This window comes from Betaproteobacteria bacterium (assembly GCA_016713305.1).
Classification (GTDB): domain Bacteria; phylum Pseudomonadota; class Gammaproteobacteria; order Burkholderiales.
The window spans coordinates 285,058-342,728 of record JADJPK010000004.1 but is presented as its reverse complement, the minus strand read 5'-3'; the positions used below and the strand labels follow the sequence as shown (position 1 = coordinate 342,728).

At 67.1% G+C, this 57,671-nt stretch carries 47 protein-coding genes and 4 pseudogenes (2 of these 51 only partly in view); 28 read left to right on the top strand and 23 right to left on the bottom strand.

The genetic code is table 11. The annotated features are described in order from the left end of the window. From IPK20_02230 to IPK20_02210, 5 genes and pseudogenes are all read left to right on the top strand, one after another. Positions 1–2,240: the 3' portion of a patatin-like phospholipase family protein gene (locus IPK20_02230; protein MBK8015626.1), read on the top strand. Its footprint begins 34 nt before the window's first position; 2,240 of the gene's 2,274 nt are visible here — the last part of the coding sequence; its start codon lies beyond the left edge, outside the window; its stop codon occupies positions 2,238–2,240. Positions 2,241–2,484: 244 nt separating this feature from the next. Further along, complete coding sequence (locus IPK20_02225) at positions 2,485–3,408, top strand: tripartite tricarboxylate transporter substrate binding protein (protein ID MBK8015625.1); 924 nt, start codon at positions 2,485–2,487, stop codon at positions 3,406–3,408. Positions 3,409–3,463: 55 nt separating this feature from the next. Next, on the top strand, positions 3,464–4,660 hold the full coding sequence (locus IPK20_02220; protein ID MBK8015624.1) for a CoA transferase: 1,197 nt from the start codon (positions 3,464–3,466) through the stop codon (positions 4,658–4,660). Positions 4,661–4,667: 7 nt separating this feature from the next. Then, a pseudogene (locus tag IPK20_02215) lies at positions 4,668–5,834 on the top strand (acyl-CoA/acyl-ACP dehydrogenase). Positions 5,835–6,086: 252 nt separating this feature from the next. After that, the gene (locus IPK20_02210; protein MBK8015623.1) at positions 6,087–8,723 is read left to right on the top strand and encodes a CHASE domain-containing protein; all 2,637 of its coding nucleotides are present in this window, start codon (positions 6,087–6,089) and stop codon (positions 8,721–8,723) included. Here the strand turns inward: IPK20_02210 and IPK20_02205 are convergent. Beyond that, positions 8,701–9,309 (bottom strand): hypothetical protein, encoded by a 609-nt coding sequence (locus IPK20_02205; protein MBK8015622.1) that lies wholly within the window; start codon positions 9,307–9,309, stop codon positions 8,701–8,703. The two genes, IPK20_02210 and IPK20_02205, sit on opposite strands and share 23 nt — an antisense overlap. After that, the gene (locus IPK20_02200; GenBank protein MBK8015621.1) at positions 9,264–9,563 is read right to left on the bottom strand and encodes a toll/interleukin-1 receptor domain-containing protein; all 300 of its coding nucleotides are present in this window, start codon (positions 9,561–9,563) and stop codon (positions 9,264–9,266) included. The genes IPK20_02205 and IPK20_02200 overlap by 46 nt, the downstream gene beginning before the upstream one ends. Positions 9,564–9,756: 193 nt before the next feature. Here IPK20_02200 and IPK20_02195 point away from each other — a divergent pair, with 193 nt between their 5' ends. Next, complete coding sequence (locus IPK20_02195; GenBank protein MBK8015620.1) at positions 9,757–10,296, top strand: hypothetical protein; 540 nt, start codon at positions 9,757–9,759, stop codon at positions 10,294–10,296. A gap of 154 nt (positions 10,297–10,450) precedes the next feature. On the opposite strand, the gene IPK20_02190 is transcribed toward IPK20_02195, so the two are convergent. The 7 genes from IPK20_02190 to IPK20_02160 all read right to left on the bottom strand — a co-directional run bounded on the left by IPK20_02190 (position 10,451) and on the right by IPK20_02160 (position 17,760). Continuing rightward, positions 10,451–11,104, bottom strand: coding sequence for a DUF3299 domain-containing protein (locus tag IPK20_02190; GenBank protein MBK8015619.1), 654 nt, complete (start codon positions 11,102–11,104; stop codon positions 10,451–10,453). Positions 11,105–11,124: 20 nt separating this feature from the next. Continuing rightward, positions 11,125–12,390 (bottom strand): ABC transporter permease, encoded by a 1,266-nt coding sequence (locus IPK20_02185; GenBank protein ID MBK8015618.1) that lies wholly within the window; start codon positions 12,388–12,390, stop codon positions 11,125–11,127. A gap of 28 nt (positions 12,391–12,418) precedes the next feature. Next, positions 12,419–13,123 (bottom strand): ABC transporter ATP-binding protein, encoded by a 705-nt coding sequence (locus tag IPK20_02180; protein ID MBK8015617.1) that lies wholly within the window; start codon positions 13,121–13,123, stop codon positions 12,419–12,421. 232 nt (positions 13,124–13,355) lie between these two features. Continuing rightward, positions 13,356–14,747, bottom strand: coding sequence for an FAD-binding protein (locus IPK20_02175; protein ID MBK8015616.1), 1,392 nt, complete (start codon positions 14,745–14,747; stop codon positions 13,356–13,358). A 151-nt stretch (positions 14,748–14,898) separates the two neighbouring features. Continuing rightward, positions 14,899–15,354, bottom strand: a complete 456-nt coding sequence (msrB, locus tag IPK20_02170) for a peptide-methionine (R)-S-oxide reductase MsrB (GenBank protein MBK8015615.1) — start codon at positions 15,352–15,354, stop codon at positions 14,899–14,901. A gap of 562 nt (positions 15,355–15,916) precedes the next feature. Further along, positions 15,917–16,849, bottom strand: coding sequence for a 2-dehydropantoate 2-reductase (locus IPK20_02165; GenBank protein ID MBK8015614.1), 933 nt, complete (start codon positions 16,847–16,849; stop codon positions 15,917–15,919). A gap of 137 nt (positions 16,850–16,986) precedes the next feature. Then, positions 16,987–17,760 carry a PEP-CTERM sorting domain-containing protein gene (locus IPK20_02160; protein ID MBK8015613.1) on the bottom strand — a complete coding sequence of 258 codons (774 nt, stop codon included), beginning with the start codon at positions 17,758–17,760 and terminating at the stop codon, positions 16,987–16,989. A gap of 201 nt (positions 17,761–17,961) precedes the next feature. Between IPK20_02160 and IPK20_02155 the strand changes: the two genes are divergently transcribed. The 5 genes from IPK20_02155 to IPK20_02135 all read left to right on the top strand — a co-directional run bounded on the left by IPK20_02155 (position 17,962) and on the right by IPK20_02135 (position 23,161). Beyond that, positions 17,962–19,146 (top strand): pyridoxal phosphate-dependent aminotransferase, encoded by a 1,185-nt coding sequence (locus tag IPK20_02155; protein ID MBK8015612.1) that lies wholly within the window; start codon positions 17,962–17,964, stop codon positions 19,144–19,146. 5 nt (positions 19,147–19,151) lie between these two features. Further along, positions 19,152–20,009 (top strand): alpha/beta hydrolase, encoded by an 858-nt coding sequence (locus IPK20_02150; protein ID MBK8015611.1) that lies wholly within the window; start codon positions 19,152–19,154, stop codon positions 20,007–20,009. A 68-nt stretch (positions 20,010–20,077) separates the two neighbouring features. Next, a complete protein-coding gene (locus IPK20_02145; GenBank protein MBK8015610.1) occupies positions 20,078–20,935 on the top strand; it encodes a sel1 repeat family protein in 858 nt (285 codons plus the stop codon). A 459-nt stretch (positions 20,936–21,394) separates the two neighbouring features. Further along, entirely contained in the window at positions 21,395–22,051 is a 657-nt protein-coding gene (locus IPK20_02140; GenBank protein ID MBK8015609.1) for a hypothetical protein, read from the top strand. Between the two features lie 132 nt (positions 22,052–22,183). Then, the gene (locus tag IPK20_02135; GenBank protein MBK8015608.1) at positions 22,184–23,161 is read left to right on the top strand and encodes a threo-3-hydroxy-L-aspartate ammonia-lyase; all 978 of its coding nucleotides are present in this window, start codon (positions 22,184–22,186) and stop codon (positions 23,159–23,161) included. Positions 23,162–23,293: 132 nt separating this feature from the next. On the opposite strand, the gene IPK20_02130 is transcribed toward IPK20_02135, so the two are convergent. From IPK20_02130 to IPK20_02095, 8 genes are all read right to left on the bottom strand, one after another. Continuing rightward, entirely contained in the window at positions 23,294–24,817 is a 1,524-nt protein-coding gene (locus IPK20_02130) for an amidase (protein MBK8015607.1), read from the bottom strand. A gap of 135 nt (positions 24,818–24,952) precedes the next feature. Beyond that, positions 24,953–25,657, bottom strand: coding sequence for an ABC transporter ATP-binding protein (locus IPK20_02125; GenBank protein MBK8015606.1), 705 nt, complete (start codon positions 25,655–25,657; stop codon positions 24,953–24,955). Next, entirely contained in the window at positions 25,650–26,384 is a 735-nt protein-coding gene (locus tag IPK20_02120; protein MBK8015605.1) for an ABC transporter ATP-binding protein, read from the bottom strand. Before IPK20_02120 ends, IPK20_02125 begins: the two co-directional genes overlap by 8 nt. Continuing rightward, positions 26,381–27,394, bottom strand: coding sequence for a branched-chain amino acid ABC transporter permease (locus tag IPK20_02115; GenBank protein ID MBK8015604.1), 1,014 nt, complete (start codon positions 27,392–27,394; stop codon positions 26,381–26,383). The genes IPK20_02120 and IPK20_02115 overlap by 4 nt, the downstream gene beginning before the upstream one ends. A gap of 155 nt (positions 27,395–27,549) precedes the next feature. Beyond that, entirely contained in the window at positions 27,550–28,731 is a 1,182-nt protein-coding gene (locus IPK20_02110) for a substrate-binding protein (protein MBK8015603.1), read from the bottom strand. Between the two features lie 56 nt (positions 28,732–28,787). Then, positions 28,788–29,675 (bottom strand): branched-chain amino acid ABC transporter permease, encoded by an 888-nt coding sequence (locus IPK20_02105; protein ID MBK8015602.1) that lies wholly within the window; start codon positions 29,673–29,675, stop codon positions 28,788–28,790. Between the two features lie 340 nt (positions 29,676–30,015). Next, entirely contained in the window at positions 30,016–31,722 is a 1,707-nt protein-coding gene (gene ureC, locus IPK20_02100; GenBank protein ID MBK8015601.1) for an urease subunit alpha, read from the bottom strand. Position 31,723: 1 nt separating this feature from the next. Continuing rightward, on the bottom strand, positions 31,724–32,419 hold the full coding sequence (locus IPK20_02095) for an urease subunit beta (protein MBK8015600.1): 696 nt from the start codon (positions 32,417–32,419) through the stop codon (positions 31,724–31,726). A gap of 290 nt (positions 32,420–32,709) precedes the next feature. On the opposite strand from IPK20_02095, the gene arsS reads away from it, so the two are divergent. Together arsS and IPK20_02085 are read left to right on the top strand one after the other, a co-directional pair. After that, positions 32,710–33,675: an arsenosugar biosynthesis radical SAM protein ArsS gene (gene arsS / locus IPK20_02090; GenBank protein MBK8015599.1), complete on the top strand. Its 966-nt coding sequence runs from the start codon at positions 32,710–32,712 to the stop codon at positions 33,673–33,675. 18 nt (positions 33,676–33,693) lie between these two features. Further along, positions 33,694–35,844, top strand: a complete 2,151-nt coding sequence (locus IPK20_02085) for an FAD-dependent oxidoreductase (protein MBK8015598.1) — start codon at positions 33,694–33,696, stop codon at positions 35,842–35,844. 69 nt (positions 35,845–35,913) lie between these two features. On the opposite strand, the gene IPK20_02080 is transcribed toward IPK20_02085, so the two are convergent. Then, positions 35,914–36,300, bottom strand: a complete 387-nt coding sequence (locus tag IPK20_02080; protein ID MBK8015597.1) for an STAS/SEC14 domain-containing protein — start codon at positions 36,298–36,300, stop codon at positions 35,914–35,916. Between the two features lie 149 nt (positions 36,301–36,449). Here IPK20_02080 and IPK20_02075 point away from each other — a divergent pair, with 149 nt between their 5' ends. The 4 genes from IPK20_02075 to IPK20_02060 all read left to right on the top strand — a co-directional run bounded on the left by IPK20_02075 (position 36,450) and on the right by IPK20_02060 (position 41,937). After that, on the top strand, positions 36,450–37,190 hold the full coding sequence (locus tag IPK20_02075) for a TIGR04283 family arsenosugar biosynthesis glycosyltransferase (protein ID MBK8015596.1): 741 nt from the start codon (positions 36,450–36,452) through the stop codon (positions 37,188–37,190). A gap of 40 nt (positions 37,191–37,230) precedes the next feature. After that, the gene (locus IPK20_02070; protein MBK8015595.1) at positions 37,231–37,905 is read left to right on the top strand and encodes a TIGR04282 family arsenosugar biosynthesis glycosyltransferase; all 675 of its coding nucleotides are present in this window, start codon (positions 37,231–37,233) and stop codon (positions 37,903–37,905) included. After that, positions 37,895–39,052 carry an FAD-dependent oxidoreductase gene (locus tag IPK20_02065; protein ID MBK8015594.1) on the top strand — a complete coding sequence of 386 codons (1,158 nt, stop codon included), beginning with the start codon at positions 37,895–37,897 and terminating at the stop codon, positions 39,050–39,052. Before IPK20_02070 ends, IPK20_02065 begins: the two co-directional genes overlap by 11 nt. 110 nt (positions 39,053–39,162) lie before the next feature. Continuing rightward, positions 39,163–41,937, top strand: coding sequence for a response regulator (locus IPK20_02060; protein ID MBK8015593.1), 2,775 nt, complete (start codon positions 39,163–39,165; stop codon positions 41,935–41,937). Positions 41,938–42,027: 90 nt separating this feature from the next. On the opposite strand, the pseudogene ppa reads toward IPK20_02060, so the two are convergent. Further along, positions 42,028–42,574 (bottom strand): annotated as a pseudogene (gene ppa / locus IPK20_02055) (inorganic diphosphatase). 102 nt (positions 42,575–42,676) lie between these two features. Here ppa and IPK20_02050 point away from each other — a divergent pair. The 7 genes and pseudogenes from IPK20_02050 (at position 42,677) to IPK20_02020 (ending at position 48,314) form a co-directional block, all read left to right on the top strand. Further along, positions 42,677–43,813 carry an FIST C-terminal domain-containing protein gene (locus IPK20_02050; GenBank protein ID MBK8015592.1) on the top strand — a complete coding sequence of 379 codons (1,137 nt, stop codon included), beginning with the start codon at positions 42,677–42,679 and terminating at the stop codon, positions 43,811–43,813. Between the two features lies 1 nt (position 43,814). Further along, on the top strand, positions 43,815–44,495 hold the full coding sequence (locus tag IPK20_02045; protein ID MBK8015591.1) for a DUF599 domain-containing protein: 681 nt from the start codon (positions 43,815–43,817) through the stop codon (positions 44,493–44,495). Between the two features lie 82 nt (positions 44,496–44,577). Further along, positions 44,578–46,146 carry an amidase gene (locus tag IPK20_02040; GenBank protein MBK8015590.1) on the top strand — a complete coding sequence of 523 codons (1,569 nt, stop codon included), beginning with the start codon at positions 44,578–44,580 and terminating at the stop codon, positions 46,144–46,146. Between the two features lie 5 nt (positions 46,147–46,151). After that, positions 46,152–46,925, top strand: coding sequence for a methyltransferase domain-containing protein (locus tag IPK20_02035; protein MBK8015589.1), 774 nt, complete (start codon positions 46,152–46,154; stop codon positions 46,923–46,925). 216 nt (positions 46,926–47,141) lie between these two features. Then, positions 47,142–47,552 (top strand): hypothetical protein, encoded by a 411-nt coding sequence (locus IPK20_02030; protein ID MBK8015588.1) that lies wholly within the window; start codon positions 47,142–47,144, stop codon positions 47,550–47,552. Continuing rightward, positions 47,480–47,851, top strand: a pseudogene (locus IPK20_02025) (hypothetical protein). The gene IPK20_02030 and the pseudogene IPK20_02025 overlap by 73 nt, the downstream one beginning before the upstream one ends. A 7-nt stretch (positions 47,852–47,858) precedes the next feature. Further along, complete coding sequence (locus tag IPK20_02020) at positions 47,859–48,314, top strand: hypothetical protein (protein ID MBK8015587.1); 456 nt, start codon at positions 47,859–47,861, stop codon at positions 48,312–48,314. A 150-nt stretch (positions 48,315–48,464) separates the two neighbouring features. On the opposite strand, the gene IPK20_02015 is transcribed toward IPK20_02020, so the two are convergent. The 3 genes from IPK20_02015 to IPK20_02005 all read right to left on the bottom strand — a co-directional run bounded on the left by IPK20_02015 (position 48,465) and on the right by IPK20_02005 (position 51,835). Beyond that, the gene (locus IPK20_02015; GenBank protein ID MBK8015586.1) at positions 48,465–48,815 is read right to left on the bottom strand and encodes a hypothetical protein; all 351 of its coding nucleotides are present in this window, start codon (positions 48,813–48,815) and stop codon (positions 48,465–48,467) included. After that, a complete protein-coding gene (locus IPK20_02010; protein MBK8015585.1) occupies positions 48,778–50,856 on the bottom strand; it encodes an HDOD domain-containing protein in 2,079 nt (692 codons plus the stop codon). Before IPK20_02010 ends, IPK20_02015 begins: the two co-directional genes overlap by 38 nt. Positions 50,857–51,055: 199 nt before the next feature. Next, positions 51,056–51,835: a fumarylacetoacetate hydrolase family protein gene (locus tag IPK20_02005; GenBank protein ID MBK8015584.1), complete on the bottom strand. Its 780-nt coding sequence runs from the start codon at positions 51,833–51,835 to the stop codon at positions 51,056–51,058. 121 nt (positions 51,836–51,956) lie between these two features. On the opposite strand from IPK20_02005, the pseudogene mnmC reads away from it, so the two are divergent. Both mnmC and IPK20_01995 read left to right on the top strand, forming a co-directional pair. Further along, a pseudogene (mnmC, locus tag IPK20_02000) lies at positions 51,957–53,980 on the top strand (bifunctional tRNA (5-methylaminomethyl-2-thiouridine)(34)-methyltransferase MnmD/FAD-dependent 5-carboxymethylaminomethyl-2-thiouridine(34) oxidoreductase MnmC). 207 nt (positions 53,981–54,187) lie between these two features. Then, the gene (locus IPK20_01995; protein ID MBK8015583.1) at positions 54,188–54,559 is read left to right on the top strand and encodes a VOC family protein; all 372 of its coding nucleotides are present in this window, start codon (positions 54,188–54,190) and stop codon (positions 54,557–54,559) included. Between the two features lie 7 nt (positions 54,560–54,566). Here IPK20_01995 and IPK20_01990 read toward each other — a convergent pair whose 3' ends face one another. Beyond that, the gene (locus IPK20_01990; GenBank protein MBK8015582.1) at positions 54,567–55,877 is read right to left on the bottom strand and encodes an NAD(P)-binding domain-containing protein; all 1,311 of its coding nucleotides are present in this window, start codon (positions 55,875–55,877) and stop codon (positions 54,567–54,569) included. A gap of 254 nt (positions 55,878–56,131) precedes the next feature. Here IPK20_01990 and IPK20_01985 point away from each other — a divergent pair, with 254 nt between their 5' ends. Beyond that, positions 56,132–57,274 carry an FAD-binding oxidoreductase gene (locus IPK20_01985; GenBank protein ID MBK8015581.1) on the top strand — a complete coding sequence of 381 codons (1,143 nt, stop codon included), beginning with the start codon at positions 56,132–56,134 and terminating at the stop codon, positions 57,272–57,274. 5 nt (positions 57,275–57,279) lie between these two features. Continuing rightward, positions 57,280–57,671, top strand: the start of a protein-coding gene (locus IPK20_01980; GenBank protein ID MBK8015580.1) for a phospholipase A. 613 nt of this gene lie beyond the right edge of the window; the window shows 392 of its 1,005 coding nt (coding positions 1–392); it begins with the start codon at positions 57,280–57,282; its stop codon lies off the right edge, out of view.

The window sequence follows — 57,671 nt, the reverse complement described above, 5'->3', positions numbered from 1 at the left end:
GCGGCGGCCGGCTTTCGCATTCCCGCACGATTCGTGGGCTTGCCGCGGGGATCGCCATGGTCACGGCCGTGCTCCTTCCGGGCAGTTCGCATGCCTGCCGCGACGTGCCTGATCCGCCGCGCCCGCGGATCGGGCTTGTGCTTTCCGGAGGAGGCGCGCTCGGTCTGGCGCACGTCGGCGTGCTGCGGGTCATCGAGGAACTGCGCATTCCCGTCGACTGCATCGCGGGCACGAGCATGGGGGCGATCGTGGGCGCGGCCTACGCCAGCGGGATGACCCCCGAGGAGATGGAGCGCAGGCTGCGCGAAACGCAGTGGGATCGCGTTTTCCGCGATGCGCCTGCGCGAAGCGAACAGTCCCTGCTGCACAAGCAGCTCGATTCCGTGGGCCTGTGGAGCCTGGAACTGGGCGTGAGCCGCGGCCTGCCGGTGCTGCCCAAGGGCGCCATCAGCGGTCAGCAGATGCTCGCGACCCTGCGCTCGTTCGTGCAGGAGCCTGCCAACGGGGATTTCGACCGGCTGCCCATTCCATTCCGGGCGGTGGCCACGGACATCGAGACCGGCGAAGCGGTCGTCCTGTCGCGGGGCGATCTCGCCCGTGCCATGCGGGCCAGCATGTCGGTGCCCGGCATTGTCTCTCCCGAGGAGATCGACGGACGCGTGCTGCTGGACGGCGGGCTCGTCCGCAATCTGCCGGTGGACGTGGTGCGCGCCATGGGCGCGGACATCGTGATCGCGGTGAACCTCGGCACCAAGCTCCTCAAGCGCGAGGAGTTGCAGAGCGTCCTGGGCGTGTCGGTCCAGATGATCAACATCCTGACCGAGCAGAACGTGCGCCGGTCTCTATCGGAACTCAGGCAGGGCGATCTGCTGGTCGAGCCGGACCTGGCAGGTTTCAGCGCTCTGGAGTTCGCCCGCGCGAAGGACATCATTCCGCGAGGCGAAGCGGCGGCCAGAAGGCACGCGGATTTCCTTCAGCGCCTGAGCATGCGCGCCCAGGACTACGAGGCCTACCGCCTGGCCCAGGTCGACCGCGCGAGAGTGTCGGCTGCGGCCCGCCGTCTCGCCGTCGACACGAGCGGTCTCAAGTTCGTGAATCCGCAGGCGGTGGAGGCCTCGATCCGGACCGAGGAAGGCACGATCCCTTCGGACGAGAAGCTGGTCGGTCGCGTGGCCAGGCTCTTCGGCCGGGGTGATCTCGACCGTGTCGACTATCACTTCGTGGACCGCGACGGCGAGCGCACGCTGGTGGTCGAGACGCGCGACAAGGCGCGGGGCCCCAACTACGTACGGGTGGGGCTTGCCCTGTCGAGTGACTTCGAGGGGGAGGGGCGATTCAGCCTGCGGCTCTTCCATGCGATGACCTGGCTCAACCGGCTGGGGGGCGAGTGGCGCAACCGGCTGCAGCTCGGCTTCAATCCTTCCCTCGTGTCGGAGTTCCATCAGCCCCTCGACTTGCGAGGCCGATGGTTCGTCGCGCCGCGGGTGGAGATTTCGCAAAGCGTCTTCGACCTCTACGCGGGCGAGACGCGTGTGGCTCAGTACCAGGTGCGCCGCGCCGGTATCGGCCTCGACGCGGGAGCGAGCCTCGATCAATGGGGAGAGATCCGTGCCGGCGTCTATCGCGGCAGCGCTTCGGCCACGCCTTCGGTCGCCCTCCCACTGTTCAGTCCGCTGGACGCCGAGGTCGGCAACGTGTCGCTGCGCGGTCACTACGACACGCTCGACAACATCAATTTCCCGGGGCAGGGGACCATCGCGACGGCGGGAATCCTGCGCTCGCTTGCGGCGCTCGGCGCAGACCGGCAGTACGTCCGGGCCGATCTCGATGCGGCGCACGCCTTCGGCTATCGCAACCACCAGTTTCTCGTCGGCCTGCGCGGCGGCAAGGCCCTTTCGGGAAGTCTGCCGTTTCACGATGTCTATGGTCTGGGTGGCCTGTTCAATCTGTCGGGTCACCAGATCGGCCGGTACGTCGGAGAATCGTTCGCGATCGGGCGTGTGATCTACTGGCACCGGCTCGACCGCATTCCCGCCTTCGCCGACGGTCTGTACTGGGGCGGATCGCTGGAGGCGGGGAACATGTACAAGCGTCTGGACAGCAGCCCTGACGCGCGCGGACTGATCGTCGCGGCATCGCTCTTTCTTGCGGCGGATACCGCGCTTGGCCCGGTGTATCTCGCCTGGGGACACGCCGAGACGGGTCCGGACGCCCTGTACTTGTTCCTCGGGCGCCCGTGAGGAAATGCCGATCCGCGCGCAGTCGCGGCGGCGGTGCGGCAGCCCGCGATGCGACCGCACCATCCGGCCGTTTCGCGGTGTCGCGCCGCGCGGGGAGCGGGTGCCCGTAGAATCGGCCGGACCGACATCAACCGATCCCGGGCGCCGTAGCGTCACCGGGACCTCATCCGTGGAGGAGAACGTGCACCGCTTGCGTCAACGGCTGTCGCGGGCCTGCCGATGTGCAGCCGCGTTCGTTGCAGCGATGTCCCTTGCGGTCTCCGTCTTCGCGGCGGACGCCTATCCGTCGCGGACCGTGCGCCTGGTCGTGCCCTTTGCGGCGGGAAGCGCCACGGACACCATGGCACGGCTGCTCGCCCAGGAACTCTCTCCGCGTCTGGGGCAGAGCGTGGTGGTCGAGAACAAGGCGGGCGGCCTGGGCCAGATCGCCGCCCAGCACGTCGCGCGCAGTGCGCCCGACGGGTACACGCTGTTCGTCACGACCAACACGACGCACTCCGCCAACCCGCATCTGTTCCGGACCCTGCCCTACGATCCGATCAAGGACTTCGAGCCGATTGCGCGCACGGCCACGCTTCCGTTCATGCTGGTGGTGAACGGTCAGCTTCCGGTCCGGTCGACCGCCGGTTTCCTGAGCTATGCCAAGGCGAATCCCGGCAAGCTCACCTACGCTTCGGCCAGCAGCACCTCGCTCGTGGCCGCCGAGAGCCTCAACGTTCTGGGGCACGTGTCGATGGTCGGTGTCTATTACAAGGCCAGTCCCCAGGCCATCCTGGACGTGGCCTCCGGCCAGGTGCAGGTCATGGTGGCGGATTTCGCCACGGCCATGCCCCACGTGACGGCCGGACGGCTCAAGGTGCTGGCGGTGACCACCGCGAAGCGGTCTTCCCTGGTTCCGGACGCTCCCCCTCTGGGGGAATCCGTGAAGGGATTCGACGTCACTTCGTGGAACGGCCTGTTTGCGCCTGCGGGCACCCCGCCCGAGATCGTCCAGCGGCTGGCGCGGGAGACCTTGGCCGTCCTGGCGAGACCCGACGTGAAGTCGCGCCTGGCCTCCATCGGCTTCGAAGTCGACCCGTTGGGTCCCCAGGACTTTGCGGCATACGTACGCAACCAGCTCGACTACTGGGGGCGTCTGGTTCGCGACGCCGGCATCAGGCCCGAGTGACGGCCGCGCCCCGGACCCACCCCCTTCATCGCACTCAACCAGGAGTAACGAACACATGGCCGGTCCGCTTTCCGGGGTCAAGATCCTCGATCTCACCACTGTCGTGATGGGACCGTTCGCCACCCAGATCCTCGCGGAACTGGGGGCGGACGTCATCAAGGTCGAGCCGCCCGAAGGCGACAACATGCGCGACGTCGGGCCGATGAAATCGCGACGCATGGGGCATCTCTTCATGCATCTGAACCGCGGCAAGCGCAACATCGTGCTGGATCTCAAGCAACCCGACGGGCTCGAGGCGATGCTGCGTCTGGTGCGGGACGCGGATGTCCTGGTCTACAACGTGCGCCCGCAAGCCATGGCGCGCCTGGGTTTGTCCTACGAATCCGTGAAGGCCGTGAATCCGCGCATCCTTTACGTGGGTGCCTACGGCTACTCGCAGAGCGGTCCCTATGCTCCGAAGGCGGCCTACGACGACCTGATCCAGGGCATCACCGGTCTTGCCTGGCTGAACGCGCGCGACGGGGCACAGCCGCCCAGCTACGTACCGGTGAACATGGCCGACCGGCTGACCGGCCTGCACCTCGTCTACGCGGTGACCGCGGCGCTGTTCGCGCGCGAACGGACGGGGGCAGGCCAGTCCGTGGAAGTGCCCATGTTCGAGTCGGTCGCCCACTTCGTGCTGGGCGATCACCTGGCGGGAATGTCCTACGCGCCCCCGATCGGCGGGACGGGCTATGCCCGGCTCGCGCACCGGCGGCCCTACGCGACCCGCGACGGGCACCTGTGCGTGCTGGTCTACAACGACAAGCAGTGGCGTGCGTTCCTCCAGGCGATCGGCCGGCCGGATCTCATCGACGACGGACGCTTCGCCTCCCATGGCCAGCGCGCCCAGCACATTGCTGAGGTATACGAATTCCTCGCCGGCATCCTGAAGCAGCGCACGACCGGGGAGTGGGTCGCGCTGCTCGAGTCCATCGACATTCCCGTGGCACCGATGCACACGGTTGCCGATCTGCTCGAAGATCCGCATCTGCAAGCCACCGGTTTTATTGAACGCGAGGCGCATCCGACCGAAGGTGAAGTATTCGCTCCGCGCACGCCCACCGGATGGTCCGCCACGCCCCCCGGCGAACGCTCGCCCGCGGCACGGCATGGCGAGCATTCGGAGGAGGTTCTCCGCGAGGCCGGCTACTCGGAGCACGAAGTCGCCTCGATGCTGGAGCGGCGCGTGATCCGCCGCGCCCAGGACTGACGCCGCCGTGGACTTCGAGTTCTCGCCGGAGCAGAACGCGATTCGCGAGGCCGTTCTGCGTCTGTGCGAAGGTTTCGACGCGTCGTACTGGCTCGAACGTGACCGTCTGGGCGGATTTCCCGAAGATTTCCACGCCGCCGTCGCGCGTGACGGCTGGCTCGGCATCGCCATGCCGCAGCGATACGGTGGCGCAGGGCTGGGCATCGTCGAAGCCGCACTGATGATGCAGGCGGTGAGCGAGTCAGGCGCAGGGTACTCCGGCGCATCGGCCATCCACATGAACATCTTCGGGCTCAACCCCGTCGTGGTGTTCGGATCCGAAGAACAGAAGCAGCGCTGGCTCCCGCCGCTCATCCGCGGCGCGGAGAAGGCGTGCTTCGCGGTGACAGAACCCAACGCCGGATTGAATACCGCAAGGATCGAGACCGTGGCCCGCCGCGAGGGCGACCGCTACGTGTTGCGGGGACGCAAGATCTGGATCTCCACGGCCCAGGTGTCGCAAAGGATGCTGATCCTGGCGCGCACCCAGCCGATCGAGACCGTGGACAAGCCCACGCAGGGTCTGTCGCTCTTCTACACCGCGCTCGACCGGCAGTTCGTGGAGGTGCGCGAGATCGAGAAGATGGGCCGCAAGGCGGTGGATTCGAACATGCTGTTCATCGAGGAGCTCCCCGTCCCGGAGGCCGACCGGATCGGCGAGGACGGGAAAGGCTTCGACTACATCCTGCATGGCCTCAATCCGGAGCGCATCCTCATCGCCGCCGAGGCGATCGGCCTGGGGCGGGCAGCCCTGGCGCGTGCGGTGGACTATGCCAACGAGCGCGTGGTCTTCGACCGGCCGATCGGCCGCAACTAGGCGATCCAGCATCCTCTGGCCCGCTGCTGGATGGATCTCGAAGCCGCCAACCTCATGACGTTCAAGGCCGCCAGCCTCTACGACGCCGGAAAGCCGTGCGGGGCGGAGGCGAATGCGGCCAAGTACCTCGCCGCCGAAGCGTGCTTCCATGCCTGCGAGCAGGCGATGCTCTCGCACGGCGGCATGGGCTACGCCAAGGAGTACCACATCGAGCGTTATCTGCGGGAGGCGATGATCCCCCGGATCGCTCCCGTGAGCCCGCATCTGGTGCTCTGCTTCATCGCCGAAAAGGTGCTGGGCCTGCCGAAGTCCTATTGAGCGGGCCGCGGTCGCATGGACGGATGTCCCGCCCTCAAGTCGCGTTCGAGCGCGTCGTTAACCCGACACGGATAGTCTGGTTCTGCGGCGCGGAACCGGTTGCGGCCCACCGGCCGGCGGATCACGGTCCCGAGTGCCGGCAACGATGGCCGCAGACCGGACCCGGGCCCTGTCGGCCGGACCCTCCCGCGCGGCGGCGGACCGTCGCGGCAACGCTCTTTCGTTCTCCTGTTCCGGATCGCCGATTCACCGATGACGTTCCAGTCGTTCCGCCGCCAGCTGTCGCGCCAGTTCTGGGTCCTGCCCCTGATCTGCCTGTGCGTCACGGCGGGCGCGTGGTGGATCGCGCATACCCACGAAAGGGACACGAAAAGCCAGGACTTCGGCCACGTCGCGGACATGGTGTCCGACCGGATGTTCAACCGGCTGCTCCAGTACGAGCATCTTCTGCGCGCTGCGCGGAGCTTCGTCATGGCGAGCCGGGAGATCTCGCCCGACAAATGGATCACGTTCGTGGATGGACTCCACCAGGACGAGCGCCTCACCGGCCTGAGGTCCCTGGGCTTCATGGACCGGGTTTCCCGGGACGGCCTGTCAGGACACGAATCGCGGCTGCGCTCCGTTCATGGCAAGGAATATCACGTCTGGCCCGACGACGGTCAACCCGTGTTCTTTCCCATCACGCTGGTTGCCCCGTCGACGGGAGCGGCGCGCCGCGTCCTGGGGTACGACCAGAGCGCAGAACCGGTGCGGGAACGGGCCATGCGGCAGGCCATCGAATCAGGCCGGCTCGCGGTCACCCGCAAGGTGCAACTGGTACAGGATGGGCGCCCGGGTCTCATCCTCTTTCTGCCGGTCTTCGCAGCGGACACCGGCAGCCACGGAAAACGCGTGGCCGGGCTGGTCTACGGCGCCGTCGTCCTGGGCGACGTGGTGAGCAGCGGCCTGGATGCCGAGGCGGGCACGATTGCGCTTCGCATCGCTCACGAAGACGGGACGGCCGTCTTCGATACGGGCACCAAGCCGCACGCGCCGGTCGTCGCGGACACTGCGCCGGCCGTTCGCCGTCTCAGCTTCGGCGGGCAGGTCTGGCAGGTCGAGATGCGACGGCTGGCAGCGCCCGGCGAAGCCATTCAGGACGTTCCCGCCATCGTCATCCTGGTGGCCGGTCTTGGGGTCACCGTGCTCGTCGCCCTCGGCGCGTGGTTCTATCGTGTCTCGCTCACGCGCGCAGATGCCGATGTCGAGAAGGCGCTCGACGACCGGGAATCGGAGCGCAAGCTGCTGCAGGGCATCCTGGATGCGATCCCCGATCCCATTTTCGTCAAGGATGCAAGGCACCGCTGGATCAACGTCAATCTCGCCTTCGCCCGGCTGATGGGTAGAACGAAGGGCCAGTTGATCGGCGAGGACGACCGGTCGGTGCTGGACCCCGTCATTGCGGCCCAGCGTCTGGAAGAGGACCGTCAGGTCGTCGAATCCGGCACCGTGATGCGCCTGGAGCAGACCAATCTGCGTGGCGGTGCGGAGGAGCGCTGGCTGCTCAAGACCAAGGCACCGCTGCAGCTTCCCGATGGCACCCGCGGCGTCGCGGGCATTCTCACCGACATCACCGAACTCAAGGGTGCGCAGCACGAAGCCATGGCGGCCCGGCGCTTTCTCGACGGCATTCTGAGCGCCATGCCCAATCCTGCCTATGTGAAGGATCGGGAGCACAGGTGGATCCTGGTGAACGATGCGTTCTGCTCGCTGCTCGGCCGCCGGCGGGAAGAGTTGCTCGGCCGCACCGATCACGACATTCTCGACGGCGAGTTTTCCGATGCGTCGTGGCAGGAGGACGACACGCTCTTCGCTACCCACGGCACCATCACCGTGGAAGTGCGCGACGCCAAGGGCCGCTGGATATTCAAGACCAAGAAGTACGTGCGGTTGCCCGACGGAAGCGAATACGTCGTTGGCAACAATCTGGACATCCACGACCGCAAGCTCGCGGAGCAGGCGGCGCAGAAGCACCGGGATGAACTGGAGGAGACGGTACGCGCCAGGACTGCCGAGCTGATCACCGCCAGGGACTCGGCCGAGTCCGCCAACCGGGCGAAGTCCGAATTCCTCGCCAACATGTCGCACGAACTGCGCACGCCCATGCACGCCATTCTGTCCTTTGCCCGCATCGGGCTCATCAAGATCCGGGACCAGGACGTCGCGAGCGGACGCATCGAACAGTACCTGCAGCGGATCGAACTGAGCGGAAGCCGTCTGTTGGCTCTGCTCAACGACCTGCTGGATCTCGCGAAGCTGGAATCAGGGCACATGAGGTACGACGTCACGCCCAACGACATCGCGGACGTGATTCGCAACGTCATCTCGGAACTGGAGGTGGTCGCCCGCGAACGCGGTGTTCACATCGTGCTGGATTGCGAAACCTCCGACACGAAAGCCGAGTTCGACGTGATGCGGTTAGGCCAGGTCGTCCGCAATCTGCTGTCCAACGCGCTCAAGTTCACGCCGGCGGGCAGGACCATCCGCATTTCCGTCTCCGACGGATTCCTTGCAGCGCGGGAAGATGGCGCAGGTGCCGGGCGATCCGCGCTCAAGGTGATGGTCGCGGACGAGGGCATCGGCATCCCGGCAGAGGAACTGGAAGCCGTGTTCGACAAGTTCATCCAGAGCAGCAAGACCAAGAGCGGCGCAGGCGGCACCGGACTGGGGCTTGCCATCTCGCGCGAGATCGTCCTCCGTCACGGCGGAGAAATCTGGGCGGCCAACGGTAACGGCGGCGGCGCGGTGTTCACGTTCGTGATTCCACGCAGTCAGGCCACCGACGAAGCTTCCGGTACCTTCGAGAGCCCGCCGGAGTCGACGAGAATCACCGCGACCGGTCGAGGTTGACGGGAACGGCGCGTTCCGACGGCGGCACGAGCGCCGTACCGCGCAACGCTTGTCCATCGGCCTCCAGTCGCAGCTCTCCCGTTTCCACGGCATTCGGCTGGAACACGAAATCCAGCCGGTACCGGAGAATGCCACCCGCGATCGTCCCGCTCCCCCGTTTCCAGACCTCGCGCGATTCGTAGTGCGTCTCTTCGATGGAGACCGAGTCTCCCTGCTGGACCACGCGCCATGTGCTCCCCGAAGGCAGCACCCACCGTCCGGAAACGTCCGGTGTACGGGAGGACAGGATCCGCCATCCCAGGGCCCCTGCCGCACTCGCGGCCACGGCAGCTGCTCCCACGGCAGCGACACGGCGCCGCCGAGAAACGATCCGCCGCTCGTCCCGGCCTTCGAGAGCCCGGACCGCCTCCACGACCCGCGACACGTCGTAGTCCCAGCGGGAATCGGAAAGTTCGATGCTCTGCCGGCGCGCGAGCGCAGCAATCGACGGGGGAAGCTCATCCGCGCGGGGCATCAGGGCTCCCCCCACCAGCAGGGGAATCACGGCAATGCCATGAGCGAATCCCTTCTCGATCTCCAGCCGCACGAAATCTTCGGGAAGTTGCAGCCGCGGCCGTCCTCCGCGTCGGCCGCGCCGAGCCATCCACGGCCGATCATGACGAGCAGGACGCCGCTTGCCGACAACGCCCGGTCGATCGCGTCCGCGAAGTCTTCACCCGGCGCGATGGCTTCGATGTCCTGGAACACGGCAGCGTCACCGAACGTCCGTTCGAGCGCCTCCGCAAGGCGTCCTGCGTGCCCTGCGGCATCTCCACGGCGGTAGCTCAGGAAGACGTTCATGACGGATGCAAGGGTAGCCGGGAAATCGGGCGCGTCCAATGGGAAAGGGGAGACCGAGGATGCCTGGACGTCCCCGAATCCGCACTCGTGAAGCTCTTCACGCATCGGCGGGATGACGGCTTTCCTTGACCGAACTCATGAGGAAAGCGCCGCAAGCAGTGATAGACTGAATTCATTGCAATTGGAGTCGAACATGCCCTGTTGCCCGGGTTCTCGCCATCTTCGCCTGCTCGTCGCACCGTGGCTGCTTGCCATGGGCAGTCTCGGGCACGCCTGCGTGGAAGGGGACGTCCGCGGCGAAGTCGTTCAGCTCGAGAAGTCCGTGGACGTTCATGGGTCGGGGGAGAGGACGAGTGTCCCCATCCACGGCGCGGGCTGGTTCCGGGCGGTATCCGTGGAGAAACGGGGCGGTACGACCGACCAGACGACGGTGACGATCGAACTGGACGGTGAAGAGATGATCTCCACGTCCTTCGCCACCCTCAAGAACGCGTGGAATCAGTTGAGCACGTCGTTCATTGTCGCCCACGTCCGCACGCAGGGCGACCTCAGCGTGATGACCATCTGGTACTCGCCCGAGCTCAAGTTCCGCGCGCTCGCCAATCTGCGGGTGGAGATCGACGAGGACGGCGTCGAGAGCGTCAAGGTGAACGCCGTCATGAACAAGCCTGCGCCCCACGAGCACGTGCCCGGTCAGCCGGGGACTGTCGCCGCCCTGCCCGCTTTCAAGTAGCCGGAACGGAACGCTCCGGAAGGCAGCAAACCGATCCCGGCGCAGCCCATCGGGATCTGGACGTCCGCCCTCGGCTCAGCCGCATCTCCCGCATCCTGTCACGCGACGGGAGAACCGCCGTTGATCCGGAAGAGAGAGGTTTCCCGGCCTCAGATCACTCGCGATACGGTTCCACCCGGCTTGCGCGCAGCGCGTAGCCGACGTCGATGTCGGACGATCCGTCGATCATCGTGAGCGCCTTCTTCAGGGTGCCCGTGCTCATGCGGCCCGTCACCCAGACCGGCATGAACATCCCGCCCGTCAGTTCGAAGGGTGTCTCTGCCTTGACGTGGACGATCTGGTTCGCGGGCGGTGGCGGCGTGTGGATGCAGGCGCCGACCCACGGCACGAGGAGGAACTCCGTCACCTGCTTGCCGGTGATTTCCAGGGGCAGCACGTAACCCGGAAGACGCACGATCGCACCGTCCAGCGCGGCATTGGGCGCGTGGGCGCCGGCCTTCTTCTGTTCGGCCATTTCGCGGCGTTTCGCGAGCAGAGCCTCCACGTCGATGCCCGCCTTCTCCAGCTTGCGCGTGGCTGTCTGCTCGTCCGAAAGCTCGCTGGCGGTCAGTGACTTGTCGCCGCGGGCCTTGCGGTCGCGAATGGCAACCACGTCCGACAGCCATTGCAACTGGTCGCGGGCGAGGTGGGCGAACGGATTGTCGACGGTGGCGCGCGGCGCGAGGTCCTTCCACATCAGTTGACGCGGCGTATCCGCACCGATGGCCAGCGTCGTCCAGAAGAGAAGACTCAGTAACAGGCGGTGCATGGTGACTCCCCGGTCAGATTTCAAAGTCGTACGATCATGCCGTCGGCGAGCGACTGGCGATAGATGCGCCAGGCGGGCACGAGTCCGATGATCGTACCCGCGGCGGACACGAGCAGCATGAGCTGGATCTCGTGACCGGAGAACCATCCCGCACTCACCGTGAGTCCCAGCTGCCGTTCCAGCCAGTCACGTCCGGATGCCACCAGCACCTGCAGCGTTCCGGCACCCGCGACGATGCCCGCAGCCGTCAGCATCGCCGCCTCGCACAGCATCAGCGCGAATACGTGGGAGGGCCTTGCGCCCACGGAACGCAAGACGGCCATTTCGCGGCGTCGTTCGGCCAGGCCGGTCAGCAGCGCCACCAGCATTCCAGCCAGTCCCACGGCGACCACCATCCAGGACACGGCTGAAAGCGCGCGCTCTGCGACGCCTGCGATCTCCCACACCTCCATGAGCGTTGCACCGGGCAGGATGGCGGTGAGCGCTTCTCCGTCGAATTCGTTCACCGCGCGCTGCAGTCCGAGCGCCTGGCCGCGCTTGTGCAGGCCCACGAGCACGGCGGAAAGGGATGCTGGCGCAGTGGATCCTGTCGCCTGCGCCTCGCGCGAACGCAAGGCGGCGGCCAGGGGATCGTCGTCATCCGTGCCGAGCGTCGACGCGTGCAGGGCGTCGAGCCCTCCGAGCGGCACGTGAACGGCGCGATCGACCGGCGTGCCCGTGGGGGCCAGCACTCCGGAGATCCGGAAGGGGCGTTCGTCGTGAAGCGCGAACGAGACATCGCCGGCGCCATGCGCCAGCACGACCTTGCTCCCCACCGAGTACCCGAGCCGACGGGCGACCTCGGCCCCGAGCACGGCGTCCTGGGCTTGCGTGAATGCGCCGCCTTGAGCGAAGACGAGCGAACGTCCGCTGGCGTACCGGTACCTCTGGAAGTACGAGGACGAGGTGCCGATCACGCGGTAACCGCGGTGCGAGTCGCCGAGCGACAGGGGGATCGTCCATGCGACCTCGGGCCGTCGCATCAACCATTCGTGACTCTCCCATCGCATGGTGTTCGTCGGATTCCCGATCCGGAACACCGAGAAGAGGAGCAGGTGGACCGGACTCGTGCGTGCGCCCACGATGAGGTCCGTGCCCGAAACGGTGTCGGCGAAGCTCGTTCGCGCCTGCTCGCGAACGCGTTCCACCGCAAGGAGGAGGGCGACCGACAACGCGATGGACAGGACGGTCAATCCGGCGGTCAGGCGGCGGTTGAGAAGGCTCGCGATCGCAAGGCGGAGGATCATCGCGGTCCCGCGCCGGTGCTGGAGATCTTCATGCCGCCGGGCGATTCAATTGCCGGAGATCGACGATCCGGTCGAACCGGTGGGTCGCGTGATCGTCGTGACTCACGAAAACGACCGAGGCGCCCGTGGCGGCGCACTCATCCAGCAGCAGATCGACGAAGGCAGCACGGCGATCCGCGTCGAGCGCCGATGTGGGTTCGTCGGCGATCACCAGTTCCGGGGCGCCGATGAGGGCGCGCGCAGCCGCCACCCGTTGCTGCTGTCCCACGCTGAGGCCGGTCACGGGCCGGTCGAGCAGATCCGGCGAGTCCATGTCCAGCCTGTGCAGAAGGCGCATGGCTTCATCCCTGATCGTGCTTCCCGCCTTCGATGCGTGTGCGCGGCGGCGCGGCGAGAAACCGCAGGGCAGCATCACGTTGTCCAGCACGGACAGGTAGGGAATCAGGTTGAAGAGCTGGAAGATGACGCCCACGTGGTCGGCACGGAAGCGGTCCCGGTCAGCGCCGCTCAAGCGCCGGAGATCGGCTCCGAGGACACGCACGTCGCCTCGCTGCGGTACCAGCACGCCCGCGAGTATGCCGAGCAGGGTCGACTTTCCGCTTCCGCTGGGCCCCCTGAGCAGCAGCCGTTCGCCGCGTCCGACCATGAAACGTTCGATATCCAGGACCGGCGCCGCCGAAGCATCCCAGAGAAAACGGATATCCGACAGTTCGGCGACGGCGTGCGGTTCCATGGCGGGGATCAACTCTCGCGGACTTGCTGCCGCAGTCTTCTTCGGGCTCTGCCGACCCTCCCCAGTCCGCGCGTGGTGGTCCGCCGCTCGATCATGACCGAATGACCCGTCAAGGCCGCATCCGGCGGGAACACGGCGCCATTCGCATCACCCGCGACATCCCGCCGCTCGACACCCCGTGACCGTTCCATCGCGGGCGCCTGCGCCGGGCGGACACGCCGCGGGGCGGCGCTCACATCGTGAAGATCTTGCCCGGATTGAGGATGCCCAGCGGGTCCAGTGCCTTCTTGATTTCCCGCATCACGCTCACGGCATCGCCATGTTCCGCGGTGAGGAATTTCATCTTGCCCAGGCCGATCCCGTGCTCGCCGGTGCACGTTCCGTCGAGCGCCAGCGCCCGCATGACGAGACGTTCGTTGAGGCGCTCCGCTTCCGCGATCTCTTTCGGATCATTGCGGTCGATCAGAAAGCCCAGATGGAAGTTGCCGTCGCCGACATGTCCCACCAGGGGCGCGATGAGGAAGCTCTCCTGCAAGTCCTTTTTCGTCTCGAGAATGCACTCCGTCAGACGGGAGATCGGGACGCATACGTCGGTCGCCCAGATCTCGCAGCCGGGCCGCAGCGCCTTGTTGGCGTAGGTCACGTCGTGACGTGCGGTCCAGAGCTGCGTGCGTTCCTCGGGCTTGGTGGCCCACTTGAACTCCCCGCCGGTATTGTCCTGCGCGATGGCCTGGACCAGCTCGGCCTGCTCCTTCACGCCGTTCTCCGTGCCGTGAAACTCGACGAACAGGGTGTTCTTGACCGGATAGTCCAGCTTGGAAAACTTGTTCACGGAATCCATCTGGACGTCGTCCAGCAGTTCGATGCGGGCGACCGGGATGCCCAGCTGGATGGTCTGGATGACGGTGTCGATCGCGCCCTCCAGCGACTCGAACGAGCATACGGCCGCGGCCATGGCTTCCGGAATTCCATACAGGCGCAGCGTCACCTCGGTGATGATGCCCAGCGTGCCTTCCGAACCCACGAACAGCCGCGTGAGGTCGTAGCCGGCGGCCGATTTCCTGGCCCGCCGCGACGTGCGGATGATCCGCCCGTCCGCCAGCACCACGGTCAGCGCCAGCACGTTCTCGCGCATGGTTCCGTAGCGCACGGCGTTCGTGCCGGAGGCTCGGGTGGCTGCCATGCCGCCGAGGGAGGCATCCGCGCCCGGGTCGATGGGAAAGAACAGGCCCAGATCGCGAATGTGCTCGTTCAGCTGCTTGCGGGTGACGCGAGCCTGCACCGTGACGTCCAGATCCTCGGCGTTCACCTGCAGCACCTTGTCCAGATTGACGAGGTCGATGACCACGCCGCCGTGTTCCGGAATGACAGCGCCTTCCAGGGAGGTCCCCGTGCCGTAGGCCACCACGGGAGTGCGGTGCCGCGCGCAGATCTGCACGATCTTGGACACTTCCTCGGTGGAGTCCGGGAACGCGACCGCATCGGGACGATGCGGGATGTGCCACGACTCGTCCTTGCTGTGATGGTCGCGCACGCCGGTGCTGGTGGATAGGCGGTCGCCCAGAAGAACGCGAAGCTCCTCGATGGCGGGTTCTACATTGGCCTGGACGGCTGGTTGCACGATGGATGGACCCCACGGTTCGTTGATGCCGGCGTTCCCCTGTGGCGTGGCGCGATGCGCGCGAACCGGGTACGCGATGGATAGCCTTCTATGGTCCAACTTCCGGCAGGGGCGTGCAACCCCGAATTGACCGGGGTGCAACGCCCCGCGCCGATCAGGGTTGGCCCTTCTCGAACAACGCTCGGTACTGGCCGTAACCCTCGGCTTCCAGGTTCTCGACGGGGACGAATCGCAGGGCTGCCGAGTTCATGCAAAACCGCTGGCCCGTGGGCGCCGGCCCGTCGTCGAACACGTGGCCCAGATGCGAGTCGCCGTGACGGGATCGCACCTCGGTGCGCACCATCCACAACTTGCGGTCCTCGCGCGTCACGACGTTGGCCGGCTCGATAGGCCGGGTGAAGCTCGGCCAGCCGGTGCCGGAATCGAATTTGTCCAGCGACGAGAACAGCGGTTCGCCCGTGACGACGTCCACGTAGATCCCCGCACGGTGGTTGTCCCAGTAGGCATTGTGGAAAGCCCGCTCCGTCGCTTCGTGCTGCGTCACCTTGTACTGTTCGGCAGTGAGCCGCTCTCGCAGCTCGGCGTCGTCGGGTTTGCGGTAGGTTGTCATCGTGACTCCTTCGGGAAGCGCTGCCGCGGCCAGAGATGCCGCCTGAGGTGGAGCGGCCATTGTGTCCCGGAATGGAAAAAAAAAGCCGGAGCCCTTTCGAGCCCCGGCCCCTTCCTCCCCCTTTTCGGGTGCTTATTCCCTCTTCGCCTTCATTCCTCGGCGGGCGCCTGGCGCTCACCTTTCGCTGGCAGCGGCGGAGACTTCCCCCTGCGCGAAAGCGGCGCATGGACTCACGACCGGGCGGTTCTGTCTCTGATGACGGACCCAGACGAGAATGGTCCGCTGCCAAAAGGAACGGATCCGTGCCACTTCTTCTTGACCCTGGCGTGGACTGGCTTCCTCCACGCCCGGCACGGTTTCGACGGCGCGGAACGCAGAATTCACTGCGCACCGCAACAGTGAGGCGATGCTAATCCGCCCGTCGAGACGGCGTCAAAACCTTTCGCTGGTGCGGTGCAGCAGGAGCGGCCGGGAAAGCGACCGCTCCATCGGCACGCTTCGGACATCCGCTGGACACCGCCCCCGGACCCGGTGCGGCCCCCGGGGACACCGGAAACCCCGGCTATCTCGCCATCGGATGCTTGCCGTCGGCGTGCAGCTTGAGGGCTGCATACACAAACCGGTGGGCCGGTGTGGGAATGCCGGACGCCTCGCCCATCTTCACGACATCTCCCGACAGCCAGGGCAGTTCCAGCCGGTTGCCGCGAATGAGGTCGCCCTGCATGGAGGCCACCATCTGGCCAGGAAGGCCGTCGATCCGCTTCAGCATCGCGTCCGTGGCATCGCTGGCCAGAGCGATGCCGCGGGCGCGTCCCACGGCCACGACCTCGTCGGACAGCTGACGGAACAGGGCCCGTGTGTCGGGGTCTTCGCGCAACGGGCCGGCGGGGAGCCGCGTCAGGGTGGTCATGGCGGAAAACGATGCAAGAAAGACGAACTTCTCCCAGATGGCCTTGAGGATGTCATCCGGCACCTTGCAGTCCACGCCGGCCCGCTTGCACGCGGCTTCGAGCGACTCCACGCGCGCGCTGCGCAGGCCATCGAATTCCCCGAACTGGAGGAGAGCCATGGTGCCGTTGTGGCGGATGACTCCGGGCGACTCGATCAGCGCGGCGATGTTTGCGACACCCCCCAGGACGCGTTCGCGCCCGTAAGCCTCGATCAGCTTGTCCTCGGCCTGAACGCCGTTCTGGAAAGACACGATGGTGGACCGGGGACCCATCAGGGGGCGCGCAGATTCGATGCTCTCGTCTGTCGACCACAGCTTGGTCGCAATCATCACCAGGTCGGCATGACCGAGCGACGATGCATCGTCCGTCGCCCTGACCGGAGACACCGTGAGATCTCCGAGGCTGGAAAGGACCTTCAGCCCACCGTCGCGCATCGCCGCGAGATGGGCGCCCCGTGCGACGAACGTGACGTCTTCACCCGCCGCCGCGAGCCTGGCTCCGAAATAACCTCCGACGCCCCCGGCGCCGACAATGACCATGCGCATGATGCCGCTCCGCAGAAAAAGTGCGCACTGTACTGCGGAACTCCGGGCGGCAGGGAGGCCGCAAAGACAACGGGCGGAACCCTGGGGGATTCCGCCCGTTGCCGGCACTGCTTCCCCGGCTCATCCCGGGGGAGACATCACTGCTGCTTGCGCCGCCGCGCTGCTGCTCCCACGGCCACGAGTCCCAGGGCCATCAGCGCATAGGTTTCCGGCTCGGGGATCGGCGCTTCGACCACGCCGATGTCGAAGCGGGGGCCGGGCTGCTGGCCCACGATTCCCGCGTTGCCGCCGGTGCCGTCCGCCATGAACTCGAAGGTCAGCCCGCTCAGGACGATCTTCTGCGCGAGGCTGAAGTTGTACTGCCCGTTACCTTCCCAGTTCCCCAAGCGGAACGTGGGGGTGTCCACGATGGGGTTCTTGGTGGCGTCGGTGGTGAATGCTTCATCCGCGCCGCCGTCGATGGCGATGCTGCCGGTGATGGTCACGCTCGTCGCGGATTCTGCACCGGTTTCGCTGTAGAACCCGCCCGACAGGCCACGGATGAATTCCGCCAGGGACCAGCCTTCCTTGGCGGTGATGGTCAGGGTGGGCATACCGAGCGAGAGGCTGTCCGTGCCACCGATGGAGGAGGCTACCGCGTTCGACGGGAATGCGTCCCAGCCGAATCCGCGAACGCCGGTGCCGCCGCTGGTGAAGTTGAGGAAGCCGAAGTCGGTGTTTTCGTCGTACTCGATCGTGTACGCATCCGTCTCGGCGATGGCTGCCAGAGCAGGACTGGCGGCAACCGTGGCCAGCACGGCGGCGGCGAGCGCTTGTTTCAGGAACATCGTGGGTCTCCTTTCTGCGAGAGGCAGGCAGCGGACGCATCGGGATGGGGGCCGCCGCCGTCGCGCGGGGCGCAACGCGCGCATGGTTAGCAGGGAGCGTGCAAGGCGAAATTATTTATTTGAATCAATCATCTAAACGACTGCCGCCGATTGGTGTACCAGGGTTGTCAGCGAGCCCGACGGTGGTCTGGTGAAGCGCGTCGATCCCCGGTGTGGCCCCCGTGCCGTGGACATGGCGTGCGATGCGCGAAATACTCGCATCCCGATCCCAGGACTTCCGCGCCCATGCCACCAGACGAAACCGTGCCGGCCCACCCTCTCGCCGCCCGCATGGCGGACATCGAGCCCTTCCATGTGGTGGTCCTCGTCACCCGCGCCAAGGAACTCGAGGCCCAGGGCCGCTCGATCGTGAACATGGTCATCGGCGAACCCGATGCGCCCTCCGCAGCGCCCATTGCGGAAGCGGGAATCCGCGCCATTCAATCCGGCAATGTCCGCTATACCGCCGGGCTCGGCACCACCGCTCTGCGCGAAGAAATCGCCCGCTGGTACACGACCCGTTACGGTGTCGGCATTCCGGCCTCGCGCATCGGCGTCATGCCCGGCTCCTCCGGCGCGCTGCTCATGACCATGGGCGTGCTGCTCTCGCCCGGCGACGAAGTGCTGCTCGCGGACCCGAGCTATCCGTGCAACCGGCATTTCGCCCGTGCCATGGAAGGCCGTCCCGTGCCGATCGCGGTGGGAGCGGATACGAACTACCAGCTCACCGCCGAACTGGTGAACCGCCACTGGAGTCCCCGTACCCGCGCCGTCATGCTGGCAACGCCGTCGAATCCCACGGGTACGGTGATCGCATTCGACGAACTGCGTGCGATCCACGAGGTCGTGCGCAAGCGCGGAGGCGTGCTGATCGTCGATGAGATCTATCACGGGCTCACCTACGGTGATCGCGATCGCACCGTGCTGGAGTTCGCGGACGATGCTTTCGTGATCAACAGCTTTTCCAAGTACTTCGGCATGACGGGTTGGCGTCTCGGCTGGATGGTCGCGCCGCAGGACTACATGGCGGACATCGAGCTCGCCCAGAACCTGTTCATCTCCGCCTCCGACATCGCGCAGCAGGCCGCCATCGCCGCGTTTTCCCCGGAAGCGGTCCGTATCCACGAGGAAAGGCACGAGGCCTTCCGTGCACAGCGCGATTTCCTCCTGCCGAGGCTGCGCGATCTGGGCTTCGACATTCCGGTGGAACCGACGGGCGCCTTCTACATCTACGCCAACTGCGAACGCCACACCAGCGACAGCTACGCCTTCTGCATCGACGTGCTGGAGAAGGCAGGAGTCGCGATCGCCCCCGGCATCGATTTCGGACACCATCGTGCCGCCCAGCACGTGCGGTTCTCCTACCCCAAACCCATTTCGGTCCTTGCCGAGGGCGTGGCCCGGCTCGAAAACTACCTGAGGAAACGATGACTCTGATGCCAGGCCTGGAGGCCTCGTACGTTCGCGCCAACGGCGTGCGCATTCACACCTGGACCGGCGGGAAGGGGCCTGCCGTCGTGCTGCTTCACGGCTATCCGCAGAGCGGCATCATGTGGCGGAAAGTCGTCCACGAGCTGGCTGCGCATCACACGATCGTCGTACCCGATCTGCGCGGGTATGGCGACTCCGACAAGCCGCGAGACGGTTATGACAAGAAGACGATGGCCGCCGACATCCATGGCGTGATGACCGCGCTGGGGCACGCCCGCTACAGCGTGGTGGGGCATGACCGGGGCGCCCGCGTGGCGCACCGCCTGACCCTCGATCACGCCGACGCCGTCGAACGGCTCTGCGTGCTGGACATCGTGCCCACGCACACGGTATTCCGTGATACAGGTCAGGAACTCGCGGCAGCCTACTGGCACTGGTTCTACTTTCAAGTGCCTGACCTTCCGGAGATCATGATCAGCGCGTCAGCGGAACCGTTCCTGCGGCACATGCTGCGCAGTCTCACGGGGCTCGCAGGTGCCATCGACGAGGACGCGTTCCAGGAATACCTGCGCGTGATGCGGCTTCCCGGCACGATCCGCGCGGCGATGGAGGACTATCGCGCCGGTGCCACTCGAGACTGCGAGGACGACGAAGCGGACATCCACCGGCGCATTCACTGCCCCGTCCTCGCCCTCTGGGGCGAACTGGGAAAGATGCATGGCCTGTTCGACGTGCTCGCCACCTGGCGCGAGAAGGCGATCGACGTGCGTGGAAAGCCGCTTCCCTGCGGGCACTTCATTCCGGAGGAGGCGCCCGCGGCGCTGCTCGCGGAACTGATGCCATTCCTGTCCGCGAAGACCTGAAGACCGAACTCGGCTTTCCGTCCGATGTCCGAAGCGCATCTTCGTTCGAACACAGCTGGAGCCACCTCATGAAGTCTCGCATCGCAGTGCTGCTGGGAGTTCTCGCGCTTTGTGCGGGGACCGCAAACGCAGCGGAACAGGAGGACACGTTCACCATTCCCGAGTCGGGTGCCGACTACGTGGACGGAAAGAAATTGTCCAAGCTCATGGAGCGCGCCGACCCCAAGGCGGCGACCAATATCGGATGGCTCTATGCCCGCGGACAGGGCGGCGTCAAGCAGGACTACGAGGAAGCCATGAAGTGGTGGCGGTTCGCGGCGTCCCGGGGCTACACGCCCGCCATGAACAACCTCGGGCTGATGCACGCCAACGGCGACGGCGTGGCGCAGTCCTTCGAGGAGGCGTTCAAGTGGTGGATGCGCTCGGCCGAGCGGGGCGATGCGTGGGCGATGAACGCGGTGGGCGACATGTACGAGACGGGTCAGGGCGCTCCGAAAAGCCCCGAACTCGCGATGACGTGGTACCGCGAGGCCGCGCGGGAGGGAGATCCCCTGGGGATGTGGAACGTCGGACACCTTTACGAGGAAGGCCTCGGCACCGATCCCAACGCGGCCGAGGCGAGCCAGTGGTACCGGCGGGCCGCGGAGATCGGCTACCCGTCTGCCATGCTGAGTCTTGCCAGGCTGCTGTCCCGGGCCGGAGGCGAACCGCACGATGACGTCGAGGCATATGCATTGCTGAACATTGCCGTGAGCAGGTTCACCGAGGAGCATGCGGACGAGGCAAAGGCGAGCCGTGAGTTGTTGCAGGACCTGGGACGTCGGCTGACGGCGGAGCAGAAACTGGCGGCCGAGTCACGGCGGAACGTACTGGACGGCGAGTACCGAAGACCGGAAAAGCAAGGCAAGGACGGCTCGTCGATCTGAGCGGCCGGGTCGGCTGACCTCCTGCAGGCGACCGTCGCGGTGCGTGGACCCGGACGGGGACGCCTTGAACCCGTCTGGCATCTCGAACCCTCTGGCATGTATTGTGCGCCGCACAATAACGGGCGCGGGTTGTGGGCGGCAAGACAACGAGAGACACGGGGATTATTTTCCGAATATCTCTGTCGCTGGCGCGTCCTGCATCCGTAAGGAAAGTCAGGGCAAGGGCAAGTGCGGCTCCGGAGCGAGCCCTGGACAGGACGAATTGTCGAGGTCGTCCGGGGGAAGAGGAGCCGCTAGCCTGTTCGGCGCCTTGAAGAGGTGCGCGGTGCGGCGGCGACGCATGGGCATGGTGCGAAGCAGTCCGGATTTCCTTCCCCGCCGGAGACGGCGCGGCAGGGATGGCGCGGGAAAGATAATTCCGTCCGGTTACATTGAATCGGGAGGGTGTTGGAGAGTGCGATGAACACAATTCTCCGGGCTTCAGGAGCCCGCACCCTGTTGTGGCTGTTGGCAGTATCGGTTCCGGCCGTGGCGTTTGCCGCAGATGAGCCGGTCAAGAAGAAGCCCGCGCAGGCTTACAGCGTGTATCACGACGACGGCGATTCCACGTCGTACGACGATCCCCACGCGAATGCACCTTTTGCCGACCTCAATTCTCTTTCCCGCTATCTGTTGAAGATCGCCATGCGCATGTCCAAGTACGGCATGCCCGAGGCGCTTCCCATGATCACCCGTATTCCCCGGCACGATCTCGAAGAGAAGGTGTGCGCGGACCCGTCGAAGCGATGCCAGGTGGCGGCACTGTACGAGCCCGAACGCGGCGTGATGCTGGCGGAGGATCTGCAGCCGGAAACCAATCTCTTCCACCGCTCGATCCTCTTCCACGAACTGGTGCACTACATGCAGGAAGTCGGCAACGAGCTTTCCGCTGCCGCACCGTGCGAGCGGTGGTACCAGCGTGAAGTGGAGGCGTATGCCCTGCAGAACCGTTTCCTGGCGCAGAGTTCCAGTCCGGATCGCGTGTCGTACGCAGGCGCGCGTCCCACCTGCGAGCACGTGGAGACGACGCAGACCCACCGCGCCAAGCCGGTGAAGGCACCGGGCGTCAACGACTGATGCAGGACGTGGAGCCCCGTCCCCGGGGCTTCGCCTGACGTTCCGCCCGCGCGCGGGTCGGGGAGCCGGTCCACCAGACCATCCCCCGGCAGCGGACTACACTGCGGCTTCCGCCCACGTGTGCCGTCCCCCATGCCTCTCGCCATCGATTTCTCCGACGTTGCCGACGCTGCCCGCCGTCTCGAAGGGGTGGCGCACCGCACTCCTGTTCTGACTTCCTCCACGTTCGATGCACGCACGCATGGAAGTGCCTTGTTCAAGTGCGAGAACCTGCAGCGCATGGGGGCGTTCAAGTTTCGCGGCGCATATAACGCGTTGTCCCGCTTCTCCGCCGCGCAACGCCGTGGCGGTGTGATCACGTTCTCGTCCGGCAATCACGCCCAGGCCATCGCACTGTCTGCGCGCCTGCTGGACATGCCCGCCGTGATCGTGATGCCAACAGACGCTCCTGTGGTGAAAGTGGAGGCGACTCGCGGATACGGAGGCGAAGTCGTCTTCTACGACCGGTACTCCGAAGACAGGGAAGCCATCGGCCGCCGCATCGCGGCCGAGCGTGGCATGACGCTGGTCCCTCCCTACGACCACGCGGACGTGATGGCGGGCCAGGGGACCGCGGCGCTGGAACTGATCGAGGAGGCGGGGCCGCTGGACGTGCTCGTCGTCTGCGTGGGGGGCGGCGGTCTCATTTCCGGCTGCGCCACGGCAGCCAGGCATCTTTCCCCGTCGTGCCGCGTCATCGGCGTGGAACCGGAGGCGGGCAACGACATCCAGCGTTCCCTCAGGGGAGGGCGGATCGTCCACATCGACGTTCCCCACACCATTGCGGATGGCGCACAGACCCAGCACGCCGGGCAACTCACGTTTCCGGTCATCCAGGCACGCGTCGACGAAGTGGTGACCGTGAGCGACGCGCAGCTCGTCGACACCATGAAATTCTTCGCCGAGCGCATGAAGCTGGTCGTCGAGCCCACGGGGTGTCTCGCCGCCGCCGCCGTGTTGCACGGAGCCGTCCCGGTGCGGGACAAGCGGGTGGGCGTGATCGTGAGCGGCGGGAACGTCGATGTGAAGCGGTTCGCGGAACTGGTTCTGCAGGGCCTGCCGATCACCTGATTGGCATCAACTGCTCAGCGAAGAAAGCCAGAACGAACGCAACGACCACCCGTTGCGTTCACGGAGGACGGCGAGCCGTCGACCGAAGGCTGCACGCCGGTCTCCAGCGCCAACGTGCAGCCTTCGATGCGATCACATCTTCTTCCAGTCGCCCGATTGTTCGAACGCGTAGCCGGCCTTGTAGATCGTCGCTTCGTCGAAGTGCTTGCCCACGAGCATCATGCCGATCGGCAGGCCATCCGACATGCCGCAGGGCACGGTCATGGCGGGATGGTGCGTGATGTCGAAGGGGCAGGTGTTGCCGATCATCTCCAGTGCGCGCTGGACGTACAGCTCCCTCGGGGCGTCCGCCGGCGGCAACGGCGTCGCCTTCAGCGGCATGGTCGGCAGCATGATGAGATCGTACTTGGCGAGCACGGCATCGTAGGCGGCCTGGATCCGGCGGGCGATGTTCACCGACTTGCCGTAGAAGCGCGACCCGTAGTGCTTCTTCATGTGCACGCCCAGCACGGTCAGGATCTTGGTGGTTTCCGACAGCTGGTCGGCCCGCAGTTCCCAACCGTGCAGCTTGTCGATCAGGCTCGTCACGTAGAGGTCGGGGCGCGAGAGCCCGTAGCCGTCGCCGAACATCATGGTCTGGGCGATGCCTTCCGTGCCGATGGGGGTCCACACGGCGGGGCCCAGCAGGTGTTCGGGAACGGACACCTCCTCCACGATGGCTCCGAGCGACTTCAGCGTCTCCGCCGCCTTGCGCACCTTGGCATCCGAATCCGCCTCGGAGTTGGGATGGCCGAAGCCTTCCTTCAACAGGCCGATGCGCATGCCCTTGATACCCGCGCCGATGCCGGAAGTGTAGTCGAGGGTGCCGGGCTGTTTGACGTGATACTGCCTCGGGTCCAGTCCGTCCACGCCGGCCAGGACTTCCAGCAGCGTGGCGTTGTCCTTCACGTTGGCGGTCATCGGGCCCGTGTGATCGACGAAGATCTCGATGGGCATGATGCCGGTGTAGGGCACCAGGCCGTGCGTGGGCTTCATGCCGACGATGCCGCACCAGGAAGACGGCATGCGGATCGAACCGCCCTGATCGCCGCCGATGGCCATGTCGGCCTCGCCCAGCGCCACGGTCACGCCGCTTCCCGACGAGGAGCCGCCGGCCGAATAACCCATCTTGTACGGATTGTGCACCGCGCCCTTGGCACCGGTGTGGCTGCCGCCGGAGATGCAGTAATTCTCGCAATGGGTCTTGCCAGCGATCTCTCCTCCCGCATCGAGAATGCGCGTGACGATCGTGGCGTCGACGTCGGGCACATAACCTTCGAGAATCGAGTTGCCGTTCATCATCGGCACGCCCGCCACCATCACGTTGTCCTTGATGGCGACCTTCTTGCCTGCCAGCTTGCCGCTGGCGGCGCCCTTGATGGACGTCTTCACGTACCAGGCGTTGCGCGGATTCTCCGCCGGCGACGGAAAGACCCCGGGGGTGCGTGGATACTTCACGACCGGCAGGTTGTCCGGCATGGCGTCCACGAGGTTGTAGGCATCGAGATAGGGCTTCATCAGACCCAGATACGACGACACGTCCGCGTCGGTCAGGGACAGGCCCACGGTGTCGGCCGCTTCGAGCAGTTGTTCGGGGGTGAGGCTTGGGACGGTCATCGGAGTTCCTCCTTCGGTCGATGGGACCGTGCGCGCGCGGCACTCTGCTGACTCCGGCGCCGCGACGGCACGGGTTTGGTCAAGAAATCATGTCGGGGTTCACGGGGTGGTGATGCGCATGTCGATTCCCGGCAGTCAGGGAGCCAGCAACCGGACCAGATTCGGATCGTCGCGGACAGCCGCGGACTCGCCTTCGAGCGCCACCTTGCCGCGATCCATCACGTAGCAATAGCTGGACACGCGCAACGCGAGCTTGACGTGCTGTTCGACGATGACGACTGCGATGTCCTGGGTGAGCTGTTCCAGACGCTGCGCGATCTCCTCGATCACCCCGTGCCACACGCCTTCCGTCGGTTCGTCCAGCATCAGCAGGTGCGGGCGGGAGAGCAGTGCGCGACTGATTGCCAGCATCTTCCGCTCGCCTCCCGACAGCGTGCCGGCCTTCTGTGCAAGGCGCTGGCCCAGCCGCGGGAAGAGCTCCAGCATCTCGTCGATGCGGTCCTTGCCCGTGCGATCGCCCATGGCGCCGATGAGCAGGTTTTCCTTCACCGTAAGCCCGCCGAAGATCGCCTGTTCCTGCGGCACGTGACCGAGGCCGCGCCGCACGCGGCGTTCCGTCGGCATCCGCGTGCAGTCCGTTCCGTCGAACCTCACGGTGCCGCTGCTGGGGCGAAGATCCCCGGCCAGCGTTTTCAGCAGAGTCGTCTTGCCCGCGCCGTTGCGGCCGAGAATGGCCACGCCCCCGCGCGACGGAACCTTCAGCGAGACGCCGAACAGCGCCTGACTTGTGCCGTAGTGGGTGCTGATCCCTTCGGCTTCGAGCAGCACGTTCTCAGCCATGGGACAGATACGCCTCCTTCACGCGCTCATCCTCCTGCACCTGCGCGGTCGGGCCGCTGGCCACCACCTTGCCCTGGTCGAGCACGGTGAGCGAATCGCAGATGTCCTTGATGAAATCCAGATCGTGCTCGACGATGAGCAGGGAGCAGTGCGCCTTGATGGGCGCGAGCAGCTCGCCTGTCGCGCGGCGTTCCTGCGGGCTCATGCCGGCCGTCGGCTCGTCCAGCAGCAGCACCTTGGGCTCGCGGGCCAGGGCCATGGCGATCTCCAGCCACTGCTGCTGGCCGTGGGACAGGACGCCCGCCAGCTCGTGGGCCCGGTCGGCCAGGCGGAAGCGCGACAGGTAGTCCATCGCCTTCTCGTCGAGACGGCGGCGGGACCGCGAGGTGAGCAGTGCCAGAGCCGATTCGCCGGCCTGCAGGGACAGGAGCACATTGTCGTAGACCGAAAGCAGGGGAAAGACCGCCGTGATCTGGAACTTGAGACTGAGCCCCGCGCGTGCACGTTCCGGAGACGTCGCCCGGGTGATGTCCTGGCCGGACAGCGTGATGCTTCCGGACGTGGGGATCTCCGCGCCGGCGATGCACTTCAGCAGGGTGCTCTTGCCCGAACCGTTGGGTCCGATCAGCCCGTGGAACTCGTTGGGCTGCACCGCCAGTTCCGCCGAATCGAGCGCGGTGAGGGCGCCGAAGACCTTCGTGACCTGCCGCGCGGCCAGCAGGCTCATGGCTTGTCTCCGGCATTCGTTCCTCCGGGCCTGCCGAACGAACCGATGCGTTCCCGGTCACTCACGACGAAGCCCATGAGCCCGGTCGGCCTGAACACCACGATCACCAGCAGCAGCACGCCCAGCACGATGGGCCAGCCGGTTTCCCAGTACTGGGACAGGATGTAGCTGAGAAGCTCGATGAGTCCCACGCCCACGATCGGCCCGATCAGCGTGCCCACTCCGCCGAACAGCGCGTAGAGAACCACCTGCGTGGAGAGCACCGGCCCCAGCTGGCCCGGTCCGACGAAGCCTTCATGGAAGGCATAGAGCCCGCCGGACAATCCCGCAATGAAGCCGGCCAGGGAGAACACCACGCCCTTGTAGTTCTGCACCTTGTAGCCGAAGAACGCGATCCGGCTCTCCTGCTGCCGCAGTCCCGCGAGCACGAGCCCGAACTGCGAACGCACGAGCAGCCGCACGAGCACGTAGGTGACGGCAAGAATCGCGAGCGCGACGTAATAGAAGACGATGCCTTCCTCGATCTCCGTGCCGCCGATGGTGAGGCGAGGCAGCGAGGAGATGCCGTTCTGTCCGCCGACGTAGGACCAGCCGCGCGCCAGGCGCTCCACCACGTACGACCCGGTCAACGTGCCCAGCGCCACGAAGACCATCGACGGCGGGCGCTTGCCCAGGATGATGATGATGGCGAGCAGGAAGGCGACCACGAGCCCCACCACGGCGGCGACCGGCACCAGCACGAGCACGGAGGTGATCTCGAGTTGTGTCGCGATGAGAGCGGACACGTACCCGGCAACGCCGAAGAACAGCGCCTGGCCGAAGCTCATCATCCCGGCGTAGCCCCACACCAGATCGAACGAGATGGCGAGCAGACCGAGGATCAGCACCTTGGTGACGAACAGTGTCCAGAAGTCCTCGACGATCCAGGGGAGCGGCAGGGCGGCGATCAGCAGCAGCCCTTCGATCCATGGGAGAACACGCCGGAAGCCCCGGTCGGAGGCCTTCTTCATGAGACGCTCAACCGGAGGTGGAACGGGACTTCCGCGATCGCCACGACAGCTGGTCTCCACATTTCCATGATCGACATCCGCCGGTCACTCGACCGGCAGTAACGGTACAACCGGGCCGGCCGCCATGGGGAGGCCGGCCCGCGGTACTCGAACCGTCAGCCCTTCACGCACTCGCGCGGGTCTACCGGGCCGTTGCTCTTCTCGACGATCTCGTACTTGCCGTTCTTTGCCACGGCCGTGTACATGTTCATCTTCACGTGCCACGTGCCCGGCACCACTTCGCAGCCGCCACCGAGCCCGTCCGAGAGCTTGGCGTGTTCCAGCGCTGCCGCCACATCGTCGCGCTTGGCACTCTTGGCTTCCTTCACCGCGGCGGCCCAGAGATTGATGCCGCGCCACATGCCCGTGGCGGCGCTGCCGGCCGTGAGCGGGCTCTTGGTACCGAACATCTTGTTGTACTTTTCCTGCACCTTGTTGCCGAAGGGGTCGTTCACCGCCTTGAAGTAGTCGAGGCAGCTCGCAAGACCTTCGATCTCGTGGGCAGGGGTGATGTTGAGCGCGTTCTCGTCGTAGTACACGCAGGCGAGACGTCCTCCCTTCTTGGAGAATCCGGCCTCGTAGAGCTGCTTGAACAGCGCCGCCACGCCCGGCGGGATGGTCGTGTTGAACACGACGTTCACGCCGCTCGACATGATCTTGTTCACCGTGGCGCTGTACTCGTTGTGGTCAACGGGGAAGTACTCCTCGCCGATCACTTCCCCGCCGTTCTTCTCGATCACCTTGCGGGCGTAGGCGTTCAGCGTGTGCGGCCAGACGTAGTCGGCGGAGGGCAGGTAGAACTTCTTGCCGCCGTTCTTGATGAGCCAGGGAATGAACGTGTCGCACTGCTGCGCGGGCGTCGGGCCCGTGCAGTACAGGTACTTCGTGCACTCCAGGCCTTCATACAGCTGCGGATAGATGTAGAGCGTCTTGCCGCGGTTGACGATGGTGTCCTTGATGGCGTTGCGCATGGAAGAGGTGATGCCGCCGAACACGACGTCGACCTTCTCCTTGCCCACCAGCTCACGCACGCGCGTGACCGCGAGCTGCTCGTTCGTGGCCGTGTCCTTGAGGATCATCTGCAGCGGCCGGCCATTGATGCCGCCGGCGGCATTGATTTCCTCGACGACCATCTTGGCCACCTGCGAGTTGGGGATGCCGCCCCAGCTGATGGGGCCGGTGAGGTCCGTCGCGATGCCGACCTTGATGGGATCCGCCGCCCAGGCGCCCTTGGGATTCAGCAGCCACGTTCCGCCGCCGAGTGCCGTCATGCCCGCCAGCACCCCTGCGCGTTGCATGAACAGGCGGCGGGAGTAGTTCTGCAGGCGCTGCTTCACGTCATCGTCGTACATGTTCAACTCCTCCATTTCGAGAGTAGACCTTCCGGACGGAACTTCACGATGGCAATTGCGATGAGAAACACGACCACGTCCGCCACCACGGGCTTGATGGCCCATGGGAGCGCCGCGCTGGTGGCCCCGACGAGGGCGGCCCCCGCGACGGAACCTTCGAAGCTGCCCATGCCGCCCAGCATCACCGCCAGGAACGACTTGATGAGGAAGGGCACGCCCATGTCGGCGTTCAGCGCATAGATCGGCACCATGAGTCCGCCAGCGAGTCCGGCCAGTCCGGCGCCGAACGCGAACGTCGCGGCATAGACACGGTTGGTGGAGATGCCGGAGGCTCTGGCCAGCGCCGGGTTCTCGAGGGAAGCGCGCATCTGCAGGCCGAACTTCGTCCGGGTGAGCAGGAGATAGCAGCCGATCATGACGGCCACAGTGATCAGGATGACGGCGGTGCGCCACTTGGAGATGGAGAACTCGCCCATGCCGAAGGAACCCACCAGCGGCGCGTTCACGCTGTAGAACTGGCCGCCCAGCAGGCCCCGCACCCCTTCACGCAGGGCCAGCGCAATGGCGTAGGTGCCCAGCATCGCGACGATGGGGGCCGCGTAGAAGCGCTGGATCACGAGGCGTTCGAGGATCACGCCGACGAAGGCGACGACGAAGGGCGCGAGGCACATGCCCAGCCACGAGGGCATGCCGTTCTGCTCGACGATGTAGACCGTGTAGGCGCCGAGCAGGACGAATTCGCCGTGGGCGAAGTTGAAGATGCCCATCATGCTCGCGATGATGCCCAGGCCAAGAACCACCAGCACGAAGATTGCACTGTAGGCGGCGACATCGAATACGAACGGTACGAAACTCACGCTTCCCCCATTGCGACCCGCGAATGCATCCAACGTGCACGGGCGCTCTCACACCGGACAGCGCCTGCCGCTCTTCTCGTGCGCACCTTGCATCGTGAAATGCGCGTGGCGCATCTTGAAACGCACGCCGCACATTCTGAAACGCGCGCCGCACATTCGCAGAAAGCATGCCCGTTCTCGCTGCGATGCACGACCGCGGCTTAAGAGACGGAATCGCAATGGAATCCGTCGACGACGGGCGAATCGTCTTCTCGTCGTCGGCCTGCAGGCCGCACTCATGGGGTGCGAGCGGTGAGAAGGGCGCGCACCAATTCGGATCGCAGAGTAACAAGCGTGTGTCATGGATCACAAGCGCTGCCGCTATTGCGACGCATCAACGCAGCAGGTATTTGCGTGCCAGCGGAACGCGCGAGGCTGGTTCCGCATGAAGCCTGGCTCCATCTGCGCGGACCTCGAATGTCTGCGGGTCCACTTCGATATTCGGCAGTGCGTCATTGCGGACCATGTTCCGCTTGCGCAGATGGCGGACGCTGCGTATCGGCAGCATCGGTTTGTCGACGCCGAGCTTTCGTGCCACATCGTTGTCCAGCGCCAGCTGGCTCACGAAGGTGGCGGACAGCGCATTGCGGGCCTTGCCCAGGGCCCCCCACATGGGGCGCTGCACCATGGGTTCCGCCATGAAGATGCTGCCGTTGCCGTCGCCCATCATCGACCACGTGACGAAGCCGCCCTTGATCACCAGGAACGGCTTGATGCCGAAGCTGGCCCGCGGCCAGATCACGAGGTCGGCCATCTTGCCCGGTTCGATGGAACCCACGTGCTCATCGATTCCGGCCGCGATCGCCGGATTGATCGTGAGCTTGGCGATGTAGCGCTTGATCCGTTCGTTGTCCGCCCGGGCCGTCATCTCGCCGGGCAGCCGGCCGATGCGGTCCTTCATCACGGAGGCAAGCTGCCAGCACTTGGCGGCGTTCTCCGCAAGCCGCCCCATGCCCTGAGTATCGGTGGCGAACACCGAGATGGCGCCCATGTCGTGCAGCAGATCCTCGGCCGCCATGGTCTGGGGACGCACCCGGGCTTCCGCAAAGGCGATGTCCTCGGGGATGGAGAAGTTGAGGAAGTGCGCGAGCATCGTCATCGGCAGTCCCTCGTCCAGGCCTGCCGGGGTGAAAGGATTGGTGGGGTTCGTGGACGAAGGAATCACGTTGGCGAAACCGTTCACGCGCAGCAGATCCGGCGCGTGTCCGCCGCCGGCACCCTCGGTGTGATACATGTGGATCGTGCGTTCGCCGATCACCCGCAGCGTGTCCTCGCAGTAGCCGAACTCGTTGATGGTGTCGGTATGGATGTGCACCGAGAAGTCGTTGCGGTCCGCGGCGCGCAGCGAGCCGTCGATGATGGCGGGAGAGGCGCCGTAGTCCTCGTGGATCTTCACGCCCAGGGCCCCGCCCGCGACGGATTCCTCCACCGCGCCGGGGTCCATGCAGCCGCGGCCGAGGAAGCCGAAATTGAGCGGGAACTCGTCCGCGCCCTGGATCAGCCGGCCCAGCACGTTGGGCCCCGAGCAGCTCACGTCGAAGTGCGGGCCGGGCGTCATGCCGATCATCGTGGTCGTCCCGCCGGCCAGCGCGTGCCAGCACTGCTGCGGCGAGATGAAGTGAGCGTGGGCCTCGACCCCGCCCGCAGTGACGACGAATCCGTCGGCGTGCACCACGGTCGTGTTCGGCCCGCAGCGCAGCCGCGGATCCACGCCATCCATGATCTTCGGGTTGCCGGCCTTGCCGATTCCCACGATGCGGCCGTCGCGGATGCCGATGTCGGCCTTCACGATGCCGGCCACTGCATCGATGATGGTCGCGTTCTGTACCACCATGTCCAGCGCGCCGGAGGCGTACGTGCCGGTCGGCTCGAATCCTTCGCCGTCCCGCATGACCTTCCCCGCCCCGGTCGTCAGCTCGTCGCCATAGCGTGTGAAGTCGTGTTCCACCTCCGCCAGGAGGGAGGTGTCGGCAAGACGGACCATGTCCCCGGCCGTCGGGCCGTACAGGCTCGCGTACGCGGCGCGCGATATCTTCGCCATGTCACGCTCCCCGGTAGCCGGCCGAACGCGCCCGCGCCAGCGCGCGATCGCGAACGTCCGTGTCGTTGACGGGCCCGTTGGTCAGGTCGCCGAACCCGTGAACCTCGCCGCTGCCGCCGAATGCCACGAGATCCACTTCGACCCTCACGCCCGGTTCGAAGCGCACGCCGGTTCCCGACGGCCGGTCCAGGCGCATGCCGAAGGCCCGGGCCCGGTCGAATTCCAGTGCGCGGTTCACTTCGAAGAAGTGGGCGTGGCTGCGCACCTGGATGGTCCGGTCGCCGGTGTTGACCACGGAAAGCCGTACCTGCCGCCTGCCTGCATTGAGTTCTATCTCGCCCTGCGCCGGGATGATCTCGCCGGGCACCGGCTCGTCCGTGGCGGGCCGGCTGCCCGGTTTGACCGGATCGAACACGACCACCAGCTTGGTGCCTTCGGCAAACGTGGGCTCCACCGCGACGAAGGGAATCATTCCAGCCACCCCCGGTTCGACGTCGTCGGTGGTGAGCAGGCTCGCGCCGTAGGCGAGCACGTCGGCGTGCGACAGCCCGCGCCTGGCGGCGGTGAGCGTTTCGTCGGCGATGAGGGCGACCGCCTCGGGATGGCTCAGCCGGATACCCAGTGACCGGTATCGGCGCGCCAGTTCTGCTGCCGTGAAGATCGTGAGTCGTTCCTGTTCGGTGGGGGTGAGATTCATCACGGCAACGGTCTCCCGGAGTGCGAATTGCCGTGAGCGTAGTCCCCGATCCGCCCGCGGGCTACATGCGCACCATCGCGATGCGCGCTCCCGGCGCGCGCAATGCGGAGGTTTCGTCGGGGAGCGGCCTTCGTGCGCCGGACCGCGAGACCGCATCCGAACGGAGAGCACGACCGTACAAGCGCGTACGGTCCGCCGCCGCGGCGGAAGGGCCCCGTTCGAAATCGCGAATCCGCGTCGATCGAACGGACCTTCCCTATACTCGCCGCATCCCTGGAGAGAATCGACACATGCACGCCACCCTGCCGCTGCTCAAGACGACGGACTTTCCTCCCATCCGGCGCGGCCGCCTGTCCACGGTACAGGTCAACGTCGGATACCGCTGCAACCAGACCTGCCTGCACTGTCACGTGAACGCGGGGCCGGACCGGACGGAGTCCATGACATTGGATACGGCCCGCCAGATCGTGGATTTCCTCGCGGCCTCCGGGGCGCAGACGCTGGACATCACCGGCGGAGCGCCGGAACTCAACGCGCACTTCCGCTGGCTCGTATCCGCCGCCCGCGCCCTGGGCCGGCACGTGATCGACCGCTGCAATCTCACCATCCTGGGCGAGCCGGGACAGGAAGATCTGGCGGCGTTCCTGGCGGCCCACGAGGTGGAGGTGATCGCGTCGCTGCCCTGTTATTCGGAGGAACTGGTGGACCGGCAGCGCGGACAGGGCGTGCACGCGCGCAGCATCGAGGGCCTGCGAAAACTGAATGGCGCCGGGTACGGAGACGCCGGCGGCCGGCTCGTGCTGAATCTGGTCTACAACCCGCAGGGCCCTTCGCTGCCCCCCGCCCAGGACGGGCTCGAGCAGGACTACAGGCGGGAGCTGGGAGAGAAGTTCGGTGTGCGCTTCAACCGTCTGTTCACGCTGGCCAACATGCCGATCCAGCGTTTCGGATCCACGCTCGTGTCCAAGGGACAGTTCGGCGCGTACATGGAGCTGCTCAGGCGCAGCCATTCGGCCTCGAACCTCGAATCCGTGATGTGCCGCTCGCTCGTTTCCGTCGACTGGCAGGGCTGGGTGTACGACTGCGACTTCAATCAGATGCTGGGGCTGCCCCTCGCGCTGGGCGCCCGGCCGCGCGTGCGCATCGGCGATCTTCTCGCCCGCGACCTCGAGGGCAACGCCATCGCGGTCGCGGACCACTGTTATGGCTGCACCGCCGGCCAGGGGTCCAGCTGCGGAGGGGCGCTGGCGGACTGACCGCAGCGCGCGGAACCGATGAACCGCAACCGGATCCTGCTGCTGTCGGGCATCGCCATCGCGCTGGTCCTCTACTTCGCGCTGGATCTCGGACGCTTCGCGAGCCTCGAATTCCTGAAGAGTCAGCAGGCGCAGTTCGACTCCGCCTATCGCGCCGAGCCGCTACGGGCGCTGGCTTTCTATTTCGTGTCCTACGTGATCGTCACCGGACTGTCGCTTCCGGGGGCCGCGGTGATGACGCTGCTCGCAGGCGCGCTCTTCGGCACCGCCGCGGGAACCCTCGTGGTCTCGTTCGCGTCCACGCTGGGTGCCGCCGCAGCGTTCCTGTTCAGCCGTCACCTGTTGCGCGACGGCGTCCGGGCCCGGTTCGGCGACAGGCTGGCGGCCATCGATCGCGGCGTGGAACGCGAAGGCGCCTTCTATCTGTTCACGCTCCGGCTGGTTCCGGTGTTTCCGTTCGTCGCCGTGAATCTCCTCATGGGTCTGACGCGAATGCGGCTCTGGACTTACGTCTGGGTGAGCCAGCTCGGCATGCTGGCAGGCACGATCGCGTACGTGAATGCGGGGACGCAGCTCGGGCGGCTGGAGAGCGTCCGCGGCATTCTTTCGCCTGCTCTGATCGCGTCGTTCGCGATGCTCGGCATTCTCCCGCTGGTTCTGAAGAAGGCGGTCGATGCCCTGCGTGCACGGCGCGTTTACGCGGGTTGGCGGAAGCCCCGGCGTTTCGATCGCAATCTGGTCGTGATCGGCGCAGGCTCCGCGGGGCTCGTGTCCGCCTACATCGCGGCGGCGGTGAAGGCGAAGGTCACGCTGGTGGAAAAGCACCGCATGGGCGGCGACTGCCTCCACACCGGATGCGTGCCCTCCAAGGCGCTTCTGCGCACGGCGAAGTTCCTGTCGCAGGTGCGCCGCTCGCGCGAGTACGGTGTCCGCAGCGCGTCCACGGAGTTCGACTTCGCCGACGTGATGGCGCGGGTGCGTGAAGTCATCGCACGGATCGAGCCGCACGATTCGGTGTCCCGGTATACGAGCCTGGGCGTGGAATGCATCCAGGGCGAGGCCACGATCGCGTCACCATGGAGCGTGGACATCCGCACGGCGGACGGGGTGCAGACCCTCACCACCCGTGCCATCGTGATCGCCGCCGGCGCCCGGCCGTTCGTTCCGCCCGTCCCCGGCATCGACAGCGTCGGCGTCCTCACCTCCGACACGCTGTGGGACCTGCGCACGCTGCCGCCCCGGCTGCTGGTGATGGGCGGCGGTCCCATCGGCTGCGAACTGGCGCAGGCCTTCGCGCGGCTGGGCAGCCGTGTGACGATCGTGGAGATGCAGCCGCGGCTGCTGATGCGGGAGGATCCGGAGATTTCCGCGCTGCTGGCGGAGCGCTTCGCGGCGGAGGGGATCGACGTACGCACGGGCCACAAGACGGCGCGGTTCGCGGTCGAGGACGGCGGAGTCAAGGTGTTGTACTGCGAGACCGGCGCGGACGAGGTGCGGTTCGAGTTCGACGAGCTGCTCTGTGCGGTCGGCCGTGTGCCCAACACCTCGGGCTACGGGCTGGAGACCCTCGGCATTCCGCGTGCAGGCGCGGGCACGGTCGAGGTGGACGGCTTTCTCGCCACGCGCTTTCCGAACATCTACGCGTGCGGCGACGTGGCGGGCCCGTACCAGTTCACGCACACGGCGTCTCACACCGCGTGGTACGCCTCGGTGAACGGCCTGTTCGGCCGGTTCTGGCGGTTCCGCGCCGATTTCTCGGTGATTCCCTGGGCCACCTTCACCGATCCGGAGGTGGCGCGCGTGGGGCTCAACGAGACCGAGGCGAGAGAGAAGGGCATCCCTTTCGAAGTCACGACGTACGGCATCGACGATCTGGACCGCGCCATCGTGGATGGCGAGGCGTTCGGTGTCGTCAAGGTGCTGACCGTGCCAGGCAAGGACCGCATCCTGGGCGTCACGCTCGCCGGCGAGCACGCCGGCGAACTCATCGCCGAGTTCGTGAGTGCCATGCGGCACGGCATCGGCCTGAACAAGCTGCTGGGGACGATCCACATCTATCCCACCTTCGCCGAGGCGAACAAGTACGTGGCGGGCAACTGGAAGCGCGCCCATGCACCGGCACGCCTGCTGCGCTGGCTGGAGAGATTCCATGCGTGGCAGCGCGGTTGAGAGAAAGGGGCGGCGTTGCCGCATCCGCGGGACCTCACGGCGTGCTGCGGGGGCTGCGGACCGATGAGATCAAACGGAATCGGAAGGATCCAGCAGCCACCGGAGCGCGGCCTCGCGGGACTTGAAGACCCGCACGTCGTAGCCGCGGTTGCGGGCCGTGGTTTCCCAGAACTCCACTTCCTGCACGGTCGACTCGATCCGCGGCAGGATCACGGCTTCCCGCGCGGTATGCGGCGTGCCCCGGATTTCGAGCGTCTTGGCCAGTTCGTAGAGACTGCCGATGGAATGTCCGCCCACAAGGTCGGAGCAGTCGCCGAGAAAGCGGACTTCCCCGTGTTCCCGGGCTTCGGCCAGCGTGGCCTCCATGGCCTCGGACAGTTCGGCTTCGGATATCACGCCCGCGTAGCGGGTCTCGATGATGCGAGTGTCGGCGTGATGGATGATCTGCCAAGGCATGGTGTCTCCAGAGGCTCGTTATGGGCGCCGGACGCGCGTATGTCTTGGTGCCGCGAGTCGCTGGGCGGCACGGGTTTGGAGGGCGATAGTGGTCGGATGATAGTCGGTAAGGCCGCCGGGCCCAATCGGATGCGCGCCTGGACGCACCGATGAAGGGGCTGGAGGTGCCGGTTCCGGAACCTGGCGAGGCGGGACATGCGCCCTGGCTGTCCATCGTCGTGCCTGTGCTGAACGAGGCAAGACGCATCGAACTCGCGCTCGCGAACTGCGGCGCGTTGCGGCAACGCGGCGCCGAGGTCATCGTCGTCGATGGCGGCAGCGAGGACGATACCGTGATGCGGGCCGGGCCTTCCTGCGATCGCATCGTCCTGGCGCCGCGCGGCCGGGCGCGCCAGCTCAACGCGGGGGCACGCGCTGCCCGAGGCGAGGCGCTGGTCTTCCTGCATGCCGATACGGCGCTTCCGCCCGACGCGGACGCGGCGATCTTCCGCTCGCTCGATGCGGGCGGTTTCGTGTGGGGACGTTTCGACGTGCGCATCGAAGGGACGTCAGCGTGGTTTCCGGTCATCGGCCGGGCCATGAATCTGCGTTCCCGCTGGACCGGTATCGCGACGGGGGACCAGGCGATGTTCTGCCTGCGGCGCGCCTTCGACGAGGCGGGCGGGTTTCCCGAGATCGATCTCATGGAGGACATCGAACTGTCGGCGCGCTTGCTCCGCCTGGGCCGGCCGGCGTGTCTTCGGCAGACGGTGACCACGTCCGGGCGGCGCTGGGCGCGTCAGGGCATCCTGCGCACCATGCTGCTGATGTGGGCGATGCGGCTGGGGCATTTCTTCGGCGTGCCGGCGCGCATGCTTGGCCGCATCTACCGTGCCGGGACCACGGAATGAGCGCCCGGGCCACCGAAGGTCACGACGGGCAGCAGGTCCCGTGAACACGCCGGATCGCTTCTCCGTCGCGGGCATTGTCTTCGTGAAGGCGCCCGATCCCGGCGCCGTGAAGACGCGGCTTAGCCCTCGTCTGGATGCCGGACGGGCGGCGGTCCTGGCGGCGCGGATGGCGTTGCGAACGGTGGGGACGGTGGTCGAAGCGGGTATCGGGAACGTGATCGTTCACGGCGCGCCCGCGGCCACGCACCCGTTCTTCTCACTCCTGCGGCAGCGTCACGGCGTGCGGGTGGAGCCGCAGGTGGGCGATGACCTGGGCGAACGGATGCACCACGCGCTCGCATCGGCGCTGACAGATCACGACGCGGCCGTGCTGGTGGGAACCGACATTCCGGCGATGCGCGCCGGCGACCTTGCGCAGGCCGCGATGCACCTGGAGCATGGAGCGGACGCCGTGCTTGGCCCGGCCGAGGACGGTGGCTTCTGGCTGGTGGGACTGCGGCGGGCCGATCCCGCCGTGTTCAGCGGCATTTCGTGGGGCACGGCGCAAACGCTGGAACAGGCGCTGGAGCGCATGCGCGCCCGCGCCATGCGGGTGGAACTGGCGCCGACCCGGTGGGACGTCGACCGGCCCGAAGATCTCGACCGCATTGCCGCCGATCCCTCGCTTTGCAATTTGCTCGAGGGGCTGGAGAAGGGGACATCCCGTGGGTGCTAGGACGCTTGTGCTGGCAGGTGGCGGGCACGCTCACGTGGAGGTGCTGCGGCGCTTCGGTCTGGATCCGCTTCCCGGCGTCGAACTCCTGCTGGTGAGCCCCCTGGCCGATACGCCCTACTCGGGCATGCTGCCGGGGCTGGTGGCCGGCCACTACGACCGTGCGCAGTGTCACATCGATCTCGAACGTCTTTGCGCCTTCGCCGGTGCCCGCCTCCTGCGCGCCACGGTCGACGGCCTGCGCCCCGCCGAGCGGGCGGTGCACCTCACGGACGGGCGCACGCTGTCCTTCGACGTTCTTTCCCTGGACATCGGGTCCACCCCGCCTCTCGAGGGCATCGCCGGTGCGGACCTCACGGGCATCCGCGTCAAGCCGGTGGAAGGATTCCTCGCGGCGCTGGACGTTCGCATTGGCGATCCGGGTCCCTGGCCGGACGACATCGCCGTCGTCGGCGGAGGCGCGGGCGGCATCGAACTCGTGCTGTCCCTGCAGCACCGCTTCCGGATGGCTGCGCAAGGCAGTTCGCGGCGGATTCCCCGGTTCCGGGTCGTCGCGGCGGGCGCCGGGCTGCTGCCCGGACATGGGCAGGCCACGATCCGCCGGCTGCAGCGGGCGCTCCGCGAACGCGGAATCGAAGTGCTTGCGGGAGCGGGGGTGCGGGAGGCCGCTCCGGGCGCGCTGCGTCTGGAGGGCGGCCGCACCGTGGCCGCCGCCTGGACGGTCTGGGCCACGGGGGCCGCCGCACCGCCGTGGCTCGCGGGAACCGGACTCGACGTGGACGACCGCGGCTTCGTCCGCGTGAGCCGGACGCTGCAGTCCACGTCGCATCCTTTCATCTTTGCGGCGGGCGATGTGGCGAGCCTCGCCGGCGCTCCCCTGCCGAAGTCCGGCGTTCACGCCGTCAGGCAGGGGCCGCCTCTCGCGGGCAACCTGCGGCGCGTTCTGCTGGGACGGCCGGCCGTGCCCTACCGTCCCCAGCGCCGGACGCTGTCCCTCGTGAGCACGGGCGACCGGTACGCGATCGCCTCCTGGGGACCCGTCGGGTTCGGCGGCGCATGGGTCTGGTGCTGGAAGGACCGCATCGACCGGGCCTTCATGCAGCGCTATGCCCGGCTCCCCCGTCTCCCCGCAAACCCGCGTCCGCGCTGACCCGGACCGGGAAGAGCCGCGCTGGCGGAGTCGTCTCCGCGGGATCGACGGGCCCTCAAGGCCCTGGGCTGCCTGCCGATATGCCTTCGATCGCGACCCACTGAAACTCCGTGACGACCTCCACCGCCGCCGACGTGCCGCGTCCGACCCGATTCAGACTGAGTCTGCGTCTGCGCTACGTCCTGGTGTTCGTGGCACTGGCGGTTGTCCCCATCACCATCGCGGTCACCGTGCTCGGCAGGGGCGTCACCGAACGCATGTACGACCGGGCGGACGCCGACGCCCAGGGCGGTCTGGCGCTCCTCGTGGACGCCATCGCCAACGACATCCAGACAGCGGAACGCGACCTGCAGATGCTTGCACGCGTATCGCCGGCCGTGGGGCTGCGCCCGGCCGAAGGATCCGGTGCCACGCCGGGCGATCCGGCCACGACCGATCAGTGGCGCACGCGGCTCGAATCCCTGTTCCGCGGCTACGTCGCCACGCACTCGGGCGTGCGGCACGTGGCCTTCGTCGACGATACCGGGCGCGAGTGGGTGCGCATCGATGTCGATGGAGCGGGGACCAGCGCGCTGGTGCGCACGCCCTCCCTGCCGATCCTCTCGCCGGAGGATGTGCGGAAGGTGCTGCCGCTCACGGAGGGGCAGGTCTACGTCTCCGACGTGGGGCTCGTGTCCGAATCCGACGGTGCTGCCGCCTTGCATCCGGAGGCGAGACGCGCCGTGCGGATGATGACGCCTGTCACGCTCGATGGAAGCACGCGCGGACTCCTGCTGCTGGAAATGCGGCCCGCGTCCCTCGGCGGCGCGCGCGGTGGACATCGCGACTTCCTGATCGCCGCCCCCGACGGTACGTACCTCTTCGCGAGCTGGGCAACCATGCCCGCCCGCCGTTCCATCCGGTCCGACTGGCCGGAGATCGATCTCGCCCATGCGCATGCCGGGCAGGTGATCCGCCGCGACGGCAAGACGCTCGTGCTGAAATCCTTCAATGTGAACCCGGGCGGCCCGCCCCGCGTATGGATCGCGGGCCTGGTCGTCGACACCGGCGAGCTGAACGCAGCCGCCGATACCCTCGACAGTCAGCTGCTTGTGCTGGGCGGCGTGGTCGCCGTCCTCGCGGCCCTGCTCGCGTTGCTGGCTGCCAGCAGGGTGATGCGGCCGCTGGTCGCACTGGTGGACGCGGTGCACCGTATCCAGGGCGGCGACTCCTCCGTACGCCTGGAAACCTCCAACCAGGGCGAACTGGACGAGGTCGCGCAGTCGTTCAACGGCATGCTGGACACCCTCGAGCGCAACCGGACCGAGCTGGTCGCCGCCAAGGAAGAGGCGGAAAGCACCACGCGCACCAAGTCGGAATTCCTGGCGAACATGAGCCACGAGATCCGCACCCCGATGAACGGCGTGCTGGGCATGCTGGAACTGCTGGAGCAGTCGGCGCTTCCCGCCACCGAGCGGGGCTTCGCCCGCACTGCGCGTGCGTCGGCGGAGGCGTTGCTGGCTCTGCTCAACGACATCCTGGACTTCTCCAAGATCGAGGCCGGCAAGCTGCGGCTCGAGACCATCGACTTCGACGTCCGCGAACTGGTGGAGGAGGTGGGGGCGCTTCTCGCCAAGCAGGCGCACACGCGCGGCATCGAACTCCTTTGTGTGGTCCCGTCCGACCTGCCTCCCCGGCTGCGCGGCGATCCCTCGCGGTTGCGCCAGGTGCTGGTGAATCTGGTCGGAAACGCCATCAAGTTCACGCACGAGGGCGAAGTGGCGCTCTCGCTCAAGTTCGAGACGCCGCTCGAAGGCATGGCGAAGGTCACGTTCGAGGTGCGGGACTCGGGGATCGGCATGTCGACCGAGACCATGCTGCGGCTGTTCAAGCCCTTCACGCAGGCCGACTCGTCCACGACCCGAAAGTACGGCGGAACGGGACTCGGGCTCGCGATCTCGCGGCAGCTCGTCGCCATCATGGGCGGCGAGCTCGCCGTGATGAGCGAGGAAGGCCACGGCAGCACGTTCTGGTTCTCCCTCACCCTGCCGCTGGGCGACGGCACCCAGCACTCGATGCAGGCCGGCACGGTGCTGTCGGGACTGCGCGTGCTGGTGGTCGACGACAACGCCACCAACCGCCTGATCGTCGAGCATCACCTGTCCGCGTGGGGGCTCAATTTCGAAGCAGCAGGCGACGGAGCCGCGGCGTGGGAGCTGATCCAGCGGGAGGCCGAACGCAACCGCAGATTCGACCTCATCCTGCTGGACCACCACATGCCGGGCATGGACGGCATGACGCTTTCGCGCCATATCGCGCAGGACCCGAGAGTGTGCAAGGTGCCTCGCATCCTGCTCAGTTCGAGCGGACGGCTCACTGCGGAAGAGGCCGCCGAGTCGGGTCTCGACTCCAGCCTGGCCAAACCTCTCCGGGCTCGGCAACTGTACGAAGCCATCGCGGTCGCGGTAGGCAGGACCGCGACGGTCGCCGCTCCGGTCAAGGCAGTCGCGCCCGCGGCGCGCAAGGCGGGGCGATTGCTGCTCGTCGAGGACAACCCGGTGAACCAGAAGGTCGCACTCGTCACCCTCAAGCGCCTGGGCTACGACGTGCAGCTGGCGGGGAACGGCCGCGAAGCACTCACGGCGGTCCAGGACCTCGCGTTCGAGCTGGTGCTGATGGACTGCCAGATGCCGGAGATGGACGGTTTCGAGGCGACGCGCGCGATCCGGGAACGGGAACAATCCGAAGGCCTGCCCCGCGTGCCCATCGTCGCGCTGACCGCCAATGCACTGGAGGGCGACCGCACGCAGTGTCTGGAGGCCGGCATGGACGACTACCTCACCAAACCGTTCAAGCAGGACCAGCTGAAGGCCATCCTGGAACGCTGGCTGCCCCAGGCAGCGTAGGGAAGGCCTGATCCATGTGCGCGGTCGCGACTCGACATCCGGCGGCGGCCGGACGATCGACTCCGGTCCGCCCGCGCCCTGTGCGCCGGTTCAGAACATCGGCTTCTTGACGGCGTCGTTGTACCGGCGAATGCCCTCGAGGATCTCGGCCTTCGCTTCTTCCGGGCCGACCCAGCCGATGAGCTTCACCCACTTTCCTGGCTCGAGATCCTTGTAGTGCTCGAAGAAATGCGAGATCTGCGACACGACGAGTTCAGGCAGGTCTCGCGGCGTCACGACGTGCCTGTAGAGGTTGCACAGCTTGTCGATGGGCACGGCCAGGAGCTTGGTGTCTTCTCCGGCCTCGTCGTTACTTGAGCATCCCCACCGGACGGCAGCGCACGACCACGCCCGTGATGAGCGGCACGGGCGACAGCACCAGCACGTCGACGGGGTCGCCGTCGCCGGACAGGGTGTGCGGGATATAGCCGTAGTTGCAGGGGTAGTGCATCGCCGTCGACATGAAGCGGTCGACGAAAATCGCGCCGGTTTCCTTGTCGACTTCGTACTTGATGGGGTCGGCGTTCATCGGGATCTCGATGATCACGTTGAAGTCGTTCGGCAGGTCTCGGCCGGGGCCGACGCGGTCCAGGTTCATGGCGGGTTCCGGTGCATGGAAAGCCGGTATTATAGAAACCGGCTGCGACGTCCCGGTGCCGCGCCGATCCGATCGTCCCAGGTTTCTTCCTTCGTCATTTCCATGCTGCCCGAGACGCGCTCCCTCGATTCCGCATTCTCCCTTGCCCATGCGGCCTCGCCACACTGGCGCATCGCCGCCGCGGAATGTCTGGAGCAGCTCGGCGACATCTCCCCCCGCGCCAACATCGGGTTCCTCTATCTCACCGACGTCTACGCCTCGCGCGCCCAGGAGATCCTCGAGCTCCTGCGCATGCGCACGGGAATCGAGCACTGGGTGGGCACCGTGGGCCTCGGGGTATGCGCGACGGGCTGCGAGTACGTGGACGAAGGCGCCATGGTCGTCATGCTGGGCGCGTTCGAACCGGGCAGCTTCCGCGTGCTGTCGCAACTGCGCGCACCCGGAGACCTGGCGCGGGATCCCCTGACCGTGGGCGGTGTTGCCGCCAACTTCGCCGTCGTCCATGCGGACCCGCGCAATGCGCTGACCGCCTCGACCGTCGCCGAGCTGTCGAGGCGTCTGGAAAGCGGCTACGTCGTGGGCGGTCTGTCGAGTTCGCGCTCGGCGCATCCGCAGATCGCGGACGGCATCAGCGAAGGCGGCCTGTCGGGCGTCGTGTTCACCGACAGTGTCATCGTCAGCACCCGCCTGACCCAGGGGTGCACCCCGCTCGGGGATGTTCACACGGTGACCCAGTCGCGCCGCAACGTCCTGATCGAGATCGATGGCCGGCCTGCGCTGGACGTGCTGCGCGAAGATGCCGCCTTGCGCACCGACCGGGATCTCGACTCGGTCGGCGGCCAGCTGTTCGCCGCCCTGCCCGTGCAGAACGTCGACACCGGCGACTACACCGTGCGCAATCTCGTGGGGCTCGACTCCGAACGCGGTCTCGTGGCCGTGGGCGATCTGGTCGACACCGGTTCCAAGCTCATGTTCTGCCGCCGCGACCGCCGTTCTGCTGCCGAAGACATGTCGCGGATGCTGGACAGTATCCGCAGCGGTCTGTTCTCCCGGCCCAAGGGGGCGCTGTATTTCTCGTGCCTCGGCCGCGGCGCGAGCCTGTTCGGAGAGACGTCCCGCGAAGTGGGCATGATCCGTGAAGCCCTGGGCGACGTGCCGCTCGCCGGCTTCTTCTGCAACGGCGAAATCTCCCACAACCGCCTCTACGGTTACACCGGTGTCCTGACGCTGTTCCTCTGACATGCCGCTACCCCTGAGCTGGCTGGACTGGATCGGCCTTGCCTGGTTCACCGCGTGGTGGGTGGGGTACGTGCACTTCGCCGAGTACCACCGGCGCGGCCGCGAGAGTCTGGTGGGCATCATGACCGCGCTGCGCGAATCGTGGATGCGCAGCACCGTCGCCCGCGAGGTGCGCATCGGCGACGTGAACATCTTCACCAACCTGTCGAACGGTTCCACCTTCTTCGCCTCCACCACGCTGCTGATCCTCGGCGGTCTCCTGGCCCTGCTGGGCACGACCGACAAGCTCGCCTCCGTGGTGATGGAACTGCCGTTCACCAAGCAGGGGCCGGAACGGATGTGGGACATCAAGATCCTGGTGCTCACCGCGATCTTCATCTTCGCGTTCTTCAAGTTCACCTGGTCGCTGCGCCTGTACCACTTCTGTTCCGTGATGGTGGGCGCGGCTCCCGAGATGGACGGCGATGCGCAGCAGAAGGAAGCGTTCGTCCGGCGGGCCACCAAGACCGCTTCGCTTGCCGCCGACAGCTTCAACAACGGGCTGCGCGCCTACTACTTCGCGCTCGCGGCCATGATGTGGTTCATCAATCCCTGGGCCTGGATGATCGCGACGAGCTGGGTCGTGCTGATCCTCTACCACCGCGAGTTCCATTCCGTCGCGCTGAAGACGCTCGGCGACTGACGGGCACGGCCCGGGGCCGCCGGCAACGGACCCTGGTCCCCGCAGTGAGATACTTGCCTGAACGTCACTGGCGGAGAGCCCCATGGCAACCGATACCGGAAGATTCCCGCAGTTCATCGCCGCCGTGGCCGCCTTGCGGGGCGAGCGCGAGGCCGCTCGCGTGGATGCGTGGCAGCAGCGATTGTCGTGGAGCTACAACGACCTCGCGGCGCTGGCGGACGCACGTCCCGCCGGCCTTCCGATCGCCGTCCCCGAGCCGGCGCAACCGGGACACGTTCCCGGATACCGGCCCGAAGAACGCGCGGAGGCCAGCGCCACGCGCATCGCGGCCAGGGTGCGCCGGGGCGAGCAGCGCGCTGCCGACGTCGCGCAGCAGAGCCTGGACGCGGCGCATGCATGGCGGCACGCCAACCTCTTCACCGCGCTCGATGCCGATGATGTCCTGAGCCAGGCGGAACGCATCGATCGCGAGGCGGGGCGCGGCGTGGATCCGGGTCCTCTCGCGGGCGTGCCCTTCGCCGTGAAGGATCTGATGCCCGTGGCCGGATATGCGCTGACCGGCGGCACGCGCGGACGACCTGCGCGCATGGCGGACCGGGACGCGCCCGTGGTGGAACGGCTGCGCAGGGCGGGCGCCATCATCTTCGGTGTGACGAATCTGCACGAAGTCGCCTTCGGCGTGACGTCCGCGAATCCGCATTTCGGGACGGTCGTCAATCCGCGTCATCCGGAACGCATTCCCGGCGGGTCGAGCGGCGGGTCGGGGGGTGTCGTCGCCGCGGGCATCGCCCCGCTGGCCATCGGTACGGATACCGGCGGTTCCATCCGCATACCCGCCGCCTGCTGCGGCGTCGTGGGTTTCAAGCCGTCCTACGGGGTCGTGGACACGACGGACGTCCTTCCGCTCGCGTGGTCGCTCGATCACGTGGGCCCCTTGAGCGCGACGGTCGACGATGCCGCGCTGGCTTTCGAGGTGATGGCGCGCCTCGCGCCGGGCACCGCGAGCCATGCCTTCGACCGGCCGCCTTCGTTCGTGCTGCTGCGAGGCTTCGTCTCCGATGTTCTCGACGCGGACGTCGAGCGTTGCATGGGCGAGGTCGAAGCCGGATGGCACAGAGCCGGGGCGCGTGTGACGGCCGTCGCCGTGGACGCCCTGCGTCTCGCGACCGCCGCGCAGTTCGTCACGCTGGGATCCGAGGCGGCGGCCGCCAACGCCGATCTGCTGAGCGCCGCGCCCGGATCGCTGGGCGAGGACGTCCGGACGCGCCTCGAGATGGGACAGTGCTTTCTCGCGACGGACTATGTGCAGGCCCAGCGCATCCGCAGGGACGTGCGCGACGCGCTGATGCAGGCGCTCGGCGACGCGGACGTGCTCGTCACGCCGACGCTGCCTTGCGTTCCACCGCCGGCGGGCCAGAGTGTCGTGAGCGTGCGGGGACAGGCCATGCCCATCGCGGGGATGATGACCCGCCTCACTTCGCCGTTCAACATGACGGGACTGCCGGCGCTCTCCATTCCCTGCGGTTTCGACCCGCAAGGCTTGCCGATCAGCGTCCAGATCATCGGACGCCCGGGCGATGATGCGCGGGTTCTCGCCGCCGGCCGCTGGGTGGAGGCCCGCCTGACGCGGACTGCCTCCGCCGAGGAATAGTCCGCATGCGTTTCGACGATGAGGCGCGCAGGCGTCTCGAGGCGATCTATCTCACGGCCGACGTGACGGGGCACCGGCAACAGGTCCTGCGCAGACTGGCACCTGCTGCCGGTGAGCGCGTCCTGGATGTGGGGTGCGGGCCCGGTCTGCTGTCCATCGAACTGGCCCGGGCCGTGGGGTCCGGCGGCCTGGTGAGGGGCATTGATGCATCACCGGAGATGATCGAGGCCGCCACGCAGCGGTGTGCAGGGATGCCGCACGCTGCGTTCGAGGTCGCCGATGCGCAGAAACTTCCTTTCGGAGACGCGGAATTCGACGTCCTCGTCTGTACCCAGGTGCTCGAATACGTTCCCGACGTCGAACGGGCGCTGGCCGAGTTCCGCCGGGTGATGCGTCCCGGCGCGCGGCTCCTGCTCATGGACACCGACTGGGAATCCTGCGTCTGGCACTCGGGCGACGACGACAGGATGCGACGCATGATCGCGGCCTGGGACACCCATTGCCCGCACCCGCGGCTGCCTCGCGTGCTTGCCGGCTTGCTGAAGAAGTCCGGATTCGACGCCGTGTCCGCGGACGCATTGCCGCTCGTCAACGCGCCGGCGGCGGACGGCACCTATAGCGGCGCCATGATCTCCATGCTGTCCCGCTACGGCGTGCGCAAGGGAGAGATTCCCGAAGTGGAGGCGAGGGCCTGGGAAGCCGATCTCGTCGCCCGCAGCGACCGCGGCGAGTACTTCTTCAGTCTGAACCGCTTCGTGTTCGAGGCCCGGCGTCCCTGAAGCAGGCGGCCGTCGTCGGGCGCCGGCCGCCCCGTGCCGGACCTTCGCGGCACTGCCGCGGTGCAGGCGGATCGCGCGCGAATGCACGCCTGTTGCGGCATCCGCTCGGCGGCTGCAGGTCAAGTGTCGTATCCTTGCGGCTCGATTCATGCATGGGGCATCGCCGCACACCGTGATCATTTCCGTTCCGCAGGTCCGCGAGAAGCGAGCTCTCCGATGACAGCACCCAGAGTCTGGCTCGGCACCGATGGCATCGTGCACGTCGACTACAGCGCCGTGGGCGTTCTCACTCTCGGGGCCGTGAAGGCGGAGTTCGAATTCCGCCGGACCCTGGTTCCGGGCAGGCAACTGGTGATGGCCCGGCTTCCGGGCATCTGGCGGGTGGACGTGGAGGCGGCAACTTTCCTCGCGTCTCCGGAAGTCTCGCGGCACACGCTGGCCGAGGCCGGCGTGGTCCAGTCGAGTCTGGGTATCGCGGCCCTGCGCGTTTTCGAGCTCTACCATCCGCCTCCCTTTCCCTTCCGCATCTTCGGTTCCGAGGAAGACGCGCAGGAATGGCTGCTGGGCCTGGACATCGGCTCCGGCGGCGCAGGCGAAGAACACCCCACTCTCAGGACCTACTGGTGACCATTTCGTTTCGCGAACGGCTCCGCTCGGGCAAGACGCTGATCGGATCGCTGCTGCAGATTCCGCTGCCCGAGGCGGCGGAGATCTTCGTGACCGCCGGTTACGACTGGCTGTTCATCGACCTCGAACATTCGCCCATGGATGCGCGGGACGCGCTCAACATCCTGACGGCCGTGGATTCGCGCGTACCCTGCGTGGTGCGCGTGCCCTGGAACGACGAGGCCTCCCTGAAGAAGGTGCTCGACGCAGGTGCCACCGGAGTGATCGTGCCCCTCGTGAATACCGCCGAGGATGCCGCGTGCTGCCGTGGGCCGATGCAAGTATCCGCCCCAGGGTTTCCGCAGCGTGGGCATCACGCGCGCGCAACGCTTCGATCTCGAGTTCGACACGTACATGAAGAAGGCGAACGACGAGGTCGCCGTGATCGTGCAGATCGAACATGTGGAGGCGGTGCGCAACATCGACTCCATACTCGACGTGCCCGGCATCGACGGCGTGTTCGTGGGGCCCTTCGATCTGTCCGGCAGCATGGACAAGCCGGGACAGATCAACGACCCGGAGGTGCAGGCCGCCATCGCGCAGGTGGTGCGCGCCTGCGAGAAGCGCGACATCGCCCTGTGCGCCTACGCGCACACGCCGGCTCACGCCAGGAACTATCTCCAGCTCGGCTACCGCGTGATCGGCCTGTGCACGGATTTCATCCTGCTGGCACGCGCGGCGAAGGGGGCGTTGAAGGAAGTGGTCGGGACTATCGAAGGCTAGACCCCGGTCCCCAGTCCCGGGACCCGAGGACCCGGTCAGCTGCGGGCCCATCGCCGTGGTACTTGCGCTCTGCCGGCCGCGGAAGGCGGCCTGGTTTCCTGGGGACGAGGGTCCAGGGTCTCGGGTCCAGGATCCGAGCATTTCCCGCCGCTATCCCGTCTGCCTGATCGCGAGCACGGCCTGGTTGCGCAGTGTCCGCAGCATGCCCAGTTCGCGTTCGGGAATGACGATGTCGCCGGCGCGCTCGTTCTCCGCGTAGATGAGCGCCACGGGGCGGTCCTTCACCACCAGCGGGAACAGGGCGAAAGTCTGCGCCGTGGTGATCGACTTGAGCCACGCGGGCACGCGGTCGGCGATCTTGGGGTCCGCCACGTCGGTGAGGAGCAGGTCCACGCCCCGCGACAGCACGAGCTGCACGACATCCTTCTCTTCGGTGATGCGGAAGCGGAACTTCTGGGTGAGTTCATGCACGTCGGGGCCGAAGCCGAAGCGGCCCTGCATGCCGGCGCCGCGCGCATCCTTCGTCGCGAGCAGCACCCGCCGGAAGCCCACGCCGCGGTACATGGTCTCGAGGATCATGCGCAGCAGGTCGTTGAGCTTGTAGTCCCCCGACCAGGGAGTTGCTGATGTCCTGGATGCCGGCCGCGAGGATGTTCACCGCGTTCTCGGGCAGACCCGGCTGGCTCGCCCCCCGCAGCGTTCCGTCGATGCCTTGTTCGGGAAGTCCGTTCGGAATGGTGGTGGTGGGGCTGCGGACCGTGGGGTCGGCCGAGTCGTCCGGGTCGAGCGGCGCGCGCCCGCTCCAGCGCGCGATCTGTCCGCCCAGCGCCGTCTTGCCGAGATTGATGCTGAAGGTCGTGGCGTAATCGCGCAGGAGTTCCAGCGACTGGTCGAGGGCTTCGCCCACCTGCCTCTCGGACAGGCGCAATCCCTTGCCGTAGTACTCCGTGAGCCGCGTGATGTGATGAGCGCGTTCCTTGGGTGTGCCTTCCGCCACCGTGGCCGACAGACTGTCCGCGAGCGACGCCAGCACGCACGCGCGTTCGGCCGGCGTGCCCACGTGGTACACGGGGCCCGTGTCGAGCTGGCGCTGGCTTTGCACGATCTGCTCCGGAAAGCCCCATAGGCGCGCCACTTCCATGCCCAGCCGCTGGTACGAGATGCCCAGCACGCGCAGGGCGGCCTGCTCCTCGGTGACCTTGTCCAGCTTCTGCACCCGCCGGATCTCCTGCGCTTCCTCGGGAAAGTAGAAGAGCGCCAGCATGCGGCCGAGGTTGTGGAAGAGCGCGCAGATGAACGCCTCCTCGACGTTGCGCACCCCCGCGGCGGTACCCAGCTGCTTGGCCATCAGCGCAGACAGCATCGCCCGCACGAATTCCTCCCGCAGCGATTCCGCCTGGGTGCGGCTCTGCATGTTCTCGAACAGCAGCAGCGCGACGGCCAGGTTTCTCACCGATTCGAAGCCGAGGATCATGACGGCGCGGGAGACCGTGCTCACCGGCCCGCCATGGTGGCGGAACAATGCGGAATTCACCACGCGCAGGATCTTGTTGGTGAGCGCCACGTCCTTCAGCACCGCACTCGAGAGCATCGCGTTGTTCTCGGTTTCGGCGCCGCCGGCGATGCGGTTCACCGCGCTGATCGATCCGGACAGTGCCGGAAAGTCGCTCTTGAGCCGCATGCGGCGCAGCAGGAACTCGAGCGTGCTGCGCTGCCCGTTGACCGGCTCCGGATCGTCACTGCTCCCGGGTGCGGCCATGGATGCTTCCAGCGCACGGCGGAATTCGTGCATGTTGCGCCAGCGATCCTCCGGATCCCGCGCGAGCGACTTGTGGACGACGTTGACCAGCCGTTCCGGCAGATTGAGCTCCGCCGGCAGCCGCAGGTCCTCGTGCGCCAGGCGGTACATGACCCGGAACACGTCGCGTTCCGTGACGGCGCGCGCGCCCGTCAGCAGTTCGAAGAGAACCAGCCCGGCCGCGAAGATGTCGTTCGAGGGCCGGATGTGGCGGTCCTGGATGTACTCGGGCGCCATGTAGGCCGGCGTGCCCGCCAGTCCCCGGGTGTCGTCGTCGCCCTCCCGCGCGGCGAGCTGCACGGCCACCCCGAAATCCATCAGGCGGGGCTCGCCGTCCACGGCCAGCAGGATGTTGGTGGGCTTCACGTCGCGGTGCACCAGCCCGCGGTCATGGGCGTGGGCCAGCGCATCCAGGATGGGCAGCATGAGTCCGACGGCTTCCTCGGGCGGCGTGGGGCCGCGCTGAATGCGCTCCGCCAGGGTGCCGCCGGGGACATACTCGAAGACCAGGTGGGGCTGGCCCGCCGATTCGCCGGCCTCGTATACCGGAACGATGTTGGCATGCCGCAGGCCGCTCATGGCGCGCGCCTCCGCCAGCAGCTGGCGCGCTTCCTCCTGACTGCTCACCCGCAGCGTCTTGAGCGCAACCTCGCGCTGCAGGTGCGGGTCGAACCCCAGGTAGACGACGCTCTGCGCTCCGCGCCCGAGCGTTCTCCTGATTTCGAACCGACCGATCGACTCCATGCCTGCTCCGGATTTCTGCCAGGGTGACACCCGGCCTCATGCACTGGCGCCGGCCGGCTCTTCCCCGCATGCGGAGGGAGCGGCCGTCGTTCTGCACTTATCGGCACGGACCGGAGGAGCTTTCGGGTGGGTTGGGAAACAGCGGTGCGGGCACAGGGGCAGGCGGCGTCACTTCGGCGACCGCCTGCGACGGTCGGACCTACTCCAGGATCAGTTCGGTGGACCCGATGCCCTCCACCGTGAAGCGGAAGCGGTCGCCCGGCTCCGGGAACCGTGTCGTGACCAGGCTTCCGGTGGAAACGATCTCTCCGGCGCGCAGCGTCTCGCCCCGGGCGCTCAGGTGGTTGGCCAGCCACACGACCGGTGCGAAGGGATGTCCCAGCACCGCGCTGCCCTCGCCCTGGTCGATCGCCTCGCCGTTACGCTCCACCGTGCCGCGCACCTTGGCCAGATCGGGCCAGGACTCGCGGAACTCGCCCAGCACGATGCCTTCGTTCCAGGCGTTGTCCGCGACGAGCGAGAGGACGTCGAGGGGGTAGGGGGAGTTGCGGTCGTCGATGACTTCGAAGGCCGGCGCCACGGCGCTCACGGCCTGGGCGATGTCGTCCATGGTGTACGGGGCAGATCTCGGCGGCAGATCGCGGCCGATCCGCACGCAGATCTCGAACTCCAGGCCCAGGTGGACGATGTCGGACAGCCGGCGGACGATGCCGCTCGTCTGGCGGCGGCTCGCCAGCACCACGCCCCCCACGGGATGTTCGATGCTGCACATCTGCTGCATGCGCGGGGACGTGAGGCCGATCTTGTAACCGACGCGGGGCCCGTGGAGGGGCACCAGACGGCGGACGAGTTCTGCCTGGATCGCGTACGCGTCCTCCAGGTTCTCGGCCCCCCAGTTGCGGGCGAAGGGAACGAGATTGCGTTTGTGCAGGTGATCCTCGAGCAGCGCCTCGCCGGCCTGCTGCGCTTTGACGGCCATGTGTCTCCTCCGCGGTCCTGGGTCGCTATCATCGCCGGGTCCGGCAGGAGCCGGCCCTCGGCGCGCAACGCCCGCATGGACAGCACCGGACGAAGCAGCGGGGAATCATAGCGGGATCGGCATGACGCAACGGGCGGTGGACGCCGGAATCGACTGGGTGGACGGACAGCCGTACTCGCGCGAGTATGGCGACGTGTATTTCTCCCGTGGCAGCGGGCTGGACGAGACCCGCCATGTCTTCCTGCAAGGCAACCGTCTCGAGGACCGTTTCCGCACCCTGTCATCCGGCGCATCGTTCACGATCGGCGAGACGGGCTTCGGCACGGGACTCAACTTCCTCTGTGCCTGGGAACTCTTCGCACGCACCGCGCCCGCGGGCGCAAGGCTGCATTTCGTGAGCACCGAGCTTCATCCCCTCTCGAACGCCGACCTGGCACGCGGCCTCGCACTGTGGCCGGCGCTCGCGCCCCAGGCCCGCATGTTCCTCGATGCCTGCGAGGCGCTGCCGCCGGCCACCCACCGGTTCCTGTTCGAAGACGGCCGCGTGACGCTCACGCTGCTGGTGGGCGATGCGCGGCAGACGTTGCCGGAGCTCGATGCGCGGGTGGACGCATGGTTTCTCGACGGCTTTGCACCCGCCAGGAATCCGCAGCTGTGGTGCGATGCCGTGCTGAGCCAGATCTCGCGCCTGTCGAACCCCGGGGCCACGGCCGCCACCTACACCGTCGCAGGGGCGGTCCGGCGCGCGCTGCAGGCGGCAGGATTCAGCGTGGAGAAGACGCCGGGCTTCGGAACCAAGCGGGAGATGCTGCGGGCCCGCTGCGAGCGGCCGGTGCATTCACCGGCCTCGGCGCCGTGGCACAGACGACCACCCGCTTCCGGCGGGGGCCACCGCGCCGTCGTCATAGGGGGTGGCCTGGCGGGCACGTCCGCAGCGGCGAGCCTTGCCCGGCGCGGCATGGACGTGACCTTGCTGGAACGCTCGGCGGCGCTGGCGAGCGGCGCATCGGGCAATGCGCAGGGCATCCTGTACATCAAGCCCTCTCCCCACGCCACCGCTCTGACCGGCCTGAGCCTCTCCGGCCTCGGTCTTTCGTTGCGCTGGCTGCGCGCCTTGCTGCCCCAGGACGGTCTCGCGTGGTCGCGCTGCGGGGTGCTGACCCTGGCGAACGACGACGACGAAGCCGGGCGGCAACGCGCGCTCGCCGGGCTCGGATGGCCCGCCGCCTTCGGTACGCTGCTGGACAGGGTCGAGGCCTCGGAACGCGCCGGTCTGCCGCTTGCCTCGGGCGGCTTCTTCTATCCTTCGTCGGGGTGGGCGCATCCGCCCGCGCTCTGCCGTGCCTTCGCGTCGCATTCGCGCATCTCCGTGCGCACGGGTTGCCAGGTCAGGATCTGGTCCGCAACGAAGACGGGACCTGGATCGTCGCATTCGACGACGGAGGCAGCCTCGCGGGCGACGTCGTGGTGGTCGCCAACGGCCTCGACGCGGCATGTCTCGCCCGCACCGCGTGGTTCCCGCTGAAGCCCATCCGGGGCCAGATCGCCTCCGTCCCTGCGACCGCCGCCTCCGCGGCGCTGCGCACCGTCCTGTGCGGGGAGAGCTATGCGGCGCCGGCCCGCGACGGGTTCCACTGCATCGGCGCGACGTTCGGCATCGGAGAGGCGTCGACGCAGGTGCGCGCCGGGGAGACGGCCGAAAACCTCGCGATGCTGCGCTCGCTCGCTCCGGCCCTGCACGATGCCCTGGGGGCGGCCTCGCTGGATCCCGCGGCGGTTGCCGCACGTGCAGGCGTGCGTTGCGTGACGCCCGACTACTTGCCGATCTCCGGTCCCATCGTCGACGAGGCGCGGTTTCGCACAGCTTTCGCGGCGCTGAGGAGCGACGCGAAGTACCGCTTCGACGGCGACGCTCCCTGGCTTCCCGGACTCTACGCGACGACCGGGCACGGCTCGCGGGGACTGGTCACGGCGCCCGTCTGTGCCGAACTCGTCGCCTCCCTGGTCGCGGGTGAGCCGCTGCCGCTGCCGCGATCTGTCGTCCAGGCGCTTGCGCCCGCACGGTTTCTCGTCCGGTCCATGGTGCGCCATCGCGCGGACCCGGGGGAGGCCCGCGTTGACCCGCAGCCCTCAGGGCCGGGCTGATGCGAAGCCCTGGTGGCACAGTGTCCCGTGGAGGGAGGACGCGGGGAGCACGGGCCGCCGTTTGCCGGTGCCGGGGAAGGTCGGATCGAGGTGTCGCGACCGCACAAGGTGATCGGACCGTCCCGCCCTGGGAGCCGGGATCTCCGCACGACGGTCACATGCCTGTCCGAAACTCGGTTCTTTGCAACGTACGCATGGAGGCAAGGCATGACGAACAATCCGGTCGGCTGGTTCGAGATCTACGTGCAGGACATGGGCAGGGCGCGCAAGTTCTACGAGTCGGTGTTCGGCACCGGTCTGCAGAAGCTGGAGGGAACGGATCTGGACATGTGGGCCTTCCCCATGCAGCCCGAAGGCAAGGGCGCGGCCGGCGCGCTGGTGCTCATGCCCGGTGTGTCCTCGGGAGGCGGAGGCACCCTCGTCTACTTCACCTGCGCCGACTGTGCGGAACAGGCGCGGCTTGCCGCCTCGGCCGGGGGGCGCGTCGACCGCGACAAGTTCTCCATCGGTCCCTACGGCTTCATTTCGCTGGTCGTGGACACCGAGGGCAACATGATCGGGCTGCACTCCATGCAATGACCCCGCCTCAGGCGGCAGCGCGGCCGCGTTCCATGTCGCCGCGCAGCTGCCTGGCGTAGTCCCGGAAGTCCACCTCCAGGGTGTAGCGGGGCGAATCCAGGTAGCGGCGCGCGAGCGCTTCGCGGTTGCGGACGATTTCGCGCTGCATCGTCTCGCGGCCCGGAAGCGCCATGGTCCCCGCGATCGCGCCCGCGATCCAGCGGCCCTGGATCTCCACCAGCGGAATCGTGGGGCCGATCGGCTGCACCAGCCCGGCGAAGTACAGGCCGGGCCGGTCCGGCGGCAGCATGCGGCGGTACAGCGATGCCTCGCCATCCCTGACCTCGAAGATCGTCCGGTCGATGAATGGAAAGGTCGTGCGGTAGCCGGTCGCGTACACGATCGCGTCGAACGGTTCCACGCTGCCGTCCTCGAAGCGCACGCGGTCACCCTCGAGCGCGCTCACGTTGCGCTTCATCCGGATCCAGCCATGCCCGAGATAGGGCAGCAGATCCTGGCTGACGGTCGCGTGTTCGCGCCAGATGGGGTGAGCGGGACGCGGGACGCCGAAGCGCTCCTGGTTGCCCACGGTGAGGCGCATGAGCCGCGAGATGATCGTGCGGGTGACCACCGTGGGGAGCCGCAGCTTGCGCCCGAGGAAGGCCGACCAGCGGTCGGTGGGAATGCCCATGATGTACTTGGGCACGATCCACGCGCCTCGCCGGGTGGACAACGCGACGCTGCGGGCGCTCCGGCACAGGTCCACGACGATGTCCACGGCGGAATTGCCGATGCCCACCACCAGCACGTCCTTGCCTTCGAACGGCTCCGGCCGGCGGTAGTGGTGCGCGTGCATCTGCACGCCGTCGAACCTGCCGGGAAACTCCGGCATGCGTGGATCCCACAGATGACCGTTCGCGACCACGACGTTCCGGTACTCCCGCGTCTCGCCGGTGGTGAGCGTCACGTTCCAGCCCCCGGCGGCGGATGGCGCGAGCCGGGTCACGCCCGTGCGGAACGTCACGTGCCGGAGCACACCGAATCGCCCGGCATACGCTTCCAGATACTCCAGCACCTGTCCGTGGGACAGGTAGTCGGGCAGATGCTCCGGTATGGGGAAATCGGAATAGCCGAGATTGCGGCGGCTCGAATCGATGTGCAGGCTGCGGTAGGCCGACGACAGGCCGTTGTCGTTCTCGTAGCGCCACATGCCGCCGATCGCGGAACCCAGCTCGAAGCAGTCGAAACTCACGCCTCGCTCAAGCAATGCCTTGGCGGTCGTCACGCCGGAGGAGCCGGCACCCACGATGCAGACGGTAGGGGTCACGTGATCGCGCATTCCATGAGTACGAGTGGATGTTGTGCCGCGCATCCGGAGGGCCGCGCGCCGGCCGCGGGATGATACGTGCTGCCGCCGGTGCCGTTCTGGCGTTGCGCGGAAATCGGCGATACTTTCCCCATGATGGCCCACAGGCGCGAAGTTGCACGGTTGCCGTTGTCGCAAGGGCGCGACAGGCGGTTCGTACCCATCCCTTTCCTCTCGCGACCGGCGCGTGCACCGCTGCGTCCGGAGGGCTGCCGGCCACGCGCGGAATGAAAGCCGACTTCATCGTCATCGGCGCCGGCATCGCGGGCGCCTCCACGGGTTACTTCCTCTCGCGGCATGCGAGCGTGCTGGTGCTGGAGCGCGAATCCCAGCCCGGCTACCACACCACCGGCCGGTCCGCTGCCCTGTTTGCCGAAAGCTACGGCACGGACCAGGTGCGTGCGCTCACGCTGGCAAGCCGCGCCTTCTTCGACGAACCGCCCCCGGGGTTCACGGATCACCGGGTGCTTTCGCCGCGCGGGGCGATGTTCGTCGCGCCGGCGGGGCAACTGGCCCAACTCGACACGCTGCACGGAATGCTCCTTCGCCAGAGCGACGCGATGGTCCGCATGGACGCCGCGGAGGCGCTCGCGCGCGTGCCCGTGCTCGAGCGCTCCTGGATCGCCGGTGCCGTGCTCGATCCGCTCGCCGCGGACATGGACGTCCACAGCCTGCACCAGGGATTTCTCCGGGGCATTCGTGCCCACGGTGGCACGGTCGTCTGCAATGCGGAGGCAGAAAGGCTCGATCGAAGCGCCGGCACGTGGCGGGTTCATGCCGGTGGCGACGTGCACGAGGCCGCGGTGGTCGTGAACGCCGCGGGGGCCTGGTGCGATGTGGTCGCCGAGATGGCGGGCGCCTCGCCGCTGGGCCTGCAGCCGAAGCGCCGCACGGCCTTCACGTTCGCCGCGCCCGAGGGCTGCGACATCGCCGCGTGGCCCACCGTGATCGGCGTGGACGAGTCCTTCTACTTCAAGCCGGAGGCGGGCCAGCTTTTAGGTTCGCCGGCCAACGCGGATGCGGTGGCGCCGCAGGACGTCCAGCCGGAAGAGGAAGATGTCGCGCTGGGCATCTGGCGCATCGAACAGGCCACGACGCTGCGCATCCGACGGCCGAACCACCGCTGGGCGGGGCTGCGGTCGTTCGTGGCCGACGGCGATCTCGTGGGCGGGTTCGATCCCGCCCTCGACGGCTTCTTCTGGTGCGCGGCGCAGGGCGGATACGGTATCCAGACGAGCGCAGCCATGGGCGAAACCTGTGCCGCGCTCGCCCGCGGGGAGTCCGTGCCGGAACGCGTGCGCCGTTTCGGCGTGACCGAGGCGATGCTGTCTCCCGCGCGGCTCGCGGCGGGAACGGGCGCAAAGGCCTGAGCGTCGTGGGCGCCGTGTTCCGTCCCGGAAGATTCGCCGCGATCGCGCTCCTCCTGCTCGCCGCCGCAGCGCAGGCGCACGCAGCCAGGCCCGAGGACTGCCGGACCATTCCCGACGACGGCGCACGGCTCAAGTGCTACGACCGGGCCGTCGATGCGCCATTGCGTCGCGACGAGCCGGAGACGGCCGCGGAAACGCCGCCCCGGCTTTCGCTGCTGTCCGAGATCTGGGACATCAGCAGCGACGAGACGCGGCGCGTGCTGCACATCCGTTCCCACCGGGTGAACTACTTCCTGCCGATCCGCCACTCGGATGCGCCCGACAGCACGCCCATGTCCCCGACCATGGGAACGTCCGCGGTGGACCGGGTCTCGCCCAGCGAGGCGAAGTTCCAGAT

Coding starts and splice junctions, on each gene's coding strand:
- IPK20_02160 (MBK8015613.1), bottom strand. CDS start 17,760: ATGCGCGCGTTGCGCCCCGCGCGACGGCGGCGGCCCCCATCCCGATGC.
- IPK20_02115 (MBK8015604.1), bottom strand. CDS start 27,394: ATGAAGAAGGCCTCCGACCGGGGCTTCCGGCGTGTTCTCCCATGGATC.
- IPK20_02200 (MBK8015621.1), bottom strand. CDS start 9,563: ATGAACGTCTTCCTGAGCTACCGCCGTGGAGATGCCGCAGGGCACGCA.
- IPK20_02185 (MBK8015618.1), bottom strand. CDS start 12,390: ATGATCCTCCGCCTTGCGATCGCGAGCCTTCTCAACCGCCGCCTGACC.
- IPK20_02120 (MBK8015605.1), bottom strand. CDS start 26,384: ATGAGCCTGCTGGCCGCGCGGCAGGTCACGAAGGTCTTCGGCGCCCTC.
- IPK20_02150 (MBK8015611.1), top strand. CDS start 19,152: ATGCCAGGCCTGGAGGCCTCGTACGTTCGCGCCAACGGCGTGCGCATT.
- IPK20_02155 (MBK8015612.1), top strand. CDS start 17,962: ATGCCACCAGACGAAACCGTGCCGGCCCACCCTCTCGCCGCCCGCATG.
- IPK20_02005 (MBK8015584.1), bottom strand. CDS start 51,835: ATGGCCGTCAAAGCGCAGCAGGCCGGCGAGGCGCTGCTCGAGGATCAC.
- IPK20_02050 (MBK8015592.1), top strand. CDS start 42,677: ATGCTGCCCGAGACGCGCTCCCTCGATTCCGCATTCTCCCTTGCCCAT.
- IPK20_02210 (MBK8015623.1), top strand. CDS start 6,087: ATGACGTTCCAGTCGTTCCGCCGCCAGCTGTCGCGCCAGTTCTGGGTC.
- IPK20_02125 (MBK8015606.1), bottom strand. CDS start 25,657: ATGGCTGAGAACGTGCTGCTCGAAGCCGAAGGGATCAGCACCCACTAC.
- arsS (MBK8015599.1), top strand. CDS start 32,710: ATGCACGCCACCCTGCCGCTGCTCAAGACGACGGACTTTCCTCCCATC.
- IPK20_01990 (MBK8015582.1), bottom strand. CDS start 55,877: ATGCGCGATCACGTGACCCCTACCGTCTGCATCGTGGGTGCCGGCTCC.
- IPK20_02080 (MBK8015597.1), bottom strand. CDS start 36,300: ATGCCTTGGCAGATCATCCATCACGCCGACACTCGCATCATCGAGACC.
- IPK20_02095 (MBK8015600.1), bottom strand. CDS start 32,419: ATGAATCTCACCCCCACCGAACAGGAACGACTCACGATCTTCACGGCA.
- IPK20_02195 (MBK8015620.1), top strand. CDS start 9,757: ATGCCCTGTTGCCCGGGTTCTCGCCATCTTCGCCTGCTCGTCGCACCG.
- IPK20_02165 (MBK8015614.1), bottom strand. CDS start 16,849: ATGCGCATGGTCATTGTCGGCGCCGGGGGCGTCGGAGGTTATTTCGGA.
- IPK20_02180 (MBK8015617.1), bottom strand. CDS start 13,123: ATGGAACCGCACGCCGTCGCCGAACTGTCGGATATCCGTTTTCTCTGG.
- msrB (MBK8015615.1), bottom strand. CDS start 15,354: ATGACAACCTACCGCAAACCCGACGACGCCGAGCTGCGAGAGCGGCTC.
- IPK20_02135 (MBK8015608.1), top strand. CDS start 22,184: ATGCCTCTCGCCATCGATTTCTCCGACGTTGCCGACGCTGCCCGCCGT.
- IPK20_01985 (MBK8015581.1), top strand. CDS start 56,132: ATGAAAGCCGACTTCATCGTCATCGGCGCCGGCATCGCGGGCGCCTCC.
- IPK20_02085 (MBK8015598.1), top strand. CDS start 33,694: ATGAACCGCAACCGGATCCTGCTGCTGTCGGGCATCGCCATCGCGCTG.
- IPK20_02130 (MBK8015607.1), bottom strand. CDS start 24,817: ATGACCGTCCCAAGCCTCACCCCCGAACAACTGCTCGAAGCGGCCGAC.
- IPK20_02145 (MBK8015610.1), top strand. CDS start 20,078: ATGAAGTCTCGCATCGCAGTGCTGCTGGGAGTTCTCGCGCTTTGTGCG.
- ureC (MBK8015601.1), bottom strand. CDS start 31,722: ATGGCGAAGATATCGCGCGCCGCGTACGCGAGCCTGTACGGCCCGACG.
- IPK20_01995 (MBK8015583.1), top strand. CDS start 54,188: ATGACGAACAATCCGGTCGGCTGGTTCGAGATCTACGTGCAGGACATG.
- IPK20_02140 (MBK8015609.1), top strand. CDS start 21,395: ATGAACACAATTCTCCGGGCTTCAGGAGCCCGCACCCTGTTGTGGCTG.
- IPK20_02015 (MBK8015586.1), bottom strand. CDS start 48,815: ATGCAGGGCCGCTTCGGCTTCGGCCCCGACGTGCATGAACTCACCCAG.
- IPK20_02030 (MBK8015588.1), top strand. CDS start 47,142: ATGACAGCACCCAGAGTCTGGCTCGGCACCGATGGCATCGTGCACGTC.
- IPK20_02225 (MBK8015625.1), top strand. CDS start 2,485: ATGTCCCTTGCGGTCTCCGTCTTCGCGGCGGACGCCTATCCGTCGCGG.
- IPK20_02010 (MBK8015585.1), bottom strand. CDS start 50,856: ATGGAGTCGATCGGTCGGTTCGAAATCAGGAGAACGCTCGGGCGCGGA.
- IPK20_02045 (MBK8015591.1), top strand. CDS start 43,815: ATGCCGCTACCCCTGAGCTGGCTGGACTGGATCGGCCTTGCCTGGTTC.
- IPK20_02220 (MBK8015624.1), top strand. CDS start 3,464: ATGGCCGGTCCGCTTTCCGGGGTCAAGATCCTCGATCTCACCACTGTC.
- IPK20_02190 (MBK8015619.1), bottom strand. CDS start 11,104: ATGCACCGCCTGTTACTGAGTCTTCTCTTCTGGACGACGCTGGCCATC.
- IPK20_02110 (MBK8015603.1), bottom strand. CDS start 28,731: ATGCAACGCGCAGGGGTGCTGGCGGGCATGACGGCACTCGGCGGCGGA.
- IPK20_02040 (MBK8015590.1), top strand. CDS start 44,578: ATGGCAACCGATACCGGAAGATTCCCGCAGTTCATCGCCGCCGTGGCC.
- IPK20_02075 (MBK8015596.1), top strand. CDS start 36,450: ATGAAGGGGCTGGAGGTGCCGGTTCCGGAACCTGGCGAGGCGGGACAT.
- IPK20_02035 (MBK8015589.1), top strand. CDS start 46,152: ATGCGTTTCGACGATGAGGCGCGCAGGCGTCTCGAGGCGATCTATCTC.